Source organism: Gemmatimonadaceae bacterium (assembly GCA_019752115.1).
Classification (GTDB): Bacteria; Gemmatimonadota; Gemmatimonadetes; order Gemmatimonadales; family Gemmatimonadaceae; genus Gemmatimonas.
Window position 1 is genome coordinate 1 of record JAIEMN010000062.1, and the last position, 44394, is coordinate 44394.

Genomic DNA, 44394 nt, shown 5'->3' on the forward strand with positions numbered 1-44394 from the left:
CACCGATTCTCGCGCAGGACCCAGCCGCGAGGCCACCACGGTGGCCTTGACTAGTTGGCCTTTCTCATAGAAGGCATTCGAGGCGTCCGAGCCATCCGGGACGTGTCCCTTGGATGGCTTGGACGCCTCGAATGGCTCGGATGGGATCAGTTAAAGCCCCACACTCACGCCAGCTCCGTGACCGACCGGCCAATCGCCGAGGCGATGGTGCGGAGTTGCTTGACGAGCTCGGTGAACTGCTCCGGATACAGCGACTGCGCGCCGTCCGACAGCGCCTTGTCGGGCGTCGGATGCACTTCCACCAGGATGCCGTCGGCACCGGCGGCGACGGCGGCGCGGGCCATTGGCGTCACCTTGTCGCGGAGCCCGGTGCCGTGGCTCGGGTCGGCCACGATGGGAAGGTGCGAGAGCTTCTGCACCACCGGAATGGCCGTGAGGTCGAACAGATTGCGCGTTGCGCTGTCGAACGTGCGCACGCCGCGCTCACACAGGATCACATTCGGGTTGCCTTCCGCGAGGACGTACTCGGCGGAGAGCAGCAGGTCGTTGATCGTCGCCGCCATGCCGCGCTTGAGGAGCACCGGCTTGCCGAGCTTCCCCACATGACGCAGCAGCGAGTAGTTCTGCATGTTGCGCGCGCCGAGCTGGATGCAGTCCGCATACTCAGCGACCAGATCGGCGCCGCGTTCGTCCATCGCTTCGGTGACGATGGCGAGCCCCGTTTCCTGGCGGGCGAGGGCCAGCAGCTCGAGGCCGCGCTTGCCGAGGCCCTGGAAGGCGTACGGGCTCGAGCGCGGCTTGAAGGCCCCACCGCGCAAGGCGGCAGCGCCGGAGGCGCGCACCTGACGGGCGGCGGTGAGGATCTGTTCTTCGGTCTCGACCGAGCACGGGCCGGCAACGATCGGCACGTCGGTGCCGCCGAAGCGCACGCCGGGCGCGATCTCCACGATCGTCTGCTCCGTCTTCCACTCCCGTGCGGCCTGCCGATACGGCTTCTGCACGATGAGCACGCTGGCGACGCCTGGCAGCCCCTCGATGTAGGACCAGTCCACCTTGGCGTCGTCACCAAGGAGACCGATCGCCGTGCGGACTTCGCCCGGCATGGGGAGGGGCTTGAAGCCCTGCCGCACGATCTCATCGCAGACACGATCGATGTCTGGCTGAGTGGCGTTGGGCGACATCACGACCAGCATGGCACGTCCTCGGAAGACTGCTTAGAAAGCGATGGACCAGCCGTCGTGCGCGAGCACGGTGGGGCCGGCATAGTGCTCCGCGACCTCAGCCTGAATGTCCACGGCTTCGACCGGCGGATAGAAATGCGTCAGCACGAGCCGCTTCGCGCGGGCTCGGGCCGCCAGCTGCCCGACCTGCCGCGGCGTCAGATGGTCGCGGATGGCCATGGCATCAGGCAGGGAGCACTCGGCGAGCAGCAGGTCGCAGCCAGCGGCCCAGTCGCCCAACGCCTCGCTCTCCCCGGTGTCACCGGTATACACGAGGCGCGTTGATCCCTCACTGATGGAATATGCCACGCTCTCAGCCGTGTGCGGTACCGCCGTCGCCGCCATCGAGACGCCGCCGGGGAGCCGAATCACCTCGTCGGGCGCGATATCCCGCACGGTGAGCGGAAACCCGGGGGCGAGCAGCCAGGGGCCGTAGACCGCCGCCATGCGCTCCAGCAGCGCGCCCGTGCCCGGCGGGCCGTAGATCGTCACCGGCTCGCTGCGCGGCGGAAGCTGCCCCCAACGCCACCCCATCAGCAGCAATGGGAGGTCGCTGATGTGGTCGGTGTGAAAGTGCGTGAGCGCCACGTGCGTGATGCCGCCCCACGAGACGCCCAAGTGGGCCATGCGATGTACGGCGCCGCTACCGCAGTCGAGCAGCATGCGGATTTCCCCCGCCTCGACCAGATGGGCCGCCGAGACCCGCGACGGATGGGGCGCGGCCGTACCGGTGCCGATGGTGGTCAGTCGCATGAACAGGGCAGGGAGGGTCCGGGTCGCTCAGCGACCGCGGAAGACGATCTTGCGAAAGGTGGGCGCGCCGTTGTTCGCGCTGAAGCGCGCCAGATACACGCCGGGCGCCACGGTGCGGCCGTCATTCGCCGTACCGTCCCACACGTAGCGGTTGTCGCAATTGCTCGACGCACCGGGAGCGCCACGACCATAGCGCCCCGCCTCGAACTGCGACGTCCCGTCGCTCCCTGGCACGATGGTGCGCACCAGATTTCCGCGCAGGTCGCGCACGTCGAGGCTGATGCGGGCGCCGGGGCTTCCCACATCGAACCAGAAGCAGGTCGAAAACGCCGTCGGCGACGGAAACGGGTTCGGGAAGTTCTGATACAACACCGTGTTCGTCGGCAGCGGCGGATCGGTGATGACGAACGATCCCTGCGAGTACACGCGTACCGACTCACCGCCCTTGAGCGTCGCCCGCACGTTCCAGCGATAGCTCGTATTCGCCTGCAGATCGACCGTCGGGCGATACGTCGTGTCGCGCAGTCCGGACACAGAGACCTCGGCCCGTCCGTTCGACGTGATTTCGAGATCGTAGCCCCACGGGCCGACCGTGGCGGCCACGGGCGCGCTGCGCCAGACGAAGAGCGGGCGACGAATGTCGAAGCTGTTTCCCGACGGTGAATTCGGGGTGTTCAGCGCGAGCCACGTGGGCACCGAGCGCGGACCACCGGGGGCCGACTCCACCAACTGCCCGGCCGTGCCGCGCACGCGCACGCGCCACCACACCTGTGCCTCGCTGGGCAGGGGTTTGGACGTCGTGATGCTGAGGAGCGTATCGCTCGTGGTGAAGGTGCTGTCCACAGCGAGGCTCGAAAAATCCGGGGCCAGGCCCACCTGCAGGGTGACCTGCAGTGGCAGCTGCGCGACGAATCCGGTGGCGCGCACCTGCCACGTCGGGGTGGCACTCGCGAGCGTGGCGCCCGCGGGCGCGCTCACGGTCACCGATTGCGCACGCACCTCGCGTGCGCCCGCCGCCGCGGTGAGCGCGAGCACCACCGCCAGGCAGGCGGCGCGAACGCGCTCCACGCGGATCAGGACGTCGCCTCGTCGGTGCCGCCGTCGCTCGCGCCCTCGGCCACGGCTTCGGCCACCGCCTCGGCGACGGTTTCGGGATCCATCGGCTCACTCGGCGCCTCGGTGTCCGGCGTCGTGCCTTCGTCATCGACCGACGGGCCGTTGCGCAGCCGCACACTCACGATGCTCGACACGCCCGGCTCCTGCATCGTCACGCCGTACACCGCATCGGCGGCTTCCGACGTCGTGCGCGGATTGTGCGTGATGACGATGAACTGCGTCCGCGACTTGAAGTCGTTGAGCATCTTCACGAAGCGTCCGATGTTCTGGTCGTCGAGCGGCGCGTCCACTTCGTCCATGAGGCAGAACGGGCTCGGCTTGGTGAGGAAGATGCCGAAGAGCAGCGACAGGGCGACGAGCGCGCGCTCACCGCTCGAGAGCAGGTGAATGCGCTGCGTCTTCTTGCCGCGCGGCGACGCGTGAACTTCGATGTCGCAATCGAGCGGCGCATCGGGGTTCTCGAGCCGCAGATCGCACTCGCCACCGCCGAACATGCGCAGGAAGATCTGGCGGAAGTTCTCGCGCACCTGCGCAAACGTGGCGAGGAAGAGCTCGCGCGCCGTGCTGTCGATCTCGCGAATGGCCTGATGCAGCGACTGCTTGGCGTTCACGAGGTCGTTGCGCTGGCTGGTGAGGAACTCGAGGCGGCGCTGCTCTTCCTCGTGCTCTTCAATGGCCAGCGGATTCACCGGCCCAAGCTCGTCCAGCGACTCGCGCAGTGTCTTCGCTTCGGTGCGGAGCGCATCGGTCTCGAGGTCGAGCTCCTCGAAGCCGGTGAGCAGGTCTTCGAGCGACCGGCGCCATTCGGTTTCGAGACGCTCCCGAATGGCCGACCGGCGGCCGGCGAGCTCCGTATGCCGGAGCTGCGCCCCGTGCAGCTGCTCTCCCAGCGACGCGGCGCGCTTCCGCGCTTCATCGAGCACGCCTTCCACCGCATCACTCGCGGCAGTGGCCGCCTGCATGGCCCGCTCGGCTTCGGCGAGACGTGCGTCGGCATCGGCGAGGTTCTTCTGCTCCGTCTCCAACTCGGCGCGCCAGCCATCGAGCTGCTGCGCCAGCTGCTGGTCGGCGTCGGACAGCGTAGAGAGTTCCTTGGCCAGCGACTCGATACGCGCCGCGGCCGTGGAGTCTTCTTCTTCCAGACGCTTCTCGCGGTCGATCGCGACGCTCAGACGCGCCTGCGCCTGGGCCTGCGCCACCTGCCACGTCGCCCGCGCTTCGCGGGCCTGTTCCTGCTCCCGTTCGGCGACGCTGAGCGACTCGCGGGCCATGCTGATGTCGCCGTCGGCTTCGCCGGCGCGCGCATGCAGCGCTTCGGCCTGCTGCGCGAGCTGGCGCGTGCGCTGCTCGAGCTCCTCGAGGCGGCTCACCAGCTTCTCGGCGAGCGCGTTCGACTGCGCGAGCTCCCGCTCGGAGCGCTCGCGACGCCGTTCGACTTCCTGCTGCACTTCGAGGGCCCGCCGCGATTCCTGCTGCGCGCGCGTATGCGCATCCATCGCGGCCTGCTGCGCCCGCTCGGCCTCGCCGAGCGCGAGGCGCGCGGCTTCGGCGGTGGCGGCGGCCGCGGCGCGGCGCTCGTCGGCCGCGGCGAGATCGGTTTCGAGGCGGTTCAGCTCCGCACGACGCTGGAGCGGCCCCGGGCCCGTCGCCGTACCCGGAAGGAAGACGGCGCCGCGCTCGTCGATGAACGCCTCACCGCCATCGAGCGCCCGCACCTTGCCGAGGAGCGCGCGCACCCAGCGGCTCGCCGCGCCGCTCGACTGCACCGAGCCGGCCAGCGCGTCGGTATCGGCACCGAGCTCCGTGACCACATCGAGCGGCAGGAGGAGCAGGGGGCCGGGCTGCGTTTCGGTGTGCCAGCGGCGGACCGCACTCGCCACGTCGGCATCGCGCACCACGATCGCGTGCATCGTGGCGCCGAGGTAGCGCTCCACGAGTCGCGCGGCATCGCCGTCGGCGGAGAGGAAGTCGGTGAGCGGGCCGAGCACGGCCCCGTCGCCAAAGCGCTCCTTTTCGCGCAGCAGCTTGGCGCTGGAGGGGGCGAGGCCCACGCGCTCACGCTCGAGCGCCGCGAGGGCATTCATGCGGCCTTCGAGCGCCGTGCGCTCTTCGACCGCGCTGGCGAGCGCCGAACGCGACTCGGCGTCGGCCGTGCGCGCCGTGGCGGCCGCCAGCCGCGCCCCTTCGAGCGCCTGCAGGGCATCCTGCGCGGCGGCGTGCGCCACCGAAACGGCTTCGCGCGCCTGGATCAGCTCGCGCTCGATCGCATCCCGCGCATCGGCGAGGTTCTGGCGCTCGATCTCGAGCACTTCCATGCGCTGCTGCGTGTCGCCCTGCTCGCGCGCGGCGCTGTCGCGATCCATCTCGATACGACGCGCCTGGTCGCGATGCTCGCGCACCTGACGTTCGAGCTGCTCCAGCGCGGCACGCGCCTGCTGCACCCCTTCGCGCGCCAGCTGCTCGGCGGCCAGACGCTGCTGCAGCGCTTCGCCGGCCTCGCTGAGCTCGCGCTCGAGCGTGGAGCGATCGGTGGCCGCGCGTTCGCGATCTTCACGCAGGCGACGGCCAAACGCTTCGTTCTCGATGCGCTCCTGCTCGGCGCGCTGCTTCCGCTGCGACGTGCTGCGCTGACGCTCTTCGGCCACGGCCAGCTCGCGCTCGAGCATCTGCGTGCGGTTGCGCTGCTCGGCGGCGAGGCGGGCGACTTCCTGGCGAGTCGCATCGGCCGTGGCGCGCGCCGCATGCGCCTCTTCGCGCTGCGCCTCGGCGGCGGCGATGGCTTCTTCGGCGCCCGGCACGTCGGCCTGCAATTCGGCCAGGCGCCCATCGAGCGCTTCGAGTTCGTCCTTCCATGCGGCCATCTCGCGCACCGCAAGCGAAATCTCGACCTGGAAACGACGGCTCGTCAGTTCGGCATGCCGCTCGGCACGACGGCGCTGACGCGCCAGCGAACGCACCTGGCTCTGCACTTCGTTGATGAGGTCATCGAGGCGCGCGAGGTCGGTGGTCGTCTCCTCGAGCCGGCGTTCGGCGCTGCGGCGGCGATCGCGATAGAGACCCACCCCCGCGGCTTCCTCGAAGAGCTCACGGCGCTCATCCGGGCGATCGGAGAGCAGCGCGTCGATCATCTTCGATTCGATCACGACGCCCGAGTCGGCGCCCAGGCCCGTGCCGCGCACGAGGTCCTGAATGTCGCGCAGGCGGCAGGGCGCGCGGTTGAGCAGATACTCGCTCTCCCCCGAGCGCAGCAGGCGCCGCGTGATCACGACTTCCTTGAACGGAATCGGCAGCTCGCCTTCGGTGTTGTCGAAGTGGAGCGACACTTCCGCCATGTTCACCGCCTTGCGGGCCGATGAACCGTGGAAGATGACGTCTTCCATCTTGGCGCCGCGCATCGCCCGGGCACGCTGCTCGCCGAGCACCCAGCGCACCGCATCGGAGACGTTCGACTTGCCGGACCCATTGGGGCCGACGATGGCCGTCACGCCTTTCTCGAAGACGAACTCGAGATGGTCCGCGAAGGCCTTGAAGCCGTGTACTTCGAGCTTCGTGAGACGCACTTAGAACGCTCTCCCCGTTCGATAGACAAGCACAGGCGCCACGCCGGTGGCGCGCAAGGAATCCGCAAGCGGCACCGCTTGCGCCGGAGTCTCAAAGGCTCCGGTGTAGATGTTCGCATTCCCACTCGGCTGGCGGAGCGCGTAGGCGACGATGCCCCGCGCCTTGAGCGCCCCCAGCCGGACCGGTGCCAACGCGGTGGACACGTTGCTTTCGAGCCGAAGCGCGAAGGGCACCGTGACGATGCTGCCGGCCGAGATGAGCTTCTGGCTGCGCATCTTGACGAGCAGCGCTTCCGCCTCGCTCTTGCTGGCGTGCGCGCCCACGGTGACGCGGTACCAGAGTTCCGCGCCTTCGAGTACCGGTGAAAGGGCGAGCGCTTCGAGCGCCATGACCTTGTCGTCGGGGAGCGCGGCCGTGCGCGTGTTCGCGGTCGCGAAGTACACGGCAAAGCGCGCCGCGGCGAGCGAGTCGGCCGGGTTCTCCACCGTCGGCGCGGCGACGGACGGCCGCGTGGTGGTATCCCCCGCGGCGGGTGTGGTGGTACTGTCGCCCGCCTTGGCGCTGTCGGTGCGCGGCACCGAATCCATCTTGGTCGGCGGGACCAGCATGGTGCTGCTGTCGGCGGCGGGTTCGCCGCCCATGAGCCCGGCCGGAATGCGCGCCTTGATCTGCGGCCAGAACGCGCCAACCCCCACGGCCACGGCGGCGAGCAGCAGCACGAGTGCGATGAGATTGCGCGTACGGCTCGATTCGTCCTTGGAGGCGCTTTCCCGCGCCTTCACCGACTGCGGCTTGGGCGTGACGATGCGATCGGCCGGTGGCTGCGGTGGCGGTGGCGGCGCGATGAGCGGTACGCCGACGGGGGTGGGGAATGCCCACTCGCCCACCGGCATGAGCGTGCCGATGTAGCCGCAGAGATCCGCAAAGCCGCCGGCGGTCGGGCGCGCCACCACGACGAGCAGCGCACCGACCTGATGGAAGCCCGCCGCCAGGCGGCGCCAGCGATCATTGGCGTAGACGCCCTCATGATCCACCGGCTCGGTGCCGGAGGGCATGAGGAAGATGTTGTCGGCGCCGAGCATCGGGCGCGCGATCTTGTTCAGCGACACGCCGTACAAGAAGCTGTCGGCGATGCCATGCGGATCATCACCGGTCAGCAGCGATTCGATGGCTGGCGATTCACCGATCAGATCGGCAATGGCCACACGGCGACGCGCGCTCTGCATGCGCGCCACACCAAGGGCCACCTGCACGGCCACGCGCGGATCGCTTGCGGCGATCACCACCGCGTAGACGTTGTCGAGCAGCGGCGCGAGGCGGCGTCCCTCGAGCTCCCACGGCTCGGGCGGCAATCCAGGCGCGGTCATGGGGCTCCCTCGAAAATCCAGTAACTCTGGCCCGATGCACGCCCCACACGCTCGGCTTCGGCGCGTGACGGGTACGGGCCCAGCACAACACGATACAAGGTTTTGCCGGCGCGTTCGGAGGTCGTGATGCGCGGCACCTGACCATCGACCTTGATGCGCGCAGCGACGGCCTTCGCCTGCTTCTCATCGAGGACCGCGGCGAAGCTTACGGTGAACACGGCGTCCTTTGGCGCGCCGGCGGCACTGGAGTCGTGCGGCGGCGCCGCCGCCGCGCCACTGTCGGCGCTCGGCATCAGATCCGATGAGTCACGCGGTGCACTCGTGCGGAACTGCACGGGCTGATCAAGGCCCGCCGCCCGCGGGCGGAAGCCATTCCACCGCAGCGTGTACCAGAAGTCGCGCGCGCCTCCGGTCACGGTGCGCATGTCGGCCAGCGTGGTGGGATGCGCCAGCACGACATCCTCACCGCGTTCGTAGGCGATGCTGGCGTCGGCCATGACGAGCGGCAGATCCTGGCGCCACGCGGTGCGCAGCACGCCGATCACCTCATCGCTCCCCAGGCTTACCACATAGACGGAGTCACCACCGCCCTGCGCCAGCAACACGCGCCCCATCGGATCCATGCGCAACGCACGCGCCGGGCCGGGGAGCGCGATCTTCCCCTTCACCCCTTCCTCGAAGCGATCCACAATCCGAATGGACTCATCGCCGTCGAGTGCCACGAAGAGGCGATCGCCGCTGGGCGTCGCCGCGATGGCGCGCACCGGGTCGCCGAGATCCACCTCGAGCGCCTTGCCGAGATCGCGCGAGCGCACGGCGACCACTTCTTCGTTGCCACCGAAGAACACGCGATCGCCCACCGCGCCGGCGGTGCGGGCGAGTGACGTCGGGAGCGTCTTGGCGTCGCCGCCAATGTCGAAGGAGAGGCTGTCGGCGACGGCCTGATTGGGGGGACGCACGCGCCACACGATCGCCCGATCGCCCTTGGCACCGGCGATGATCAGCGAGCCGTCGGCCTGCGCGTAGAGCGCATGCGCGGGCAGGGGGGGCGTGAAGCGCCAGTCGCCGCCACTCGGCGTGTAGCGCGTCAATTCGCCGCGCTGCGTGAGGGCGTAAATCGCGCCGCCGTCGGCCGACGAGACCGACACCACGGTGTCTTCACGCGAGGTCGTCACGGAGCCCACGCGAAGGTCCACGCGGACAGGCGCGCCGACGGTATCCACGGCCGCGAGATAGCCGTCTTCGGATCCGAAGGCGATGACACGCGCGAGGGCCGGCACGCGCGATTGCGACCGCCAGACGGTAGAGTCGAGGGCGGGGTAGCGAGCAGCCGTCAACACGCCGCCGCCGCGTGGCACGCGGAGGACGATGGGGTCGGGGCCACCAGGAATTACGGGAGGGGCGCCGGCTCCGGAGGGGTGTGACGAACGATCGGCACAGCCGACGAGACCGCCGCACGCGAGAGCCAACAGCGCCGACGCGAGGAGCGTGCGCACGGGGGTAAAGTACCCGCCCCGGGCAGGGGGAGGGAGGGGTTGCAAAACCGGAGGCGTGATGGTCCAACCGCCCGTCCCGGCGGCAGTTGCCGCACCCGTGCTCATCTTCTCGGTATTCTCGATACGGGAAAAGATGACGCAACCTTCACCGAATCTCATATTGGCAGCGTGAGCCACTCCGCGCCTGTGCCCGAATCGATCGGCCCGTCGCTGACGGCGCTGCTGCGCGCTGCCCAGGAGGGTGTGCCGGGTGCGCAGGACGAGGCGGCTGCCGTGGTCTACGATGAGCTCCGGCAGCTCGCGGCCGTCTATCTGGGCCGCGAGCGGGGCGATCACACCCTGCAGCCTACCGCGCTGGTCCACGAGGCCTATCTGCGCCTGCTCGGGCAGGACACACCGTGGCGCAACCGCTCCCACTTCTTCGGCATCGCCGCGCAGATGATGCGGCGCGTGCTCGTGGACCATGCGCGTCGTGGCACCGCCGAGCGCCGGGACCGCGGCAGCACCGTCCGGCTCGACGACGCCGGCCCGCTGGCCCTCGACGACGGCCCGGACGCGCAGGCGGTCCTCGATGTCCACGAGGCCCTCGGCGAGCTGGAACGCATGGACCCCCGTCAGGCGCAGGTCGTGGAGCTCAAGTTCTTCGTGGGGCTCTCGCTCGACGAAATCGCGGATGTGATCGGGATCTCGGCGGCGACGGTGAGCCGCGAATGGACGCTGGCCCGTCGCTGGCTGCAGCATCGCCTGCGCAGCGCGTGAGCGCGCTGGCATGAGCGCCTCGACGATGAGGGAGTCGCTTGCCCGGCTGCGCGTATACGGCATGCCTGCTCATCGTCTCGGCGCGCTGGCCCCGATGGGGGCGGTGTGACCACATCGCTCACCCCGCAGGAGTGGGCGGCCCTCAAGGCCTGCTGGCGCGAGGTGGAAGCGCTGGCCGAACCGGAGCGGCGGGCCCGCATCGCGGCCGCGCCGCTCTCCGACGCCGCACGGCAAACGCTCGAGTCGATGCTCGATCTCGACGACACCGCCGAACCGCAGCTGGATCGGGCCGCGCACGAATTGCTCGGCTTCCCCGCTGCTGCCGGCGACCGCGCGCCGTCGATGGTCGGGCGCCGCCTCGGGGCCTTTCAGGTCATGCGATTGGTGGGGCGCGGGGGCATGGGCGCGGTCTACGAAGCCGAGCGTGTGGACGATGCTTACCGGCAACGCGTGGCCATCAAGACGCTCTGGCGCGGGGCCGACAGCGAGGTGCTGCTGCAACGCTTTCGCTCGGAACGCCAGATTCTCGCCGCGTTGCAGCATCCGAACATCGCGCAACTGCTCGACGGCGGCAGCACCACTGAAGGTACGCCGTGGCTTGCCATGGAGTTCGTGGAGGGCACGCCCCTCGACGTGTGGTGCGACGCCCGGGCGCTCGACCTGCCGGCGCGCCTCGATCTGTTCCGGCAAGTCTGCGCCGCCGTGCATCATGCCCATCAGCGACTCGTGGTGCATCGCGATCTCAAGCCCTCGAACATTCTCGTGAATGGCGATGGCACGGTGAAGCTGCTCGACTTCGGCGTGGCCAAGCTGCTCGCCGCCGAGGCTACCGATGGGACGCTGACCGGCGCTGGCCTCTCGCCCTTCACGGCAGCGTATGCGGCCCCCGAACAGCTCGAGCAGGCCCCGATCTCCACGGCCACCGACATCTATGCCCTCGGTGGCATTCTGACGCTGCTGCTCGCCGGCGCGCCGCCGCGCGACGTGCCGACGGGGCTGTCGGTCGAGCAGGTCCTCGCGCTGCGCCAGCAACCGGCGCGCGCGCCCAGTGTCATCGCGGCGCGCGGCGGCGACGCCGTGGCGCGGCGGCGTGGCTTCCCGAGCGCCGCTCGCCTCTCGAACGCGCTGCGTGGAGAACTCGACGCCATCGCCGGCATGGCGCTGCGGCCGGAGCCCGCGCGTCGCTACGCGAGTGTGGAAGCGCTGAGCGACGATGTGCGCCGCTTCCTGCGCCGCGATCGCGTGCTTGCCCGGCCCGACAGCACGGCCTATCGCCTGTGGTCCTTCGTTCGTCGTCGGCGCGCGCTCAGTGCCGCGGTGGGGGTGACGTCGGTGGCGCTGCTCTCGGCGGCGCTGATCACCTGGCAGCAGGCACGGGCCGCGCGCGCCGAGGCGCGGCGCGCGGAGCGGGCCACCACCTTCCTGTCGGGGCTCGTGACGGGCTCGAATGCCACCTCGTACGACCCGCTGGTACGTCTGGCACCGAATGGGACGGTGGCGCAGCTCCTCGACAGTGCGCTCGTTCGCATCCCGCGCGAGTTTGCCGACGATCCCCGCATTCGCGCGCGGCTCTACACGGCCATTGGGGCCAATCTCGTGACGCAGCAGCGCGTCGATCGGGCGTTGCCCGTCCTGGATTCGGCGCAACGGCTGGCGGCGATCGGGTACGGGCGAGCCAGTGTAGAGTATGCGCGCGCCAGTCTGGAGTGGGCGGCGCAGCAGCTCGAGTACGCGGGCCCCCCGGCGATTGCCGACGCGTTGCGCCATGCGGAGGCGATCGCGCAGGCCCATCCCGAGGATCGCGAGTTGGCGGCGCGGGTGTCCTTGCTGCGCGCCTCGCGGGCGATGCAGCTGGGGCGCGTCCACGAGGCCGACTCGTTGGCCGCCCAGGTGCTCATCGATGAACGTGGGCAGGCGCGCAGCATGCGCTCACTGCGGGCCGAATCGATGCGCATGTATGCGTCCAGTTGGATTCGCCGCGATCCCCGGGACTATCTCAATCGCGCCCGCGCCGTGCTGCGGTTGGCCGACTCCCTCGGGCTGGACGGCACCAACGAGCAGAATCAGGCACTCTCGGCCGAGTTCGAGGCCTTGGTCGTGCTGGGGCGGACGCAGGCCGCCCAACAGGCGCTTGAGCGGCTGCGCGACAAGGTCCCGCCGACACGCGACACGTCGGCCTCGCTGCGCGCGGCCTACGCGTACCGGGAGGCGTATCTGGCCAACGTGGCGGGGGACACGCTGGCGCGACGCACCGCGGTGCAGGCACTGCGGGCGGCGCTCGCCGCGCAGCCGCTCGTGTCGGCCGGTGAGCTGGCGGTCTATGCCGGGACGATCATCGATGACGCCCTGGCGCGTCGCGACACGGCGATGCTGTTGGATCAGGGACAGGTGACCATGCAACGCCTGCGTGCGGTAGCCGCGCCGCTCTACATCGGTTTCGCGGCCTGGTACCTTGGTCGCGCTCAGGTCGCGACCGGGCAGTTCGACGAGGCGCTGCGCACCGTTGAAGAAGGGCGGCGCTGGGTGGAGCCCGCGCCGGATCTGCACAGCGTGTTACCGTTACTCCGCCGGGTGGAGTACAACGCACTGCAGGCGCTCGGGCGCACCACCGAGGCCGACAGCCTGCGGCAGCGCGTGCAGCAGCGCGCGGCCATTCCGCCCTGTACGCCGGGCGGTGACTGGAAGGGGTGCCCTGATCTGCCTAGCCGGTAACGCGTGAGGGAGTTGGCGCGGCGATGACGCGTGTGGAGGGAGGCCCATTCATCCTTCCGATCCGGAGTCATCATGACCGTCGTTCGAATGCGGGGCCCCCATGGCCCCCTCGCCGCACTGTGGCTCGCCCTGCTGCCCGCCATCACGCAGGCGCAGACGGTGTTGTTCGGCGGCCAGCTGCTGCAGGTGAATGCCAAGACCGGACACGCGCTCCCCGCGCTCGACGGTGCCAGGCTCAAGATGACCGCCGGCGACTACGACGGCGCCCGCAGCGCGCTGTCGACCGGCACCTTCAATCTGCAGCAGGGCTGGTCCACCAACTTCCGGCTGTCGTTCAGCTGCGCGAATGTGCCGGCGAATTCCACGCTGACCGACGAGAACGGTGATCCGCTGCCACCGGAGGTGATCTGTCCCGGTGATGGCATCGGCTTCGTCGTCACCGCGGGCCCGGCCACGCAGCTGGGCAACGGCGGCTTTGGGTTGGGCTATGAGACGCCCGGCGGCGGTACCGACTTCACGCAGTCGCTCACGTTCGGTCTCAAGACCTTCTGGGATCTTGCCGACTACGGCGTGGATGGTGTCTGGCAGAAGGATTGCTGCTCGGATCCCAAGCTGCTCAACGACACCAGGAAGTATCTCGACGATTTCGACGTGTCGCTGTCGTACAATGCGGTCACCGGCGTGCTGGCGACCAACGTCTGGATGGTGTCGAGCAACACGCTGATCTTCTCCAACAACTTCAGCTGGATGGCGCCGGCCTGGGCGTCCGATGCGCGGGTCGGCTTTACGGCCGCCAGCGGCATCGCCGCCGAGCAGTCGTGGGTGAGCAACTGGACGTTGCAAGCGAGCAAGACCATGCCGCCAACGACGGTACCGGAGCCGAGCACCGTGGTGCTGCTGGTGGCGACGCTGCCGGCGCTGTGGTTGGCGGGGCGACGTCGCCGGCGCGTCTGAGCCGCATGCGTGCAGCTGACGGACATGCAAAAACCGGAAACGGCGTCGTTTCCGGTTTTGCGTGTGGGTCCGGGGTGTCGGGCGGTGGTTAGTAGCTATACCCGAAGAACCAGGTGCCGAAGCCCTTCGTGCCGGGCCGGCTGACGGGCACCGCCCAGTCCCACCGGATGATCGCCACGTTGAAGAGGTTGAGGCGCAGGCCGAAGCCGTAGCTCTTGAGCACTTCGCGCTCCGCCGTGAAGTCGTAATTCGCGGGCGCACTCCAGCGGACCTTCTGCGCCGGCTGCCCGTTCACGGGCCCCGACCACGCCACACCGGCGTCGTAGAAGAAGAGGCCGTCGAGCGGCGGGAAGCCACCCAGCAGGTTCGTGCGCGAGCCGTAGCGGCGAATGATCGGGAAGCGCAGTTCCGCATTCGCCACCGCGACACGGCTGCCGATCGTTTCCACCGAGTTGCAGCTCTGCGTGTTCGAGCCCGGCAATCCGGAGCAGCTGAAGTAGCCGAAGTTGTCGCGATTGTAGCCGCGGATGTAGTCGGGGCGGCCAATCCACTTCGGGAAGCGCAGTTCGTCGCGACCCGACGAGATGCTCGCCATGAAGCGTGTCGCGAACGTGACGTAGTTGAACAGGATGGGGATGTAGTTGCGCCCGTCCACGAGGTAGTCCATGTACTTCCAGGACCCCATGTTGTTCGTGGTCTCCAGGCGCCACCGCTTGCCGGAGATCGGGCCGGTATACCCCATCAGCGAGTTGTCGGTGACGAAGGCGACGTACGGCGAGTAGGTATTGGCCGACGCCACATTGCGCGTATCGCCGCGGGTGTAGCCGGTCGCCGCCTGATACGTGAGATCGAGCAGGCGCGAGAACGAGAATACCTGCTGGTCCACGTTCTGGAAGCGCGCGCCCAGCTCGAAGCGCGTAAAGCGATTGAGCGGATACAGGCCAGCGGCGAACACCTGCCGCAGCACGAGGCGCGTGATCTCCTGCGACTGCTGGTACTGATTGTTGCCGAGATCGGTGAGCGACGAATTGGAGTAGAGGTACAGCGGCTGCTGCACCACGCCGGTGGTGTACTGCAGGCGGCGGCCGAGGCTCGTGTAGCCGGCAAACACCTGCGCGTCACTCAGCTGTCCGTTGATCGACCCCGAGAGCGCGAGGCGCGAGTTGCCGAGCAGGTCGCTGAGAATGATGGTCGTGCCTCCGTAGGTGCCTTGCCCCCAGCCGCCCTGCTGGTAACCGATCTGCGGCTGCGCCACATATTCCGGCGTGAGGCGCGTCTTGTAGCGGTACTCCTTGAAGCGCGTCGTGTCCGGCAGGTTGAAGTCGAAGCTGTCCATCAGCGCCTTGACGCTCACCGCCTCGGCCATGCGCTGCACCGTGGACGCCGGCAGATCGCTCGAGGTGCGCGCCGCAGCGCCCGTCACCGGGCGGTAGAAGCTCCGCCGTGCCGCGGCCGTATCCTGCAGCGTGCCCTTGGCCAGATGCGCGCCCGGGTCCGCGGTGACCGGCGGCTGCGCGCCACCGCCCACGCCACCCGCGCTACCGGTGGTGCCGCCGGTGGTGCCGCCGGTGGTGCTCCCCGGCGCGCCGGCGGTGCTGCCCGTGCCTGGGAGACCGCTGCCAGCCCGCGCGCCACCCTGCGCCACCACGGCGCGCTCCTGGAACGGCTGCTTCTTGAGCGACCGCGGATTCTTGATCGTCCAGATCGCGTGATCGGTCTTCTCGTAGTAGACGAACGCCAGCTTGTCGGCATCGCGCGCCCACGTGATCGACGGCGACTGCTCCGCCACGGCCGTGACGGCGCCCAGCACGTTGGTCAGCTGGTAGTGCTGCTGATCGGTGAGGTCGAAGAGGAAGATGTTCGCGATGCCGGTGCGGTCGCTGACGAACGCGATGGACTTGCCGTCGGGCGCCCACTGCGGGTTCGTGTTGCGGCCGCCCTGGCCGGGCACCAGCGTGATCTTCTGCGTTTCGACATCCATCAGGTTCAGGCGCCACGGCCCGATCTTGAGGATGTCCATGTCGGTGTCCGGGCCGCGCTCCGATACGAAGGCGATCGTCTTGCCGTCGGGCGACCAGGCCGGCATGAGATCGCCATACGTGTCCTTGGTGAGCTGCGTGTACCCCGGCGTGTTCATCGAGACGACGTACAGGTCGCTCGTGCCATGCCGCATGCCGCTGAACACGATCTTCTGGCCATCCGGAGAGAAGCTCGGACTCAGCACCTGATCGAGCAGCAGATCAAAGCGCTTCACGATCTTCCGACGCGGCACATCCATGACGTAGAGCACGTCGCGACCGGCCCGCTGACCGGTGAAGGCGAGCAGCTTCCCATCGGGCGAGAACGACGGCTGCGAGTAGATGAAGCGCAGCTGCTCGAAGTCGGGGTTCGTCGTGGTCTTCACGAGGCGCGTGATGCGCTTGCCCGTGCGACCATCGGCGAGGTACAGCTCCGGGAAGACTTCACCGCGCAGCAGGCTGCCGTAGCCCACGTAGGTGATGTACTTGCCGTCGTTCGACAGCGCCGGCGCGACGAACACGTTCGCGATCGAGCCGGTGCGCTTCTGGGAGAGCAGGGGCTCGGCGAACGAGCGCGGCCGATCGAGCTGCGAGACGGTGGGCAGATACTTCGCCTGCATCGCCAGCTTCCATTCGGCGCTCAGCTCGTCGAGCGAGATGCCGATTTCGCGGCGGAAGGCGCGATCGATGCCGAGGCTGGGCGTGGCGTTCATGATTTCGCCAATGGCCTCGTCACCCCAGCGCTGGCCCACGTACTGCCACAGCGCGAGGCCGTAGCGGTACGGGAAGTACTTGTCGGGGCGCTCCGTCATCTGGGCGATGCTCGGCAGCGTGTTGTTCACCACCGCGTCGCGCACCCAGGTGTCGGTCCAGGGATGCGACGGACCGATCGAGAAGTATTCGGCCAACCCTTCCATGTACCAGAGTGGCGGGTTGACCATCGACAGGTTCTGCAGCCCGGCGCCGGCGCGGCCGCGCGAGAAGATGTCGAAGGTGAAGACGTGCACCATTTCGTGGGTGAGCACGTGCTCAAAGCTCGCCCAGTCGCCACTGAAGAATTGCGCCATCCGCTGGCGCAGCGGGTCGGTCACACCGCCGGTGCCCTCCCCGAGGTCGCCAAAGACATTGCTTTGCGCGAAGTCGCCGCTCGATCCATAGATGAGCACCGGCTTCTTCTCGCGGAACTGGTGCGCCGTGAGGCGGGACAACCGGGCGTACGAACGCTCCGCCATACGCGCGGCATCGGGCGCGACGTCGGCGAGCTCCGGATAGTAGTGGACGAGAAAGTGCTCCGTCTCGACCACACGCCAGCGCAGGTTGTCGTACTGGACCTGATTCTGCCCGAAGTACCCCTGGGCGGCCACGGGTGAGGCGGCCAGCAGCATCGCCGCCGCCACCGCGGATGCAGCGACGCCGACGGACTGCACTCCCTGCCACCACGACGTGCGCTGCTGCCTGATCATTTACCGGGCTCCCTGCCTGACTTGGGTGTCTACGGAGACGGGGGTCGCGTCGCTCCACAGCCGCTCGAGCTGATAGAACTGGCGCAAGGTGGGATGGAAGACGTGCACCACGCAGTCGGCGTAATCCAGCAAGGCCCAGCGCCCCTGCGTGAGGCCCTCGGTCATACTGGTAGACACGCCACCCGCCTTTAACCCTGCCTGGATGTGCTCAGCGACCGCGCGGACGTGGGTGTCCGAGGTCCCTGAGGCGATAACAAAGAAATCGGTCATGTCCGTCACTCCTCGCAAATCGAGGACGACGATGTCGGAGGCCTTGAGTTCGCTGGCCAGCGAAGCGGCGCGGCGGGCGATGGGTTCTCCGGGACTGGCTTTACGTTCGGCCATCTACACCTGATCAGGGAAGGGACAGCGCATGCGATACCCGACGGGTTTTCCCTGCGGGTACCCGGCCATCCGAGGAAGGTTCTGTGAAGCTTGCGCTCCGGGTGGGCTGAAACGCAACGAGGGGAGCCCGTTTGGCGGGCTCCCCTCGTGACACCCGGTACCCAGAGGGATCCCGGGGAATAAACGCCGACTTACTGCTTGATGATCCAGACCTTGATCTCGGGGTGCACGTCGGCGTGGAGCCGGACGCCCACCTTGTACATGCCGAGGGCCTTGATCGGCTCGTTGAGCTCGATCTGACGCTTCTCGACCTTGAAGCCCTGGGCTTCGAGCTGATGCGCGATGTCCGAGGCGGTGACGGAGCCGAAGAGCTTGCCCTCTTCGCCCACGCGCGCGGCGAAGGTCACGGAGACCTCGGCGAGCTTGTCGGCGATGGCCTGGGCGGCCGCGATCTTCTCCTGCTCGAGCGCCTCAAGACGGCTCTTCTCGGCCGCGATGCGCTTGCGGTTGCCCGGCGTCGCCTCGTAAGCGAAGCCACGCGGGAGGAGGAAATTGCGGGCATAGCCCGGCGACACGGAGACGATGTCACCAGGATGTCCGAGCTTGTCCACGGCACTGCGAAGAATGACTTCCATGGGAACTCCGGTCGAACGGATGAAAGGAATCGAGATCGTTGTCAGGGCGACGACGGCCGGCGCGTGTAAGCGCCGGCGCGGAAGTCGCGCCAGGTGTCTCCCAGTCCGAGGGTGAAGGTGACGGCGGCCAGAGCCACCAGCACCCACACCGGCCCGAGCACCGGGACCAGCACCGCCAACGCGAGCAGCACCCACACCGCCGCCCGGTCAGGGATCCACCAGGTCAGGACACCGGCGCCCCGCAGGGCGTACAACGTCCCGAAGAAACAGGTCAGGTTGAGCCCGACGTCGCGCCACTCCACCAGCGTGGGAAGCAGCAGGATCGTCGTGCCGGTCACCAACCCCCACACCAACTGATCGTTGAAGCGCAGGTCGCGCAGCTCACCGAGCGGCGGACCGATCCGTGCCCGGGCGAGCCGATGATAGGCGGCCCAGCCAAGCGCGAGCGCCACGAGGGATTCCAGAGCCAGCAGCGTCGGCGCGAGTCGAACCAACGCGCCCGGCTGCAACCCACCGACCGCCTCGATTGACGCGACCGGCTCCCCCAACTGCACCAGCATGGTTTCCAACCGCGTGGCCCGATCGGCGGCCTCGGGGAAGCGGTTCGTGAACCGCTGCCACGAGTCGGAACCGGCTCGGCCATGCCACTCCTGCAACGCCTCACCGAGGCGTTGCTGATACTCCCGGGTCAGCATCCGGGCGGGACCATCGAAGGCCCCGACACCGGCCGGAGCTCGCAGCGAGAGACTGAAGCTGGTCACGAGACCAGCGACGGCTACTGCCGCAAGCGCCCGTGCGAGAAATGCCCGAGCCGGCGACGCGAGGCAGACCAGCCCGAAGGCGGCGCCCAACGCAACGGCCCACCCGCGAACAAAGGCGCCATACCCCGCCATGGGGAGCGGCACCTTCCAGAGCACGTAGGCCGCCGCAGCGACCCACAACAGTCCCATCAGGGACCGGCCCCCGGCCCACCAGCCAACGACCGCGCAGGACGCGATCCCGACCAGCACGAGCAGGGCGAACTGCTCCACGGGCAGGAGCAGGCGAACCGCACCAGCGATAAGGGCGAGGGCTGGTGGCCAAGCCGGCGCCGCGGTCACGAGGACCATCAGCACCATGCCGAGCACGAACCAGCGCCACCCACGCTCCTGCGGAGCCGCTCCGGACGGAGCAGTCGCGGCGGGTCCCGGCGCGACCGCTTCGGGCATACTCAGCCCGTCTGCCCCTTCACGTACGGAAGGAGCGCGAGGTAGCGCGCCTTCTTCACGGCCTTCGAGAGCTGACGCTGATGACGCGCATCGACGCCGCTCAGACGGCTCGGCAGGATCTTGCCGTAATCCGTGATGAAGCGGGCGAGCAGGCGATCATCCTTGTAATCCACGTAGCGGATGCCCGCTTCCGTGATCGGGCAGGGCTTCTTCTGGCGGCGCATGGGTTATTCCTCGTCGTCGTCGTCATCGTCGCTCGCGCGACGGCGCGAGGCGAGCTCTTCATCGCTGAGCTTCGGCGCACCGAGCTCGTGCTCATACAGCGTCACCATGTAGCGCACGACGCTGTCGTCGAGCTTGAGCGCACGCTCGAACTCGGGAAGCACGGCCGGGGCGCAGGTGAACAGGCTGATGACGTAGTAGCCGCTCTCGTGGCGGCCAATCTTGTACGCGAGCTGACGACGGCCCCAGTGCTCGATCGTCGCCGGTTCGGCGAGGCTGAGCAGGCCCTGCAGCTTCTCGAGCTTGTCGACGATCGCCTGGTCTTCCAGTGCGCTGTCGAAGATGTACACGGCTTCGTACCGCCGCGTAGGATTACGGCGGATCTTGAGCTTTGCCACTCGGCAATCCTCCCTATGGTCTGAGGTGCCACCCGCAGTGCCGATCCGCGGGCGGAGGGTCAGGGGATCGGACGAGCCGATCCGGATGAGCCTTGAAGCATACCAGCATCGGGGCGCAAATCCAACCCCAACCCGATAACCCAACCCGATAACCCAACCCGATAACCCCCAACCTGTTACCCCAAACCCCAAACTGATCAGTTGGGGGTTCGGGGTGGTACGGTTTGGGGTTCTTGGGATGGGTTTGGGGTAGAATTCGGAATGTGCGGCCGCTACGGCTTCGGTAACCCCGCCCGTCTGGGCACCCTCCCCCTTGGGGTCGAGCTCCCGGAGCTCGGCGCCCGCTACAACGTGGCACCCTCCCAGGCGGTCCCGTTCGTCCTTCAGGACCGAGAGGGGCGGCGGGCGGAGTTCGTCAGATGGGGGCTGGTCCCGTTCTGGGCCGATGACCCCTCGATCGGCAACCGGCTGGCCAATGCCCGATCCGACTCCGTGGCGGGCAAGCCCTCCTTCCGGAATGCCTTCAAGAGCCGCCGGGGGCTGATGCTGGCGGACCTGTTCTACGAGTGGCAGGTCCTGCCGGGGCAGAAGGTCAAGCAGCCCTGGTGTATCCGGCTGGCCGACGACGCGCCCTTCGCCATGGCGGCGCTCTGGGAGCGGTGGACACCCAAGGCCACCCCGGAGGTGGCGCCGCTCACGACCTGCTGCGTGATCACCACCGAGGCGAACGGCGTGATGACGCCCATTCACGATCGGATGCCGGTGATCCTGCACGAGGCCGACTACGACCAGTGGCTCGACCCGAAGACGCCACCGGCGGTAGCGCAGGCGCTGCTCCGGCCGTTCGACGGCGCGATGCGCGCGTTCGCGGTGAGCACGCTGGTGAACAAGCCGGGCAACGATGTGCCGCAGTGCCTCGAGCCGCTCGCGTAGGGCCTACTTCGTCCCCGCCGCGCTCTTGAGATAAAGGTTGAGGCTCCCGATCGAGAGCTTCGACTTCATCTGCACCATGATCCGACGCTCGTCATCGGTGATCCACACCTCGGCCTTCCCGTTCTGCGAGAAGATGCCCTTGGTCTGGAAGGTGGGCTGCAGCACGACGGTCTTGAACGTACCGGCCGGGACGGTCACCGTCTCCCGACGGAGCACGCGGATGCGGACCGGATTGCCGTCCTTCTTGAAGTAGCGGTCGAACTCGTAGCTCTGGCCGACCTCGAGCGGAATGGTGCGCACGAAGTACAGGAACGACCCTTCGTCGAGTGGCTGCGCGACCGACGGTTCCTCACGCTTCTCGCCATCGCGGAGCATCTGCCGATCGGGGTAGATCTCGAAGCGACGCTTCCGCTCGTAGTTCCCCTCGTCGATGTCCTGATAGAAGCGCAACGAGGTGAGCGACACGACGTCGAACCACGACTCATTGAGGTCGTTCACGCGATACAGCGCGAAGCCACCGGTGATGCGAAAGACCGTGTGCCACGTGGTCTTCCCGCGCAGCTCGGCGATCTCCTTCACCTCCATACTGCCGTTGCCGACCTTGATCGAGCCGAACTTGAGCTCGTAGTCGAGGCGCTCGCCCACCGTGAAGGGGACCTTGGCCGCGTCGGCGGGGAGTCGGCCCCCCTCGACCGGCTGGGGGCCGGCAAAGGCCTGCGCATGCAGCGACGCCCCCGAAATCGGAGGCATCAGCAGCAGGCCCGCGGCCAGCCGACGCAGCAGGAGGGGGAGGCGCATGCCAATCCTACCCAGGTGATGCGGAAAAGATCGTCACCCGGATCGGCGTCAGGTCAGACGTTGAACCGGAACAGGAGCACGTCGCCGTCCTGCACGACGTATTCCTTGCCTTCGGAGCGGACCACACCCTTTTCCTTCGCGCCCTTCCAGCCGGCGTGCGTCACGAAATCGCTGTAGGCCACCGTTTCGGCACGGATGAACCCCTTCTCGAAGTCGGTGTGAATCACACCGGCCGCCTTGGGCGCCGTGTCGCCACGGTGGATCGTCCAGGCCCGCACTTCCTGTTCACCGGCGGTGAAGTAGGTCTCGAGGCCGAGCAGGTGGTAGCCGGCGCGAATCAGGCGGTCGAGCCCGGCACTTTCAATGCCGAGCGACGCCAGAAACTCCTTGCGCTCATCGGGCGGGAGTTCGGCGAGCTCCGACTCGATCTTGGCCGAGAACGGCACCACTTCGGCGTGCTCGCCACCGGCGGCGACCGCCGCGCGCAAGGCCGTGAGGTACGCGCCCTCATCGCCCGACAGCTCGGCGTCGGTAACGTTCGCCGCATAGAGCACCGGCTTGGCGGTGAGCAGCTGCAGGCCGGCCAGCTTCTCGAGCTCGTCGGCCGAGAGCCCCGCCCGCCACAGCGGCTTCCCCTCGGAAAGCGTCGCGTTGGCCGCTTCAAGCGCCGGCAACTCGGCCAGCGCCTCCTTGTCATTCGCCTTGGCCGCGCGCCGCGCCTTGTCGAGCCGCTTTTCCACCTGCGCCAGATCGGAGAGCGCGAGTTCGAGCTCGATGATCTCCTTGTCGCGCGCCGGGTCGGGCTGCCCCATCACGTGCGTGACATCATCGTCGGCAAAGCAGCGAATGACGTGCACGATCGCGTCGGTCTCGCGGATGTTCTGCAGGAACTTGTTCCCGAGCCCTTCTCCCTGCGACGCGCCCTTCACGAGCCCCGCGATGTCCACGAACTGCACCACCGCTGGCACCGTGCGCTTCGGCTGCACGATCTCCGCCAGCTTGTCGAGGCGCGGATCGGGCACCTCCACCATGCCCACATTCGGCTCCACCGTGCAGAACGGATAATTCGCCGCCTCCGCCTTGGCCGCGGTGAGCGCATTGAACAGCGTGGACTTGCCGACGTTGGGGAGGCCTACGATGCCGAGACGGAGCATGCGGGTGCTGTATGGGGAACCCGGCTGATCGTGGACCGATCAGTGTGGGGTTTGGGGTTGTCGGGTTCGGGGTTGCCGGGTGAACGGCGGCGCGCCCGGGTATTCGGCGAAATGTAGTGGATCTCGTTCGAATGATGACACTGGAGACCCGGGACGAGCCTACCGTGTGGGCATGCAAGACTTCAGAAAGCTCCGGGTGTGGGAGGCGGCGCAGCAGCTGGCGGCGGAGGTGAACCAGGTGGCCAGCCAGCTGCGTGACGTCGGCGGGCTGCGCGCCCAGCTCCGGCGGTCGTCCGAATCCATTGCGTCCAATATTGCCGAGGGAGCGAGACGCCAGTCGCCCGCCGACTTTGCACACTTTCTGCAAACAGCCATCGCCAGTGCGAGCGAGTGCGAAAGCCAGTTGGATTTGCTCCGTCGCCTGAGAAAGGCACAAGAGCCTACCATCGCCAAACTGCTGGAGGATGTGGTACGCCTGCGGCGACAGATCATCGCGCTCAGAAAGCGAGTACTCGCCCCCATCCAAACCCAACCCAGAAACCCCGAACCCTAAAACGCCAAACCCCAAACTGATCAGTTTGGGGTTTGGGGTCTTAAGGTTCGGGGTTGATGGGTTACTGCTTGCAGCTTCCCTTCGGGTCCATCTTCGCCCCGTCCACCTTCGGTCGCGTCGCCGAGTTGCCGAGCGTCAGCGCAATGTCCGCCACCAGCTTCGTCACCTTCGTCATGTGCTGGTAATCGATGTACTGCGGCTCGTCGGTCAGCTGGTGGTAGGCCGAGTGGCCGCCCGTGGTGAAGAAGGTCACCGGGATGTTGTAGCGCGCGTACTCGTAGTGGTCGGAGCGGCAGTAGATGTTCATCGGATGGCCGTTCGCGTCCATGCCGTAGTCGAACGTCAGGTTGTGCCCCTTCTCCTTGTTCACCTTCTCCACCAGATCACCGAGTTCGGTGGAGAGGCGGCGCGAGCCGACGAGCTGCACGTAGTTCGGGCCGCCGCGGAGCGGGGCGCCGTCCTTGCTCTTGCCGGTTTCGTCGGTCGCGGCGCCGCGGCCGACCATGTCCATGTTGAGCTGCGCGATGATCGAGTCGCGCGGCACCGTCGGATGATCGGTGAAGTACGCCGAGCCCCAGAGCCCTTTTTCTTCGCCGACGTGCCACACGAAGAGGATCGAGCGCTTGGGCTTCGTACCGAGCGACGACAGGTACTCGGCGATTTCCTGCACCGCGACCGAGCCCGAGCCGTCATCGTCGGCACCGTTGAAGATCGAGTCACGGCGCGGCGCCTTCGTCTTGCGGATCGTGGCGAGCTCCTGATTGATCTGCGCCCACTGCTCGGCGGTGGGCATCTTCCCCTGATCTTCGGCACCACCCGGGCGGGCGATGCGATTGAGGACCAGCATCGAGTCGTGATCGGCGGCGCGGCGGGCCATGCCGACGTGATCGCTGTGGGCGCCGATCGCGACGTAGCTGTTGCGGAGCGCCGGATCACTACCCGGGAGAATCGCCACGACATTGCGCGCCTGGAACGGCGACGGCGTGACCGCGACCTTGGCATCGACCGTGAGTGCATTGCCGCTCATGCCCACGGTGAGTTCGTTCACCGGCTTGCCGAAGAGCTTCGGGCTCGCGGCAGCCAGCGCGAAGACGCGCGACTCATCGGGGCTCGCCGCATCGTCGACAAATGCGCCGCTGCCCATGATGAACCCGAAGATGCCGACGGCCTGCGGCGGGATGATGACCACCATCCCCTTGGCGCCGGCGGGCAGGAGATTCTTCCCCTCGAGCGCCAACTCCACGCCCGCCTGCGACAGCGGCATCGTGTACGCCACCACCTTGCCCGCGGCCTGATCGGCCGGGAGCGCATTCTTGCCGAGCTCACCGCCGAAGATCACCGGCGCGCTGCTCCAGGCGATGTTCTTGGCGCCGCTGAAGCCCCACTCGGTGCGCAGCTTGAGCGATTCGGTGCCCACGAGGAACGTGGAGGTCGAATCGATGCGCTTGTTCTTGAGCGGCAGCACCTGGAAGTACGTGCCGTTCTCACCGGCCGGCTTGAGGCCGAGGCGCTCGACTTCGCGCGCGAGCATCGCGGTGGCCTTGTAGCTGCCCTCGGTGCCGGCATCGCGCCCCATGAGCGAATCGTCGGCGAAGGCGTAGAGCCGCGACATCAGGTCGCCGGCCGAAATCGCCCCGCTCGTGGGCTTGGGCGTGTACTTGAGCGGCAGCGAACCGGGCGCGGGTACCTCCGCGGCGCTCTTGCTGCCGGCGGCGGTACCGGACGCGCACGCCGCCAGCACGGCCGGGAGCGCGAGGAGCAGGGCGCGATCGGTCGCGCGTCGAACACAGAGGCGAAGCATGGCAGTCTGGTGCAGGTGAAAAACGCGAATCAGCAGAATGTCAGTACAGCGTCAGCCGCCCGACGTGCACGGCGAGCGACGGGGTCGTCGTGGTCCAGGTGGCGTACAGCGTGTCCGCCACGCGGGCGAGTCGCGGAAAGCCACTCGGCCTGGCTCCCGACGTTTGCGCGAGCACGTGGGTTTCACGGGCGGTGAGTTGGGTGCCCTCGGGGCGAATGCGACGCGCCAGGACCTCGGCGACCTGATTGGTGCGCTGCTCGAGCCACGCGATCACCGGATGCCCCTTGGCGTCGAGCACGAGCGACACGCGCCCCAGTGGTGTGCCTTCATCGACACGCAGCGGCGCCCCAAAGGTTGCCCCGCCATCGGTGGAGCGCGCGATGTGCACGCGATTGGTATCCCGGGCACCGGTGAACCACGCCACGTACACCGTGTCGCCCACGGCCGCGACCTGCGGCCCGTTCACCGGACAGCCGGGGTAGTGCCAGCCATCCTCGTGAACCTTGGTCGACGGCGTCCAGCCGTTCGCCGTTTCGCGCACGATGGCAATGTCGCGGATCTCCTCGGCGCTCCGGTCGCGATACACGATCACGCGCCCACTCGTGGCCGCCGCCGTCCCCGTCTGGCAGCAGTCGCAGCTGCGCGCGTCGAGCAGCGCTTCACGCTCGATCGCCCCGGACGCCGTGAGGCGTGCGGTGCGGATCGTCATCTCCTTCGCGGAGTCGGGCATGGCGCTCTTGCGCCCATCCAGCCACACGAGCCCGAGCCCATCGGCGCCGTCGGCCCAGAGGGAGACGAATCCGTGCTCGGCGGCGAGACCATCCGTGTGCGGCACGACAGGGGCGCTCCACGTGCGCCCCGCATCGGCTGAACGGACCACGCGCACGCCGTAGGCATACTTGCCCTCGCCATCGCGTTCGAGCCAGTGCGCCGCGAGGTCGCCGTTGGCGAGCGCGGTGATGGCGGGGAAGTCGGCCCAGTTCACGAAGAACGGCCGCGCGGCCGCGATCGTGCGCGTGGAATCCCACGTCGTGCCGTTCCACGCCGCCAGCTGAATGGCGACCGTCGAGTCGGGGCGACGCTGTGTCCACGACAGCAGGAGCTCGCGATCGCCGCGCACGGTGACGAAGGGTGTACTGCTGCCCGCCTGCGCGGGGACGGGGAGCTCCGTGAGCGGTCCCATCGACGTGGCCCCGGTGGCATCGCGTCCGGTCGCACAGGCCGACAGGAGGACCATCGGCGCCAGCAGGTAGGTCATTCGCGATCGCAGCAGCATCGTCATCGCCCCATGGAGCTTACGGCTTTCTCGGTGCCTTCGGCGATCCACAGTTCCACCGCCGAGGTCATGCGGTCGTACAGTGCTTCGACCAGCTCCCGCTCATCGCGCGGCATGGCGTGCAACACGAAATCGGCGAGGTCGCCGATCTGTCGCCGTTCATCCACCGGGCGAATGCCAATGCGCAACCGCGGATACTGCGGGCTCTTGAGGTGCGCTTCGATGCTCTTGAGGCCGTTGTGGCCGCCCGGACTGCCGTGCGGCTTGAAACGATACTCACCGCAGGGCACCGCCACTTCGTCAACGAGGACGAGCAGATCCTGGGCCGCAGTCCACCCCTCACGCTTGAGGTAGGGGCGCAGCACCTGACCGCTCAGGTTCATGTACGTCTGCGGCTTGACCAGCTTGACCTTTTTCGTGCCGACGAGGCCGGTCGCGGTGATCGCGTCGCCGTCTTTCTTCCAGCCGTCAAAATGCCAGCGGCGGTGCAGGTGATCGAGCAGCCACCAGCCGACGTTGTGCCGCGTCTGTTCGTACTCGCGACCGGGGTTGCCGAGTCCAACAATGACTTTCATACGGAGAGGAAGACGCGCGGGGCGCGGAATGCGCCAGCGTGGCGTAACCATGCTGAACGAACTCCGCGCCCCGCGAGTGACCGCCAGTGACGATTACTTGTCGTCTTCCGGCTTCGGCTTGCGGATGAGCTCCGGCTCCGCGGCCCCGCCCTCGGCGGGCGCATCGGCGTGCACCTTCGGCGCCGCGCAGACGCATACCGTCCCTTCGGCGTCGTCCTTGATCGTGATGCCGGCCGGCACCTTGATGTCGGAGACGTGCAGCGACTTGCCCAGCTTGAGGCTGGAGACGTCGACGTCGATGTGGTTCGGGATGTTCGACGGATCGACTTCGATGGTGAGCTCGTGCATGATCTGGTCGAGCAGGCCGCCTTCGAGGCGCACGCCTTCCGGCGTGCCGATGTACACGATCGGGCACTTCACCGTCACCGTCTCACCGGCCACCAGCTCCTGGAAGTCGATGTGGAGCACGTGGCGCTTGAACGGGTGGCGCTGGATTTCGCGAATGAGCGTACGCGCCGTCTTGCCGTCGATCGCGAGCTCGATCACGGTGCTGGACGTCGCGATGCCCTTGAGCAGCTTTTCCGTCTCGCGCGCGTTCACGGTGAGCGACTGCGGCTCACGGCCATGGCCGTAGATGACGCACGGAATGTTGCCGGCCTGGCGGATCTTGCGCGCGGCGCCCTTGCCGGTCTCGGCACGGGACGACGCAGTGAGCGTGGCGGAAGCCATGAAAACCTCGGTATTGAATGGTGGTTCGGGAGTAACCGGAAATGGTCGTCCCGGCCGGTCGTGCAGGTCCTGCGGGTCCTACTCGAACAGCACGCTGACCGACTGGTCGGCGTGCGTGAATCGGATCGCCTTCGCGAGCAACTCGCCCACACTGAGCACGGTGAGCGACGGGAACCGGCGCTCGGGGGGGAGATTGATCGAGTCGGTGACCACGACTTCCTTGATCGGTGCGGTCGACAACCGCTCCACGGCCGGGCCGCTGAGCAGCGCGTGCGTGGCGCACACGTAAATGTCGTTCGCGCCGAGCTTCTTGAGTGCGCGCGCCGCCTCGGAGACGGTGCCCGCGGTATCGATCATGTCGTCGGGAATCAGACAATCCCGCCCTTCGACTTCACCGACGACGTTCATGACTTCGGCGACATTCGCCTTCGGGCGGCGCTTGTCGATGATGGCAAAGGTGGCGTCGAGCCGCTTGGCAAAGCCGCGCGCCATCTTGGCCGAGCCGACATCGGGCGCCACGACGACGAGGTCCTTGAGCTCCTTCTTGCGGAAGTAGTTCGTGAACACCGGCGCCGCGTAGAGGTGATCGACGGGGACGTCGAAGAACCCCTGCAGCTGATGGGCATGGAAATCGAGCCCGAGCACCCGCGAGGCGCCGGCGGTCTCGATGAGGTTCGCCATGAGCTTGGCGCCAATGGCGACCCGGGGCTGGTCCTTGCGATCCTGCCGGGCGTAGCCGGTGTAGGGCAGCACGGCGGTGACGCGGGCCGCCGACGCTCGGCGGGCGGCGTCGATGAGGAGCAGCAGCTCCAGCATGTTCTCGCCCGGCGGATTCGTGGGCTGCACCACGAAGACATCCGCGCCGCGGATGTTTTCGTCGATGCGCACGAACACCTCGCCGTCGGCAAAGCGCGAGCAGGTGACCTTGCACAACTCAGCGCCCAGCGACTTCGCCACTTCTTCAGCCAGGGGCTGGTTGGCGGTGCCGGCCAGGATCTTGAACCCGCGATTGGAGGCTGAGGGCGCTTCCGAAGCCGCGTGCATGGAGGTCTCGAGAGGGGCGAAAGGGATTTCTGGTAAAGCCCCTAAAGCTATACGGGCCCGGTCCGGTTTCCAACCGGTACCGAGCCCGTCTATGATGGATCTGGTAACGATTTGCAAAACAAGGAGTTAGGGAACTCCTGGCCCGGGCGCGCACGGCCCGGGACCCGACTATAGGCCCACTTGGAATCGAACCAAGATCTTCGGCTCCAAAGGCCGAGGTAATAGCCGTTATACGATGGGCCACCAGCAGAGCGGAGTTTATCGGTTGCCGGGGGCAGCGGCAACGGTGGGCCCGGCCCTTAGCTGGCGGGCGCGGCCGGCCGTTCCCAATCGTGTACCGGCAGGGCGTCCCGGGCCCGGATGCCGTCGGCGAACGGCCCCAGCAGGTGCACGATGCTGTTGGCGTAGTACGTGATGAGCGGCCGCCCGCGCGGCAGGATCACGTAGCCCTCACCGGCGCGGGCCACCATGCGGCGGAGGCGCAGCATGCGGTACGCCCGATCGAACGTCTCGGCGATGTCGCGATCGGCGCGGACGACGCGGCCACTCAGCTCCTGCAACACGTCGCGCATCGCCGCCATGCGCTCGAGCAGCGCCGTGCGCGGCACATACTCGGCGTCGAAGCTCTGCAGCGCGGCGCAGGCCAGAGGGACCGGCGTGACGGGGATGATCGCGCCGATGCGCGCGAGCACGTCGTCGCAGAACGTCTGCACGTGCGGCAGGCGAGCGTCACGAGGGAGGGTGAACAGATCGATGTCCTGCGCCGCGAGCGCGTCGAGCCAGCCGCGCACGGGGATCGGCGCGCCGATCGTCACGGCGGCGCGGCCGTACCGTTTCCAGCGTCGCGTGAAGAGCCGACCAACGTTCCAGAGCAGGAAGCGGCCGACCGAGGCCATCTGCGCCACGCGCGAGAGCGGGGCGACCGGCGCGCGCGTTTCGAGCTCGCGCAGCAGCGTGCGGTCTTCGAGCACGCGGTCGTAGTTGATGCCCACGGGCACGACGTAGAGCCGGTCGCGCATCGCCGGGTCGCGGGCCACGCCAAGGGCGTAATCGAGCAGGCCAATCTTGGCCGGTCGCAGCGCACCGTCGCGCGTGAGGCCGCCCTCGGGGAAGATCCCCTGCGTCACGGCATTCCGCGTGATGAGCTGCACGTAGGCTTGCAGCACCGCGTGATACAGCGGCTCCCGATAGCGCCGCCTGATGAAGTACGAGCCGAAGCTCTTGAAGAGATACTCGAGCGGAAAGGCGCGGGCCCACTCGCCGACGGCATACGAGATGGAGACCTGGCCCATCATCACGTAGGCCACCAGCACGTAGTCGGCGTTCGATCGATGGTTCATCAGGTAGATCACGATCGAATCGCGCGGCAGGCCCTTGAAGGGATCGTCGCGCTCCACCTCGACGCTGACCTTGTAGAACAGCGACAGGGCCGCGCGCGACACCCAATAGCCGAGGCGATAATAGGCGAGCACGTTGAAGAACGGCACGATCTCGTCGAGATACCGGCGCACCCGCTGCCAGGTCACCGCCGGGTCTTCCGGCTGCTCGGACGCGTGCCGCGCGACCGCCGCGGCGACCTGCGGATCGGCCAGCACGTGTTCAATGACGTAGTGCTTGCGCGTGAACTTGTAGCGATCGACGCGGGCCCGCATGCGGAGCAGGGTGCGCCGGCCCGCACGCCGGGCCACGCGGTGCGCCGCCAACCAGGCCAGCGCGCCGACGGCGATGAGCAGGAGACCGACGATCAGCTCGCGGGCCACAACCACGCGGCGCCCCGCACGCCGCTCGAGTCGCCATGCTGGTGCCGCACGACGCGGGTGCTGACGCTCTCCGAGAACACCCACGGCGGCAGCGCGGCCGCGATCTCGTCCACCAGCCCGGGGATGTTTGAGACGCCGCCCCCGAGCACGATCACATCGGGATCGAGCACGTTGACGATGGTGGCGAGGCTGCGGGCGGCGCGATGCACGAGGCGCGCCCGCGTCGCGAGCGCCGCGGCGTCGCCGGCCGCGCCCTGCGCGATGATCTCCGGCGTCGTGAGGGTGCCGCCGTTCACCCGGGCGTGGTCGGCCGCGATGCCGGGGCCGGAGATCCACGTTTCGATGCAGCCGTGCCGCCCGCAGTAGCAGCGCGGGCCGGGCACTTCGTCGCCCGACGGCCAGGGCAGCGGATTATGCCCCCATTCGCCACCAATCAGGTTGCGCCCGGTGAGCACCTGCCCATGCACGATGATGCCACCGCCCACGCCGGTGCCCATGATCACGCCGAAGACGACGCCAGCACCGGCGCCGGCGCCATCGGTGGCTTCCGACAGCGCAAAGCAATTCGCGTCGTTCTGCATGCGCACCTCGCGCTGCAGCGCCTCCGCGAGATCGCGCTGCAGCGGTTGCCCATTGAGCCAGGTCGAGTTGGCGTTCTTGACCAACCCGGTCTCGGGGACGACGACCCCCGGGATACCGATGCCCACGGTGGCGCGAGCACCCACCGCGACTTCGAGCCGCAGCACCAGCGCCGTGAGGGCATGGACCGTGGCGAGATACGCGCGCGGCGTGGGGATGCGCTCCTGGGCCAGCACGCGCCCGTGGGCATCGAGCACGACGCCCTCGATCTTCGTACCGCCCAGATCGATCCCGATTCGCAGGGCCGGATGTGAATGCTCACTCATGCGGCGATTGTCGCCTGTCGCGAGAGTTGGGGCAAGAGGGGCACGATGCGCGGTGACGAATTGCCGCCACCGGTCCACCGGCGTAACCTTGGGCATGTCGTCTGCGCTGCGGCCGGGTTTTTCAGGCCATACGGAAGAAATGGCGGTGTCCGGGGAGCATCTCGCCTCGGTGGAGGCGTTGCTGGCTTCCTACACCAGTCTGCGCAGGCGACGACGCTGGTACCTTGCCGCGCTGGCGGCCGCCGTCTTTGGCACGCTGATTTCGGCCGCGTTTCATCGCGCCACCGGTGCGACGCCGATGTTTCTGGTCGGCTTCGCGGCGCTGCCCATGATGTTGGGCGGCTTCGGGCCGATGCTGCTCGCCACGTGGGGGGCGCTGGTCGGCTCGATCATCGTCGAAGGGCCGGGGCTCGTGAACAGCGAGCTCGAAGCGGTCCGCTACGGGTCGGGCTTCATGCTGGCGCTGGTCTCGGCGGTCTTCTGCGAAGTGGCGCGTCGTCATCGGATTGAAGCGATCGACCGCGAATTCCGCCTGGCGCAGGCGCTCCGGCGTTCGGAGGAGCTGCGCGCCGAGCGTGCGGCCGCCGACGCGACGCAGCAGGCGGAGCGCGACCTCGCGGCGGCGGCGCTGCGGGAGCGGGATCAGCAGCTGGCACGCATTACGGCCACCGTGCCGGGCATTGTGTATCAGCTGCTCTGGAAGCGCTCCGGCGAAACCCGCTTTCTCTACGTGAGTGAACGCGCACGCGATCTGTTTGACCTCGATCCGGACGCGGTGGTCGCCGACGCCGGCGTGGCCTGGAGTCGGGTCCATCCCGACGATGTCGGCGGCATGTTCCGATCGGCCAATGCGTGCATGGAGGACTGGTCTCCGTGGCGCTACGAGTTTCGCATCACCGATCCGGCGCGGGCGGACGCCTGGCGCTGGGCGCTCGGTTCCGCCATCTGCCAGCCGGGGCCGGAACCCGACAGCGCGCTCTTCACGGGCATCTTCACCGATGTCACCGATCAGCGTCGTCTGGAAGACGAGCTCCGGCAGGCGCAGCGCATCGAGAGCCTGGGCCGTTTGGCCGGCGGCGTGGCGCATGACTTCAACAACCTGCTGACCGCGATCACGGGCGAGGCGAGCCTGCTCGAGAGTGATCAGGCGCCGTCGTCGGAGGTCGCCCAGGGGCTGCAGCGCATTCGGGCGGCGGCGGAATCGGGGGCGGCGCTCAGCAAGCAGCTGCTGGGGTTTGCCCGTCGGCAGGTGATGGCGCCGCGGCTGGTGGATGCCAACAAGATGATGCAGCGCGCGGCGCCCTTGTTGCGTCGTCTGCTGCGCGAGTCCATCCGGCTGGAGCTCGACGTCGCTCCAGAGGTGGGGATGGTGCGGGTGGATCCGGGCCTCTTCGATCAGGTACTGCTGAACCTCGCGGCCAATGCGCGTGACGCGATGCCGCGCGGCGGCACCCTGGCCGTCCGCGTGCGTCGTCTGAACGGCACCGATCCGGATCGGGCGCAGTATCCGGGCGTGTCCGGTGACGCGGCGGTGGAGTTTGTCGTGGCCGATACCGGCAGTGGCATGCCCGATGCGGTGCGCGCGCGTGCCTTTGAGCCGTTCTTCACCACCAAGCCCGTGGGGGAGGGATCAGGGCTGGGGCTGTCCACCAGCTACGGGATCGTCACGCAGGCCGGCGGCATGATGCTGCTCGAATCCCGCGAGGGGCATGGCACGACGGTGCGGATCGCGTTGCCGTGGATCGATCCGATCGAAGCGCAGGCCCTCGACGAACGCAGTGCGTTGCGCGGCGGGACGGAGCGGGTGCTCGTGGTGGACGATGATGATCAGGTACGTCGGGTGACGGCGGAGGCGCTCCGGCGCTTTGGCTATGATGTGCTCGAGGCGCGCGGCGGTGCGGAGGCGGTGGCGATGGCCCGCGTCAGCGATCCGCCGCTGGCGCTGCTGGTCAGTGATGTGGTGATGCCGGAGCTCAGCGGGGTGGATGTGGTGAATGCGATGCGCGACGCGGGGATCACTCCGCGCGTCTTGTTCGTGTCGGGGTATCCGGAGGGCACGGTGACCCAACACGGCGTCGTGCCCGATGGCGTAGATCTGCTGGTGAAGCCGTACGCGGTGCACGATCTGCTGCGGCGCGTGCGCGCCGCCCTCGATCGCGCGGCGTGAGCGGGCGTCGGGGGATCGGGGCCGCTGCGCTGCTGCTGCTCGCGGCCTGTGGCGGCGGGGGCGACGCACCCACCGGCCCCGGGAGCGGCGGCGGCACGACCCCGCCGCCACCGGACAATACGCTCTCCGTGCCGACGATTGCCCGTGAGTTTCGCGGGATGTGGATCGCCACGGTCGCCAATATCGACTGGCCGACGCGCAACACGCTCACCGCCTCGCAGCAGCAGACGGAGATGAACGGCCTGCTGGATGTGGCGTCCACTGCCGGGCTCAATGCCGTGGTGTTACAGGTGCGCGCGGCGGGTGATGTGATCTATCCGAGCAGCCTCGAGCCCTGGGCTCGTTCACTGACGGGGACGCAGGGGACCGACCCGGGCTACGACCCGCTGAGCTATGCGGTGCAGCAGGCGCATCAGCGTGGGCTCGAGTTGCATGCCTGGTTCAATCCGTTCCGGGCCGGCAATCTCAGCGATACCGCGCGCTTTGCCCCGCTGCATCTCGCGCGGAAGCGCCCCGATCTGGTGCGGCGCTATTGCAGCCAGTTGTGGTTCGATCCCGGGGAGAGTGCGGTGCAGGACCAGGCGATTGCCGTGATCACCGAGGTGGTCACGCGCTACGACGTGGATGCGGTGCACCTCGACGACTTCTTCTATCCCTATCCCGACGCCAACTGCCCGGGGCTCGATTTCCCCGACAGTGTGGGCTACGCGGCGTACACGCGCGCGGGCGGCACGCTCACGCGCGGCGACTGGCGGCGCGACAACGTGAATCGGTTCGTGCAGCGGCTCTACGAGGCGGTGCATCTCGCGTCGGCCACGGTGAAGGTGGGAATCAGCCCCTTCGGTATCTGGCGGCCCGGCAATCCCACCGGGGTCACCGGGCTCGATGCGTACGCGTCGATCTATGCCGACTCACGCAAATGGCTGCAGGCGGGATGGGTGGACTACTTCGCGCCCCAGCTCTACTGGTCCACCACCTCGTCGGGGCAGAACTACAATTCGCTGATCAGCTGGTGGGGGCAGCAGAACACGCAGAAGCGCCATCTGTGGCCCGGCCTCGCGTCGTATCGCATCAACGACGGCTCATCGGCGCCGTACGCGGCCACCGAGATCCCCACGCAGATCTCCATCGCGCGCCAGCAGCAGGCGGTGAGCGGTGGCGCCACCGGCACGATTCTCTACAATGGCAGCAGCGTCCGCGACAACCGCGGCGGTTTCGTCACGGCGCTCACGAGTGGCCTCTACGCCAGCGGCGCGCTGGTTCCGGCGAGCCCCTGGCTCGACGCCACCGCGCCGTCGGCACCGGCCGTGGCCGTCGCCACCTCCGGCGCCAATCTACTCGTCACGATCCTCGGCGGTTCGAGCGACACGCGCTGGTACCTCGTGCGCTGGCGCATCGGCACGACGTGGGCGCAGAAGCTGCTCCCGGCAAACGTCGCCTCCACAACGGCCCCCTCCGCCCTCGCCGATGCCGTGGTGGTCAACGCGGTGGACCGGGCGGGGAATGCGAGCCCCGACGCGGTCTGGCGCAAGTAAAGGGACAACACACGAGGTGGGGGACAACGCACGAGGATTGGGGTGCGGCGAGTCCGTGCCCACGCGCAGCTCCTCGTCGTTGTCCCCCACCTCGTCCGTTGTCCAGTCAGTTCTCCATGAGGCCGCTGGTCTGCGTCTCCCGCATCGTCGCGTACACCACGAGCGACGCCGCGATGCAGGCGGTGACGTACCAGTAGAACCACGACTCGTGGCCGGCCTGCTTGAACCACAGCGCGATGTACTCGGCGGTGCCGCCAAAGAGGGACACGGCCACGGCATACGGGAAGCCCACCCCCAGCGCGCGGATGCTGGTGGGGAAGAGCTCCGCCTTCACGACGGCGTTGATGGCGGTGTACCCGCTGACGGCCACCAGCGCGCAGAGGAGCAGGGCGATGGCACCGCCGGTGGTGTGCGTCTGCCCGAGCTGGGTCATGAGCGGCACCGTACCGAGCGTCCCCAGCACGCCGAACGCGGTGAGCACCGGGCGCCGGCCGATGCGATCGGAGAGCGCGCCGACCGCCGGTTGCAGCGCCATGTAGACCAGCAGCGTCACGGCGTTGATGAAGGTCGCTTCCTTGGCCGTGAAGCCGGCGGTGTTCACCAGAAACTTCTGGGCGTACGTGGTGAACGTGTAGAACGCCACGGTGCCGCCGGCGGTCAGACCCACGACCGTAAGTACCGCACGGGGATGCTGCAGTAGCCCGCGAATGCTGGCCGCCGCGCTCTTCGCCGGGCGCGCCGCCTTGTCGTGCTGGAACTCGCCGGTTTCCTCGAGGGAGCGGCGCAGGTAGATCGCCACCACCGCGCAGAGTGCTCCGATCACGAACGGAATGCGCCACCCCCACGCCTTGAGCGCCGCATCGTCGAGTGTGCGCTGCAGCACCAGCAGCACGGCGAGCGCGACCAGCTGCCCCCCGATGAGCGTGACGTACTGAAAACTCGACCAGAAGCCGCGGTGGGCCTGGCCCGCCATCTCACTGAGATACGTCGCACTCGCGCCGTACTCGCCGCCCACGCTCACCCCCTGCAGCATGCGCGCCAGGATGAGCAAGGCTGGGGCGAAGACGCCGATGGTGGCGTAGCTCGGCGTCACCGCGATGAGCAGCGAGCCGCTGCACATCAGGAGCACGGTGAGCGTCAGTGCCGCGCGGCGTCCGTACTTGTCGGCGTAGCGGCCCATGAGCCATCCGCCGATGGGGCGCATGAAGAAGCCGAGCGCAAACACCCCGGCGGTGTTGAGCAGCTCGGCCGTGCGATCACCCGAGGGGAAGAAGGCCTTCGAGAAGTAGAGCGAGAACGCCGAGTACGCGTACCAGTCGTACCACTCCACCAGGTTGCCGATGGAGCCCCCGATGATCGAACGGAGGCGGGACTGCCTGGACGGTGTGGTGGGATCAGGACTGGGCATCGATGGTGCGCGCGAGAAGGTCAAGGACATCGGACTCGGTGCGCAGCCCGGGGACATCGTGCATGTCGATCACATAGCCGTAGCGCTCGGCGATCGCTTCGTACAGGGGGATGCGGTGGTGCAGGAGCTGCTCAAAGCCCCAGACGGCAAAATCGTCGGGATCGACCAGCGACTCATCGGTGATCCCACGGCGATCGAGGTACTCCGCCCACTTGGTCGCCAGAAAGGCCGGGTTGTAGTACATCGGCTTGGGGTGTTTCCGGAAGCGCTCCACGAGCATGCGCGTGTGCTCGGCGGAGCCGCGGATGTACACCAGCACCGTATGCTGGGCGAGGCAGGTGAGGACGGGGTCGAGCGGGTCGTCCACATCGACCACTTCGCAGAGACTCCCCCCGGAGTCACAGACGAAATGGGGGTATCCGTAGATGTCCTTGGCGCGTTCGATGAACTCGGGGACGTCGAGCAGGGCGCGGATCTCCGCCTGACGATGCTGCGCCTGCCGCCGGGAGTATTCGGCGAACGGGATCCCCCCGAGCGCTTCGCTCCCCGGCTTGCCGAGGTACGTGGACAGCGGGCTCAGATTCTCGAAGGAGATGTTCGAGCGGATGTAGATCGAGTCCGAGCGGAGCAACTGCCGCAGGAAGGGGACCTTCATCGCCTCCCGCTTGAAGTTGTCCACGATGTGCTCGCCCATGTACCGCGTGCCGATGCGGTAATCGACCGAGTACTGGAACCAGTCGTGCTTCTGCAGCAGGCCGGCGAGGGTGGTCTTGCCCACCCCCGACATCCCGAAGAAGGTGACGGCATGCGCCGGCTGATTACGGAGGGCGCGCCCCGAGGGAAATCGCATGGCGCTAAATTCCCTCGGGATCCACCGTTCCTCAACCCCTTTCCGCGTCCTGTGCAGGTTTTCGAGATACCCATCGTCGTCCGCCCCGAGGACATCGACGACAACGATCACGTCAACAACGTCGTCTACCTCAAGTGGATCTTCGACGTCGCGCTGGCGCACTGGCAGGTGAGTGCTCCCGCAGCGATGCAGGCCACGTACGGGTGGGTGGCGACGCGCCACGAGATCGACTATCGCCGCGAGGCGCTCCTGGGCGACCCCATCGTGGCCCGGACCTGGATCGGCACCGTGGATTCGCGCAAGTTCGAGCGTCGGACGGCGATCGTCCGGACCAGCGACAACGCGGTGCTGGCGCGCGGGACGAGCTACTGGGCGCTGATCACTCGGGCCACCGGGCGGATCACGCGCATTCCGACCGAGATGGTGCAGCTGTTCGAGGCGTACATGGAACCGGCACCGACGATGTCGAACCCGAATGCCGCCCCGGGTAGCTGATCCGTTGTGCGAATCGGGGGGCGGGGTCGGGTGGCGAGTTTACCTTCGTTTGCTGAGGGAGTGATGCGTACACCACTGCTGCTGTTGCTCACGCTGGTCGCGGGCTGCAACGCCTCGAACAACACCGATCCGATCGTCTGCACCACCGAGGCGCGGGCGGGGATCAACGTGGTCGTGCGCGACGCCGACACGCAGGCTGGTCTCGCCGCCGTGGCGCGCGGGGCAGTCACCGACGGGGCGTATGTGGATTCGCTGCGGGCCAATGGATCGACCACGACGATGGCCGCGGCGTATGAGCGACCGGGGACGTACGTGGTCGATGTTCGCGCGACTGGCTATCAGGGATTCACCACCACGGGCGTGACCGTCACCAAGGACCAGTGTCACGTGATCCCGCAGACGGTCACGGTCGCTCTGCAGAAGGTGAAAAGCTGACGGGCGCCGGTCTGCGCCTCAGAAGTCGGCGCTGAGGCGCACCACGAGCGTCCGGCCGGCGGCGTCGGCGAACTCCTTGTAGCGGCTCATGAAGTCGCGATAGCGCGCGTTGAGGACATTGCGCACGCTCACATCGAGATGCACGAGCCCGCGCGCGGTGAGGCGACTGGTGCCGGCACTCGCGTGCAGCACCGCCGAGGCGGGCGGCGCATAGTCGCTGCGGAAGGTGCGTGTCTGGCGCGCGTTCCATTCACCGGTCACCGACAGCGAGCGACCGGGGGCGCGCTCGTCCCAGCGCAACGTGCTGCTCGCGCGGAACGGCGGCACGAAGGGCAGGGCGGTGCCATCGCTGGTGTTCGTGGCGTGCACCGCGTCGGCGGTGGTGCTGCTGCTCCAGCCGCGCGGGAGCGACACGCTCAGCGCGGCTTCGGCACCGATGAGCCGGGCGTTTCCCTGGCGCACCTGCAGCGAATCCAGTGCGCGGCCGGCAGCGCCAACCGGCGCCAGGTAGATGTAGTCGCGAATGCGGTTCACGTAGCCGGTGAGTTCACCGGACGTGCGCGCCGTGCGCAGGCGCAGCCCGGCGTCGGTGTTGAGACTCGTTTCGACGCGCAGATCACGCTGGCCGATCTCGAACGCGCGTGTGCCCTCGTGAAACCCATTGGCGAACAGATCGCTGGCACTCGGTGCGCGAAAGCCACGCGCGACGTTCACCGCCAGCGAGACCGGGGCGTCGGCGCGATACACCGCGCCGATGGTGCCCGTCATGGCATTGAAGGTCCGCACGGTCGGCGCGAGGGTGAGCGCGGCGCTACCGGGGGTTCGCAGCGACCGCCAGTCGTGGCGGGCGCCGGCCGACAGCGACCAGGGGCCGCGCACGCCCTGCTCGAGCACGTACAGGCCAACGGCGCGGGCCGTGTTGTCGGGGATCAGCGTTTCGGTGCCGAAGGTACGGAATCGCGTTTCCTGCACGGCGGTGCCCACCGTGCCGGTGAGCCCGCGCCACGGCGCGTGATGCCAGTTGGCAAAGGCCGTACCCGTGCGCGACCGCAGTCCGAGATCCACATCGAGCGTAGTGGCATTGACAAACTCGGCGCGGCGGTTCTCCTCGAGCCCCGCCTGCACGTGCAGGCGCTGCGTGCTCCCGCGCACCGTGGCATCGGCGGTCCAGCGCGTGGTGCGAATGCGCTGGCGACCGTCGTAGCCGGGCGCGGTACGCGGATCGTCGGCGATACGAATGGTCTCGTCGCGCGAGCTGCCGGTCAGCGTCAACTCCGCGCGGTCGCGGTGTACGCCCGTGGCGCCTTCGAGGAAATGCGTGGTGTTGCCGGTGTTGAAGACGGTGCCACTGGGCGTGCGCAGGTCGGCGGCCCGTCGCGTGGTGCCGGTGACGCGCCATCCCCACGTGTCGACGGCCCCCTCACCAACGAGCGTGGCCGACGGCGCAGCGTTGGCGGAGTTGTAGGCGAGGGCCATGCGGCCGCGGGCGAGCATGGCGCCGTCGGCCTTGGGAAGCGCGCGGCGGACGACGTTGACCACGCCACCCAGCGCATCGGAGCCATAGAGCACACTGGCCGGGCCCTTCACGACCTCCAGGCGCTCGGCGTCGGCGCTTTCGACATTGGGGGAGTGATCGTGCCCCCACTGCTGTGTTTCGGTACGCTGGCCGTTGGCAAGGGTCACGACCCGGTTGTTCGTGAGCCCGCGAATGACCGGCTTGCCGATGCCGGTGGTCATGGAGAGCGAGCGGACGCCGGGGATCTGCTCCAGCGTCTCGCCGAGCGAGGCCCCCTGGGCGCGCCGCAACTGGGCGCCGGCCATGACGGCCGTGGGCTGCGCCACGCGCCGGGCGTCGGTCGCGACGGCCGTGGCGGTGACCTGCAGGGTCGGCAGGGCCTTGGGGACCGAGTCGCGTCGGGCCGAGTCAGGGCGGGTTTGCGCGCCGAGCGGCAGAGAAACGGCCAGGCAAATCCAATAAATAGGCGAGCACATGACATTAAATTAGGCAAAGCTAAAACGTGGGCAAGGGTTGTTGGAACTGCTCGCACAGAGTGCACAGAGGGCCACAGAGAATCACAGAGGTGCGCTCCGACGGGTTCGAAGCGAACCTCTGTGATTCTTTGTGGCCCTCGGTGGCCTCTGTGCGAGCCGTTCCAGCCAGCTCAGCCCTTCACGATTCGCTGAATCCGCGCCACCGCCTCCGTCACGGCGGTCTCGTCCGGCCCGAACGAGAAGCGCAGGTACTGCCGGAAGCGCGACGTATGGTCCGCGCGGCGCTTGCCGGGGTTGATGTCGAAGAAGAGCCCCGGCACCGTGATGACCCGCTCCTTGAGGGCGGCCTCGAAGAACGCTTCCCCGTCGTTCAGGGGCGCCGGGAGCGAGGCGACGCTCGCCCAGACGTAGAAGCCGCCGTCGGGCTCGTGCTCCACGGTGAGCCCGGCGGCGCGGAGGCCGTCGACCAGGATGCGGCGCTTCTTGGCGAACGCGTCGTGGATGGCGATCACTTCCTGCTTCGCGCGCGTGGGTTCGACCAGCGCGCAGGCGGCCTCCTGCAGCGGGCGATTGCCGCCGCCATCGAGGAAACTGCCGGCGCTGGTGACGGCCTCGATCACTTCCGCCGGGCCCACGATCCAGCTCAGGCGCCAGCCGGGGCAGCGCCAGCCCTTGGTGAGCCCATCGAGAATCACGACCGGGTCGCTGTTCACATCCTCCACGAACTCGGCGGCGCTCACCGTCGCGCCCTTCACGAGCCCCTCATCCCAGAGGTAGTGCGAGTAGAACTCGTCGAGAATGAGCGTGCAGCGCAACTCGCGCGCTTCGTGCACCCACGCCGCCAGCTGACTCCCGCGCAGCACGCGGCCGGTGGGGTTCGCGGGGTTCGACAACAACAGCGCCCCGAGCCCGCGACCGGTGATCTCGCGGCGCAGGTCGCGCGTGCTGAGCGCGTAGCCGCTCTCCGGCTCGAGCAGCAACGGAATGGCGCTGAAGGTGCCGAAGATTTCGAGCAGCTCCTCGTACGCCGTATAGTCGGGGAGCACATGCCCGAGGTTCACGTTGCCCAGCGATGCGACGACGCGCGTGAGCGAGGAGCGCCCGCCGCCACAGATGCAGACGTTTTCGGGGCCGTACTGGCTCGTCTTCCCCTGCCGATAGCGCGCGTTGTAGAGATTCGCGACCGCCCGCCGCAGCGCGTCGATGCCACCCACCGGGGCGTACTCGTAGTCGTCGCTCGCAATGGCCACATCGCTGGGTCGCGCGGGCGCACCCGGCAGCGGCCCGGTCTCCGGCTGCCCCTGACCCAGGTTGCACCAGCCGTCGGCACCGGCGCGAAAGCCCATCTCGCGCGCGCGGTCCATGACGTAGATGACCCCAGTGCGGGGGACGGGGCGGAAGCCGGGGATGGGGGCGAGGATGGGGTCGGTCATACCGCAATGTATGAACCCATCACCCAAGACCTAAAGCCCGAAACCCTGAACCGATCGGTTTTGGGTTGCGGGCTTTTGGTCGTGGGTTGTGGGTGGGTTAGGCGTACTTCGCCATGTGCGGCAGCCGCTCCCCGTTCCTTGAGCACTCGATGAGCGTGGCGAGCCGCTTTTCGCGGGTCTCCTCGCGCTTGGCACTCACGACCCACCACACCGCGGCCTTGCGATAGCTGGGCGCCGAGGCCTCGAACCAGGCCCACGCCTGCTTCGCCTTGCGAAAGGTGCTCGCGTAGGGCTCGGGCAGCTCCACGGTGCGCTGCTCGAACGAGTACACGCCCACTTTGTTCTCGCGCATCCGCTCGAACGCCTTGAGGCCGGCTGGCTGCATGAGCCCCGCGGCGATCAGCTCCTCCACGTGCTTCACGTTCACGGCGCTCCAGATGCTCGTCGGCTTGCGTGGCGTGAAGCGAATGGTGTAGGCCGTGTCATCGATGCGTTTGCGCACGCCATCGATCCACCCAAAGCAGAGCGCTTCGCGCACCGACTCGGTCCACGTCATGGAGGGCGTGCCGGTACCGGCCTTGTGGAAGCCCACCAGGAGTTCGGACGCCGTGGCGTGATGCGCCGCGAGCCAAGCACGGAACTGCGCGGGGGCGGAAAAGAAGGTAGGGGCAGGAGAACCCATGACCCAAAACCTAAAGCCCGGAACCCAAAACTGATCAGTTCTGGGTTCCGGGCTTTAGGTCATGAGTTGTGGGTCGCTACTGCTGCTGCATGGCCTTCGCCGGCACCACCTGCTTCCCCTGCTTCACGTAGATATCCATCCACGAAACCCACCGCGCCCACAGGTCCAGATCGCTGGCGTACGTCGCCACCGAGTGGTCCTCGTACGGGTACATGTACAGCGCGGCCGGCTTGCCGAGGCCCTGGAGCGCGGCGAACATGCGCTTGGAGGAGATCGGGTCGGTGCCGGTGTTCTGGTCTTCGATGGCGTGATACATGAGCAGCGCGCCGGAGATCTTGTTGGCGCGGAGGAACGGCGACATGTCGAGGTAGGTCGCCTGCGCGTCGTACAGGCTGCGCCGCTCGCTCTGGAAGCCGAAGGGGGTGAGCGTGCGGTTGTACATGCCGTCGCCGGCGATGCCGGCCTTGAAGTTCGGCATGAGCGTGAGCGCGTTCACCGTGGAGAAGGCGCCGTAGCTGTGGCCGCCGATCCCCATCTTGTCGCGATCAACCCAACCGCTGTCCACCACGGCGTCGAGCGTGGCGTCGAGCCCTTCCTTGAGATCGCGCGTGTAGTTGTCGTTCATCTTGCCGGCATCGCCATAGATCGGGATGTCAGGCTGGATGAGCGTGTATCCGGCCGCCACCCACAGCTGCATGCTCGAGGCCGGACGCGCACTCGGCACCGTGGGGAAGGCGTTGATGTTCGTGGTCCAACGCGAGCGCTCGTACTCGGCGGTGGTGCTGTACTCGCGCGGATAGAACCAGATGATGCCCGGCACCTTCTGCCCCGGCTTCCAATCGCGCGGCAGGAGCACGTCGGCCCAGAACTTGGTGCCGTCGCGCGGGCGCGTGATCTGAATGCGCTTCTGAATGGCGCCGGAGACTTCGGGGCCCACGTCGACGTTCTTGGTCAGCTGCTTGGTCGTCGAGCTACCCGCGGTGCGCAGATGCGCATCGGGGATCATCGTGGGCGACTCGCGCGTCACGATGAATTCGCTCACGTCATCGTTGAGCGCGGCGACGAACGTTTCGTAGACATCGGCCGGGCTGTCCATGAGGCGCGTGCGCGCCTTGGACGTGATGTCCATCCGGTCCACCCACGGGCGCGGCGCCTGCTTGTACCAGTTGGCGCCGGGCGCGCGGTTGCCGGAGAGGGCGACGCTCTTGCCGTCCTTGCCGAGCAGGACGTAGTTCGTGCCGTTCACCGAGCGCGCGAGGAGCGCGCCGGCGGTGGAGTCGGCGCCGGCCGCGCCGCCACGCCCGCCGCCGCCACCAAAGCCGCCGCCGGTGGCGGGGAGCGTTACGTTGCGGCCGAGGTTGAAGCGTTCGGAGGGATTCTTGACGCGCACGGCGATCACCGCGCCGCTATCGCTCACGAACAGCGTGGAGCTGTCGGTGCTGTACATCGCCGACGTGAACTGCGGGCCGCCGGCGTAGATCGTGGCGGTGTCGCCGGCGCCAAAGGGCGCCTTCCAGAGCACGAGGCGCGTACGCGGCGCGCGCACCTGCACGGGCGCGCCCCCCGGCGCGGCGTTCGGGCCACCACGCCCGCCGCGGCCGGC

Annotated in this window: 36 protein-coding genes and 1 tRNA gene; 9 read left to right on the top strand and 28 right to left on the bottom strand. The window is 68.0% G+C overall.

Going from position 1 to position 44394, the window contains the following annotated elements:
* Window positions 1-164: 164 nt before the first annotated feature.
* Genes aroF through K2R93_20045 form a run of 6 tightly spaced genes read right to left on the bottom strand, consistent with a single transcriptional unit; the run spans window position 165 to window position 9513 of the window.
* Window positions 165-1193 (bottom strand): 3-deoxy-7-phosphoheptulonate synthase, encoded by a 1029-nt coding sequence (aroF, locus tag K2R93_20020; protein MBY0492138.1) that lies wholly within the window; start codon window positions 1191-1193, stop codon window positions 165-167.
* 21 nt (window positions 1194-1214) lie between these two features.
* A complete protein-coding gene (locus K2R93_20025; protein MBY0492139.1) occupies window positions 1215-1973 on the bottom strand; it encodes a ribonuclease Z in 759 nt (252 codons plus the stop codon).
* 27 nt (window positions 1974-2000) lie between these two features.
* Window positions 2001-3041 carry a hypothetical protein gene (locus tag K2R93_20030; protein MBY0492140.1) on the bottom strand — a complete coding sequence of 347 codons (1041 nt, stop codon included), beginning with the start codon at window positions 3039-3041 and terminating at the stop codon, window positions 2001-2003.
* 5 nt (window positions 3042-3046) lie between these two features.
* Window positions 3047-6649 (bottom strand): chromosome segregation protein SMC, encoded by a 3603-nt coding sequence (smc, locus tag K2R93_20035; protein MBY0492141.1) that lies wholly within the window; start codon window positions 6647-6649, stop codon window positions 3047-3049.
* Window positions 6650-8017: a hypothetical protein gene (locus tag K2R93_20040; GenBank protein MBY0492142.1), complete on the bottom strand. Its 1368-nt coding sequence runs from the start codon at window positions 8015-8017 to the stop codon at window positions 6650-6652.
* Window positions 8014-9513, bottom strand: coding sequence for an SPOR domain-containing protein (locus K2R93_20045; protein MBY0492143.1), 1500 nt, complete (start codon window positions 9511-9513; stop codon window positions 8014-8016). Before K2R93_20045 ends, K2R93_20040 begins: the two co-directional genes overlap by 4 nt.
* Window positions 9514-9699: 186 nt before the next feature.
* Between K2R93_20045 and K2R93_20050 the strand changes: the two genes are divergently transcribed.
* The 3 genes from K2R93_20050 (at window position 9700) to K2R93_20060 (ending at window position 13938) form a co-directional block, all read left to right on the top strand.
* Entirely contained in the window at window positions 9700-10272 is a 573-nt protein-coding gene (locus K2R93_20050) for a sigma-70 family RNA polymerase sigma factor (GenBank protein ID MBY0492144.1), read from the top strand.
* Window positions 10273-10377: 105 nt separating this feature from the next.
* Window positions 10378-12984 (top strand): serine/threonine protein kinase, encoded by a 2607-nt coding sequence (locus K2R93_20055; protein MBY0492145.1) that lies wholly within the window; start codon window positions 10378-10380, stop codon window positions 12982-12984.
* Between the two features lie 72 nt (window positions 12985-13056).
* Window positions 13057-13938: a PEP-CTERM sorting domain-containing protein gene (locus K2R93_20060; GenBank protein MBY0492146.1), complete on the top strand. Its 882-nt coding sequence runs from the start codon at window positions 13057-13059 to the stop codon at window positions 13936-13938.
* Window positions 13939-14026: 88 nt separating this feature from the next.
* Here K2R93_20060 and K2R93_20065 read toward each other — a convergent pair whose 3' ends face one another.
* From K2R93_20065 to rpsF, 6 genes are all read right to left on the bottom strand, one after another.
* Window positions 14027-17419, bottom strand: a complete 3393-nt coding sequence (locus tag K2R93_20065) for a hypothetical protein (protein ID MBY0492147.1) — start codon at window positions 17417-17419, stop codon at window positions 14027-14029.
* Window positions 17420-17803 (bottom strand): ribosome silencing factor, encoded by a 384-nt coding sequence (rsfS, locus tag K2R93_20070; GenBank protein ID MBY0492148.1) that lies wholly within the window; start codon window positions 17801-17803, stop codon window positions 17420-17422.
* A 191-nt stretch (window positions 17804-17994) separates the two neighbouring features.
* Entirely contained in the window at window positions 17995-18438 is a 444-nt protein-coding gene (gene rplI, locus K2R93_20075; protein MBY0492149.1) for a 50S ribosomal protein L9, read from the bottom strand.
* Window positions 18439-18479: 41 nt separating this feature from the next.
* Window positions 18480-19646, bottom strand: a complete 1167-nt coding sequence (locus tag K2R93_20080; protein ID MBY0492150.1) for a DUF2232 domain-containing protein — start codon at window positions 19644-19646, stop codon at window positions 18480-18482.
* A 2-nt stretch (window positions 19647-19648) separates the two neighbouring features.
* Window positions 19649-19870, bottom strand: a complete 222-nt coding sequence (gene rpsR, locus K2R93_20085; GenBank protein MBY0492151.1) for a 30S ribosomal protein S18 — start codon at window positions 19868-19870, stop codon at window positions 19649-19651.
* 3 nt (window positions 19871-19873) lie between these two features.
* On the bottom strand, window positions 19874-20266 hold the full coding sequence (gene rpsF, locus K2R93_20090) for a 30S ribosomal protein S6 (protein ID MBY0492152.1): 393 nt from the start codon (window positions 20264-20266) through the stop codon (window positions 19874-19876).
* 261 nt (window positions 20267-20527) lie between these two features.
* On the opposite strand from rpsF, the gene K2R93_20095 reads away from it, so the two are divergent.
* Complete coding sequence (locus K2R93_20095) at window positions 20528-21199, top strand: SOS response-associated peptidase (GenBank protein MBY0492153.1); 672 nt, start codon at window positions 20528-20530, stop codon at window positions 21197-21199.
* Window positions 21200-21202: 3 nt separating this feature from the next.
* On the opposite strand, the gene K2R93_20100 is transcribed toward K2R93_20095, so the two are convergent.
* Both K2R93_20100 and ychF read right to left on the bottom strand, forming a co-directional pair.
* The gene (locus K2R93_20100) at window positions 21203-21997 is read right to left on the bottom strand and encodes a DUF3108 domain-containing protein (GenBank protein ID MBY0492154.1); all 795 of its coding nucleotides are present in this window, start codon (window positions 21995-21997) and stop codon (window positions 21203-21205) included.
* 53 nt (window positions 21998-22050) lie between these two features.
* On the bottom strand, window positions 22051-23151 hold the full coding sequence (gene ychF, locus K2R93_20105; protein MBY0492155.1) for a redox-regulated ATPase YchF: 1101 nt from the start codon (window positions 23149-23151) through the stop codon (window positions 22051-22053).
* Between the two features lie 172 nt (window positions 23152-23323).
* On the opposite strand from ychF, the gene K2R93_20110 reads away from it, so the two are divergent.
* A complete protein-coding gene (locus K2R93_20110) occupies window positions 23324-23704 on the top strand; it encodes a four helix bundle protein (GenBank protein MBY0492156.1) in 381 nt (126 codons plus the stop codon).
* 61 nt (window positions 23705-23765) lie between these two features.
* Here K2R93_20110 and K2R93_20115 read toward each other — a convergent pair whose 3' ends face one another.
* The 8 genes from K2R93_20115 to K2R93_20150 form a co-directional block, all read right to left on the bottom strand.
* Window positions 23766-25505, bottom strand: a complete 1740-nt coding sequence (locus tag K2R93_20115; protein MBY0492157.1) for a M28 family peptidase — start codon at window positions 25503-25505, stop codon at window positions 23766-23768.
* Window positions 25506-25545: 40 nt separating this feature from the next.
* A complete protein-coding gene (locus K2R93_20120) occupies window positions 25546-26781 on the bottom strand; it encodes a glycoside hydrolase (protein ID MBY0492158.1) in 1236 nt (411 codons plus the stop codon).
* A 2-nt stretch (window positions 26782-26783) separates the two neighbouring features.
* A complete protein-coding gene (pth, locus tag K2R93_20125; protein ID MBY0492159.1) occupies window positions 26784-27356 on the bottom strand; it encodes an aminoacyl-tRNA hydrolase in 573 nt (190 codons plus the stop codon).
* Between the two features lie 93 nt (window positions 27357-27449).
* Window positions 27450-28085, bottom strand: a complete 636-nt coding sequence (locus K2R93_20130) for a 50S ribosomal protein L25/general stress protein Ctc (protein MBY0492160.1) — start codon at window positions 28083-28085, stop codon at window positions 27450-27452.
* A 78-nt stretch (window positions 28086-28163) separates the two neighbouring features.
* The gene (locus K2R93_20135; GenBank protein ID MBY0492161.1) at window positions 28164-29129 is read right to left on the bottom strand and encodes a ribose-phosphate pyrophosphokinase; all 966 of its coding nucleotides are present in this window, start codon (window positions 29127-29129) and stop codon (window positions 28164-28166) included.
* A 171-nt stretch (window positions 29130-29300) separates the two neighbouring features.
* Window positions 29301-29371 (bottom strand) — tRNA-Gln (locus tag K2R93_20140).
* A gap of 57 nt (window positions 29372-29428) precedes the next feature.
* Window positions 29429-30889, bottom strand: a complete 1461-nt coding sequence (locus tag K2R93_20145) for a 1-acyl-sn-glycerol-3-phosphate acyltransferase (protein MBY0492162.1) — start codon at window positions 30887-30889, stop codon at window positions 29429-29431.
* Window positions 30874-31794, bottom strand: coding sequence for an ROK family protein (locus K2R93_20150; protein ID MBY0492163.1), 921 nt, complete (start codon window positions 31792-31794; stop codon window positions 30874-30876). The genes K2R93_20145 and K2R93_20150 overlap by 16 nt, the downstream gene beginning before the upstream one ends.
* A gap of 94 nt (window positions 31795-31888) precedes the next feature.
* On the opposite strand from K2R93_20150, the gene K2R93_20155 reads away from it, so the two are divergent.
* Both K2R93_20155 and K2R93_20160 read left to right on the top strand, forming a co-directional pair.
* A complete protein-coding gene (locus tag K2R93_20155) occupies window positions 31889-33961 on the top strand; it encodes a response regulator (GenBank protein MBY0492164.1) in 2073 nt (690 codons plus the stop codon).
* Window positions 33958-35496 (top strand): family 10 glycosylhydrolase, encoded by a 1539-nt coding sequence (locus K2R93_20160; protein MBY0492165.1) that lies wholly within the window; start codon window positions 33958-33960, stop codon window positions 35494-35496. The genes K2R93_20155 and K2R93_20160 overlap by 4 nt, the downstream gene beginning before the upstream one ends.
* Window positions 35497-35602: 106 nt before the next feature.
* Here K2R93_20160 and K2R93_20165 read toward each other — a convergent pair whose 3' ends face one another.
* Window positions 35603-36904: an MFS transporter gene (locus K2R93_20165; protein ID MBY0492166.1), complete on the bottom strand. Its 1302-nt coding sequence runs from the start codon at window positions 36902-36904 to the stop codon at window positions 35603-35605.
* Window positions 36891-37811, bottom strand: a complete 921-nt coding sequence (locus K2R93_20170) for an ATPase (GenBank protein ID MBY0492167.1) — start codon at window positions 37809-37811, stop codon at window positions 36891-36893. The genes K2R93_20165 and K2R93_20170 overlap by 14 nt, the downstream gene beginning before the upstream one ends.
* Between K2R93_20170 and K2R93_20175 the strand changes: the two genes are divergently transcribed.
* Together K2R93_20175 and K2R93_20180 are read left to right on the top strand one after the other, a co-directional pair.
* Window positions 37710-38249, top strand: a complete 540-nt coding sequence (locus K2R93_20175) for an acyl-CoA thioesterase (GenBank protein MBY0492168.1) — start codon at window positions 37710-37712, stop codon at window positions 38247-38249. The two genes, K2R93_20170 and K2R93_20175, sit on opposite strands and share 102 nt — an antisense overlap.
* Before the next feature lie 63 nt (window positions 38250-38312).
* Complete coding sequence (locus tag K2R93_20180) at window positions 38313-38684, top strand: hypothetical protein (protein MBY0492169.1); 372 nt, start codon at window positions 38313-38315, stop codon at window positions 38682-38684.
* Window positions 38685-38702: 18 nt separating this feature from the next.
* On the opposite strand, the gene K2R93_20185 is transcribed toward K2R93_20180, so the two are convergent.
* The 4 genes from K2R93_20185 to K2R93_20200 form a co-directional block, all read right to left on the bottom strand.
* On the bottom strand, window positions 38703-40676 hold the full coding sequence (locus tag K2R93_20185; protein ID MBY0492170.1) for a TonB-dependent receptor: 1974 nt from the start codon (window positions 40674-40676) through the stop codon (window positions 38703-38705).
* 170 nt (window positions 40677-40846) lie between these two features.
* A complete protein-coding gene (locus K2R93_20190; protein ID MBY0492171.1) occupies window positions 40847-42109 on the bottom strand; it encodes a pyridoxal phosphate-dependent aminotransferase in 1263 nt (420 codons plus the stop codon).
* A 97-nt stretch (window positions 42110-42206) separates the two neighbouring features.
* Window positions 42207-42791: a YdeI/OmpD-associated family protein gene (locus K2R93_20195; protein ID MBY0492172.1), complete on the bottom strand. Its 585-nt coding sequence runs from the start codon at window positions 42789-42791 to the stop codon at window positions 42207-42209.
* 76 nt (window positions 42792-42867) lie between these two features.
* Window positions 42868-44394, bottom strand: a 1527-nt coding sequence (locus K2R93_20200; protein MBY0492173.1) for a prolyl oligopeptidase family serine peptidase, incomplete at its 5' end; no start/stop codon positions are given.

Bases quoted from the DNA above. Each gene is read 5' to 3' on its own strand.
- aroF (MBY0492138.1), bottom strand. From the start codon at position 1,193: ATGCTGGTCGTGATGTCGCCCAACGCCACTCAGCCAGACATCGATCGT.
- K2R93_20025 (MBY0492139.1), bottom strand. From the start codon at position 1,973: ATGCGACTGACCACCATCGGCACCGGTACGGCCGCGCCCCATCCGTCG.
- K2R93_20040 (MBY0492142.1), bottom strand. From the start codon at position 8,017: ATGACCGCGCCTGGATTGCCGCCCGAGCCGTGGGAGCTCGAGGGACGC.
- K2R93_20060 (MBY0492146.1), top strand. From the start codon at position 13,057: ATGACCGTCGTTCGAATGCGGGGCCCCCATGGCCCCCTCGCCGCACTG.
- K2R93_20065 (MBY0492147.1), bottom strand. From the start codon at position 17,419: ATGATCAGGCAGCAGCGCACGTCGTGGTGGCAGGGAGTGCAGTCCGTC.
- rsfS (MBY0492148.1), bottom strand. From the start codon at position 17,803: ATGGCCGAACGTAAAGCCAGTCCCGGAGAACCCATCGCCCGCCGCGCC.
- rplI (MBY0492149.1), bottom strand. From the start codon at position 18,438: ATGGAAGTCATTCTTCGCAGTGCCGTGGACAAGCTCGGACATCCTGGT.
- K2R93_20080 (MBY0492150.1), bottom strand. From the start codon at position 19,646: ATGCCCGAAGCGGTCGCGCCGGGACCCGCCGCGACTGCTCCGTCCGGA.
- rpsR (MBY0492151.1), bottom strand. From the start codon at position 19,870: ATGCGCCGCCAGAAGAAGCCCTGCCCGATCACGGAAGCGGGCATCCGC.
- K2R93_20095 (MBY0492153.1), top strand. From the start codon at position 20,528: ATGTGCGGCCGCTACGGCTTCGGTAACCCCGCCCGTCTGGGCACCCTC.
- K2R93_20100 (MBY0492154.1), bottom strand. From the start codon at position 21,997: ATGCGCCTCCCCCTCCTGCTGCGTCGGCTGGCCGCGGGCCTGCTGCTG.
- ychF (MBY0492155.1), bottom strand. From the start codon at position 23,151: ATGCTCCGTCTCGGCATCGTAGGCCTCCCCAACGTCGGCAAGTCCACG.
- K2R93_20110 (MBY0492156.1), top strand. From the start codon at position 23,324: ATGCAAGACTTCAGAAAGCTCCGGGTGTGGGAGGCGGCGCAGCAGCTG.
- K2R93_20115 (MBY0492157.1), bottom strand. From the start codon at position 25,505: ATGCTTCGCCTCTGTGTTCGACGCGCGACCGATCGCGCCCTGCTCCTC.
- K2R93_20120 (MBY0492158.1), bottom strand. From the start codon at position 26,781: ATGCTGCTGCGATCGCGAATGACCTACCTGCTGGCGCCGATGGTCCTC.
- pth (MBY0492159.1), bottom strand. From the start codon at position 27,356: ATGAAAGTCATTGTTGGACTCGGCAACCCCGGTCGCGAGTACGAACAG.
- K2R93_20130 (MBY0492160.1), bottom strand. From the start codon at position 28,085: ATGGCTTCCGCCACGCTCACTGCGTCGTCCCGTGCCGAGACCGGCAAG.
- K2R93_20135 (MBY0492161.1), bottom strand. From the start codon at position 29,129: ATGCACGCGGCTTCGGAAGCGCCCTCAGCCTCCAATCGCGGGTTCAAG.
- K2R93_20150 (MBY0492163.1), bottom strand. From the start codon at position 31,794: ATGAGTGAGCATTCACATCCGGCCCTGCGAATCGGGATCGATCTGGGC.
- K2R93_20155 (MBY0492164.1), top strand. From the start codon at position 31,889: ATGTCGTCTGCGCTGCGGCCGGGTTTTTCAGGCCATACGGAAGAAATG.
- K2R93_20165 (MBY0492166.1), bottom strand. From the start codon at position 36,904: ATGCCCAGTCCTGATCCCACCACACCGTCCAGGCAGTCCCGCCTCCGT.
- K2R93_20175 (MBY0492168.1), top strand. From the start codon at position 37,710: ATGCGCCGGCTGATTACGGAGGGCGCGCCCCGAGGGAAATCGCATGGC.
- K2R93_20180 (MBY0492169.1), top strand. From the start codon at position 38,313: ATGCGTACACCACTGCTGCTGTTGCTCACGCTGGTCGCGGGCTGCAAC.
- K2R93_20185 (MBY0492170.1), bottom strand. From the start codon at position 40,676: ATGTGCTCGCCTATTTATTGGATTTGCCTGGCCGTTTCTCTGCCGCTC.
- K2R93_20190 (MBY0492171.1), bottom strand. From the start codon at position 42,109: ATGACCGACCCCATCCTCGCCCCCATCCCCGGCTTCCGCCCCGTCCCC.
- K2R93_20195 (MBY0492172.1), bottom strand. From the start codon at position 42,791: ATGGGTTCTCCTGCCCCTACCTTCTTTTCCGCCCCCGCGCAGTTCCGT.